General features: G+C 71.3%; 51 protein-coding genes and 3 tRNA genes (1 of these 54 only partly in view). 20 read left to right on the top strand and 34 right to left on the bottom strand.

Translation table 11 applies throughout. The features are described from left to right. Nucleotides 1-164 precede the first annotated feature (164 nt). The 3 genes from QRN49_RS02405 to QRN49_RS02395 all read right to left on the bottom strand — a co-directional run bounded on the left by QRN49_RS02405 (nucleotide 165) and on the right by QRN49_RS02395 (nucleotide 3,561). A complete protein-coding gene (locus QRN49_RS02405; RefSeq protein WP_245166079.1) occupies nucleotides 165-641 on the bottom strand; it encodes an RNA polymerase sigma factor in 477 nt (158 codons plus the stop codon). A 615-nt stretch (nucleotides 642-1,256) separates the two neighbouring features. Beyond that, nucleotides 1,257-1,329 (bottom strand) — tRNA-Val (locus QRN49_RS02400). A 54-nt stretch (nucleotides 1,330-1,383) separates the two neighbouring features. Then, nucleotides 1,384-3,561 carry a hypothetical protein gene (locus QRN49_RS02395; protein ID WP_284753832.1) on the bottom strand — a complete coding sequence of 726 codons (2,178 nt, stop codon included), beginning with the start codon at nucleotides 3,559-3,561 and terminating at the stop codon, nucleotides 1,384-1,386. 248 nt (nucleotides 3,562-3,809) lie between these two features. Between QRN49_RS02395 and QRN49_RS02390 the strand changes: the two genes are divergently transcribed. The 5 genes from QRN49_RS02390 (at nucleotide 3,810) to QRN49_RS02370 (ending at nucleotide 7,498) form a co-directional block, all read left to right on the top strand. Beyond that, nucleotides 3,810-4,454 carry a SatD family protein gene (locus QRN49_RS02390; protein WP_284753831.1) on the top strand — a complete coding sequence of 215 codons (645 nt, stop codon included), beginning with the start codon at nucleotides 3,810-3,812 and terminating at the stop codon, nucleotides 4,452-4,454. After that, nucleotides 4,454-5,314 carry a hypothetical protein gene (locus QRN49_RS02385; RefSeq protein WP_284753830.1) on the top strand — a complete coding sequence of 287 codons (861 nt, stop codon included), beginning with the start codon at nucleotides 4,454-4,456 and terminating at the stop codon, nucleotides 5,312-5,314. Before QRN49_RS02390 ends, QRN49_RS02385 begins: the two co-directional genes overlap by 1 nt. A gap of 41 nt (nucleotides 5,315-5,355) precedes the next feature. Next, nucleotides 5,356-5,889, top strand: coding sequence for a hypothetical protein (locus QRN49_RS02380; RefSeq protein WP_071405333.1), 534 nt, complete (start codon nucleotides 5,356-5,358; stop codon nucleotides 5,887-5,889). Between the two features lie 80 nt (nucleotides 5,890-5,969). After that, complete coding sequence (locus QRN49_RS02375; protein ID WP_284753829.1) at nucleotides 5,970-6,950, top strand: aldo/keto reductase; 981 nt, start codon at nucleotides 5,970-5,972, stop codon at nucleotides 6,948-6,950. Then, nucleotides 6,947-7,498, top strand: a complete 552-nt coding sequence (locus tag QRN49_RS02370) for a hypothetical protein (protein WP_284753828.1) — start codon at nucleotides 6,947-6,949, stop codon at nucleotides 7,496-7,498. Before QRN49_RS02375 ends, QRN49_RS02370 begins: the two co-directional genes overlap by 4 nt. 18 nt (nucleotides 7,499-7,516) lie before the next feature. On the opposite strand, the gene QRN49_RS02365 is transcribed toward QRN49_RS02370, so the two are convergent. Further along, nucleotides 7,517-9,091 (bottom strand): phenylacetate--CoA ligase family protein, encoded by a 1,575-nt coding sequence (locus QRN49_RS02365; RefSeq protein ID WP_284753827.1) that lies wholly within the window; start codon nucleotides 9,089-9,091, stop codon nucleotides 7,517-7,519. Next, the gene (locus QRN49_RS02360) at nucleotides 9,088-10,143 is read right to left on the bottom strand and encodes a nitroreductase family protein (protein WP_284753826.1); all 1,056 of its coding nucleotides are present in this window, start codon (nucleotides 10,141-10,143) and stop codon (nucleotides 9,088-9,090) included. The genes QRN49_RS02365 and QRN49_RS02360 overlap by 4 nt, the downstream gene beginning before the upstream one ends. A 106-nt stretch (nucleotides 10,144-10,249) precedes the next feature. On the opposite strand from QRN49_RS02360, the gene QRN49_RS02355 reads away from it, so the two are divergent. From QRN49_RS02355 to QRN49_RS02335, 5 genes are all read left to right on the top strand, one after another. Continuing rightward, nucleotides 10,250-10,624 (top strand): holo-ACP synthase, encoded by a 375-nt coding sequence (locus QRN49_RS02355; protein WP_284753825.1) that lies wholly within the window; start codon nucleotides 10,250-10,252, stop codon nucleotides 10,622-10,624. 81 nt (nucleotides 10,625-10,705) lie between these two features. Continuing rightward, on the top strand, nucleotides 10,706-11,005 hold the full coding sequence (locus QRN49_RS02350) for an acyl carrier protein (RefSeq protein ID WP_111095205.1): 300 nt from the start codon (nucleotides 10,706-10,708) through the stop codon (nucleotides 11,003-11,005). Continuing rightward, a complete protein-coding gene (locus QRN49_RS02345; RefSeq protein WP_111224563.1) occupies nucleotides 11,002-12,177 on the top strand; it encodes an acyl-CoA dehydrogenase family protein in 1,176 nt (391 codons plus the stop codon). Before QRN49_RS02350 ends, QRN49_RS02345 begins: the two co-directional genes overlap by 4 nt. Continuing rightward, entirely contained in the window at nucleotides 12,174-13,154 is a 981-nt protein-coding gene (locus tag QRN49_RS02340) for an amino acid--[acyl-carrier-protein] ligase (protein WP_284753824.1), read from the top strand. The genes QRN49_RS02345 and QRN49_RS02340 overlap by 4 nt, the downstream gene beginning before the upstream one ends. Then, entirely contained in the window at nucleotides 13,151-14,737 is a 1,587-nt protein-coding gene (locus QRN49_RS02335) for an alpha/beta fold hydrolase (protein ID WP_284753823.1), read from the top strand. Before QRN49_RS02340 ends, QRN49_RS02335 begins: the two co-directional genes overlap by 4 nt. Nucleotides 14,738-14,751: 14 nt before the next feature. Here QRN49_RS02335 and QRN49_RS02330 read toward each other — a convergent pair whose 3' ends face one another. Together QRN49_RS02330 and QRN49_RS02325 are read right to left on the bottom strand one after the other, a co-directional pair. Further along, complete coding sequence (locus QRN49_RS02330) at nucleotides 14,752-15,678, bottom strand: alpha/beta fold hydrolase (protein ID WP_284753822.1); 927 nt, start codon at nucleotides 15,676-15,678, stop codon at nucleotides 14,752-14,754. A 56-nt stretch (nucleotides 15,679-15,734) separates the two neighbouring features. Then, nucleotides 15,735-16,223, bottom strand: coding sequence for a peroxiredoxin (locus tag QRN49_RS02325; RefSeq protein ID WP_071248033.1), 489 nt, complete (start codon nucleotides 16,221-16,223; stop codon nucleotides 15,735-15,737). 241 nt (nucleotides 16,224-16,464) lie between these two features. On the opposite strand from QRN49_RS02325, the gene aceE reads away from it, so the two are divergent. The 6 genes from aceE to QRN49_RS02295 all read left to right on the top strand — a co-directional run bounded on the left by aceE (nucleotide 16,465) and on the right by QRN49_RS02295 (nucleotide 24,232). Beyond that, entirely contained in the window at nucleotides 16,465-19,209 is a 2,745-nt protein-coding gene (aceE, locus tag QRN49_RS02320) for a pyruvate dehydrogenase (acetyl-transferring), homodimeric type (protein ID WP_260689482.1), read from the top strand. Nucleotides 19,210-19,216: 7 nt separating this feature from the next. Continuing rightward, a complete protein-coding gene (locus QRN49_RS02315; RefSeq protein ID WP_027465341.1) occupies nucleotides 19,217-20,443 on the top strand; it encodes a PucR family transcriptional regulator in 1,227 nt (408 codons plus the stop codon). Between the two features lie 95 nt (nucleotides 20,444-20,538). Beyond that, a complete protein-coding gene (locus tag QRN49_RS02310) occupies nucleotides 20,539-21,480 on the top strand; it encodes an ACP S-malonyltransferase (protein ID WP_284753821.1) in 942 nt (313 codons plus the stop codon). Further along, nucleotides 21,477-22,529, top strand: a complete 1,053-nt coding sequence (locus tag QRN49_RS02305) for a beta-ketoacyl-ACP synthase III (RefSeq protein WP_071405345.1) — start codon at nucleotides 21,477-21,479, stop codon at nucleotides 22,527-22,529. Before QRN49_RS02310 ends, QRN49_RS02305 begins: the two co-directional genes overlap by 4 nt. A 122-nt stretch (nucleotides 22,530-22,651) precedes the next feature. Further along, nucleotides 22,652-22,900 carry an acyl carrier protein gene (locus QRN49_RS02300; protein WP_017886710.1) on the top strand — a complete coding sequence of 83 codons (249 nt, stop codon included), beginning with the start codon at nucleotides 22,652-22,654 and terminating at the stop codon, nucleotides 22,898-22,900. 87 nt (nucleotides 22,901-22,987) lie between these two features. Further along, the gene (locus QRN49_RS02295; protein ID WP_027465338.1) at nucleotides 22,988-24,232 is read left to right on the top strand and encodes a beta-ketoacyl-[acyl-carrier-protein] synthase family protein; all 1,245 of its coding nucleotides are present in this window, start codon (nucleotides 22,988-22,990) and stop codon (nucleotides 24,230-24,232) included. Nucleotides 24,233-24,313: 81 nt separating this feature from the next. Here QRN49_RS02295 and QRN49_RS02290 read toward each other — a convergent pair whose 3' ends face one another. From QRN49_RS02290 to QRN49_RS02265, 6 genes are all read right to left on the bottom strand, one after another. Continuing rightward, on the bottom strand, nucleotides 24,314-24,793 hold the full coding sequence (locus QRN49_RS02290) for a DUF3145 domain-containing protein (protein ID WP_081827276.1): 480 nt from the start codon (nucleotides 24,791-24,793) through the stop codon (nucleotides 24,314-24,316). A 179-nt stretch (nucleotides 24,794-24,972) separates the two neighbouring features. Continuing rightward, nucleotides 24,973-25,818, bottom strand: coding sequence for a DUF1684 domain-containing protein (locus QRN49_RS02285; protein ID WP_284753820.1), 846 nt, complete (start codon nucleotides 25,816-25,818; stop codon nucleotides 24,973-24,975). Beyond that, complete coding sequence (locus tag QRN49_RS02280) at nucleotides 25,815-26,939, bottom strand: AI-2E family transporter (protein ID WP_209050089.1); 1,125 nt, start codon at nucleotides 26,937-26,939, stop codon at nucleotides 25,815-25,817. The genes QRN49_RS02285 and QRN49_RS02280 overlap by 4 nt, the downstream gene beginning before the upstream one ends. 7 nt (nucleotides 26,940-26,946) lie before the next feature. After that, a tRNA-Ile gene (locus QRN49_RS02275) sits at nucleotides 26,947-27,021 on the bottom strand. A gap of 13 nt (nucleotides 27,022-27,034) precedes the next feature. Beyond that, on the bottom strand, nucleotides 27,035-28,246 hold the full coding sequence (locus QRN49_RS02270; RefSeq protein WP_111023008.1) for a glycosyltransferase: 1,212 nt from the start codon (nucleotides 28,244-28,246) through the stop codon (nucleotides 27,035-27,037). Nucleotides 28,247-28,402: 156 nt separating this feature from the next. Beyond that, nucleotides 28,403-29,317, bottom strand: coding sequence for a DMT family transporter (locus QRN49_RS02265; protein WP_284753819.1), 915 nt, complete (start codon nucleotides 29,315-29,317; stop codon nucleotides 28,403-28,405). A 39-nt stretch (nucleotides 29,318-29,356) separates the two neighbouring features. On the opposite strand from QRN49_RS02265, the gene def reads away from it, so the two are divergent. Further along, entirely contained in the window at nucleotides 29,357-29,932 is a 576-nt protein-coding gene (gene def / locus QRN49_RS02260) for a peptide deformylase (protein WP_071405349.1), read from the top strand. A 70-nt stretch (nucleotides 29,933-30,002) separates the two neighbouring features. On the opposite strand, the gene QRN49_RS02255 is transcribed toward def, so the two are convergent. Further along, the gene (locus QRN49_RS02255) at nucleotides 30,003-30,491 is read right to left on the bottom strand and encodes a hypothetical protein (protein ID WP_071405350.1); all 489 of its coding nucleotides are present in this window, start codon (nucleotides 30,489-30,491) and stop codon (nucleotides 30,003-30,005) included. A gap of 52 nt (nucleotides 30,492-30,543) precedes the next feature. Here QRN49_RS02255 and QRN49_RS02250 point away from each other — a divergent pair, with 52 nt between their 5' ends. Beyond that, nucleotides 30,544-32,046, top strand: a complete 1,503-nt coding sequence (locus QRN49_RS02250) for an ArnT family glycosyltransferase (protein ID WP_209050085.1) — start codon at nucleotides 30,544-30,546, stop codon at nucleotides 32,044-32,046. Between the two features lie 13 nt (nucleotides 32,047-32,059). On the opposite strand, the gene QRN49_RS02245 is transcribed toward QRN49_RS02250, so the two are convergent. From QRN49_RS02245 to dusB, 12 genes are all read right to left on the bottom strand, one after another. Beyond that, nucleotides 32,060-32,635 (bottom strand): pentapeptide repeat-containing protein, encoded by a 576-nt coding sequence (locus QRN49_RS02245; RefSeq protein ID WP_244993470.1) that lies wholly within the window; start codon nucleotides 32,633-32,635, stop codon nucleotides 32,060-32,062. A 131-nt stretch (nucleotides 32,636-32,766) separates the two neighbouring features. After that, nucleotides 32,767-34,299: a hypothetical protein gene (locus QRN49_RS02240; protein ID WP_284753817.1), complete on the bottom strand. Its 1,533-nt coding sequence runs from the start codon at nucleotides 34,297-34,299 to the stop codon at nucleotides 32,767-32,769. 86 nt (nucleotides 34,300-34,385) lie between these two features. Next, nucleotides 34,386-34,458 (bottom strand) — tRNA-Asn (locus QRN49_RS02235). A gap of 115 nt (nucleotides 34,459-34,573) precedes the next feature. Beyond that, nucleotides 34,574-35,584 carry a D-isomer specific 2-hydroxyacid dehydrogenase family protein gene (locus QRN49_RS02230; protein ID WP_284753816.1) on the bottom strand — a complete coding sequence of 337 codons (1,011 nt, stop codon included), beginning with the start codon at nucleotides 35,582-35,584 and terminating at the stop codon, nucleotides 34,574-34,576. Then, nucleotides 35,581-36,510 (bottom strand): ATP-binding cassette domain-containing protein, encoded by a 930-nt coding sequence (locus QRN49_RS02225; protein WP_110864664.1) that lies wholly within the window; start codon nucleotides 36,508-36,510, stop codon nucleotides 35,581-35,583. Before QRN49_RS02225 ends, QRN49_RS02230 begins: the two co-directional genes overlap by 4 nt. A 148-nt stretch (nucleotides 36,511-36,658) precedes the next feature. Further along, nucleotides 36,659-38,356, bottom strand: a complete 1,698-nt coding sequence (locus tag QRN49_RS02220) for an ABC transporter ATP-binding protein (RefSeq protein ID WP_284753811.1) — start codon at nucleotides 38,354-38,356, stop codon at nucleotides 36,659-36,661. After that, a complete protein-coding gene (locus QRN49_RS02215) occupies nucleotides 38,353-39,351 on the bottom strand; it encodes an ABC transporter permease (RefSeq protein WP_111046962.1) in 999 nt (332 codons plus the stop codon). Before QRN49_RS02215 ends, QRN49_RS02220 begins: the two co-directional genes overlap by 4 nt. Nucleotides 39,352-39,353: 2 nt before the next feature. Continuing rightward, nucleotides 39,354-40,463 (bottom strand): ABC transporter permease, encoded by a 1,110-nt coding sequence (locus tag QRN49_RS02210; protein ID WP_372439454.1) that lies wholly within the window; start codon nucleotides 40,461-40,463, stop codon nucleotides 39,354-39,356. Nucleotides 40,464-40,547: 84 nt separating this feature from the next. Then, nucleotides 40,548-42,164 carry an ABC transporter substrate-binding protein gene (locus tag QRN49_RS02205; RefSeq protein WP_111093200.1) on the bottom strand — a complete coding sequence of 539 codons (1,617 nt, stop codon included), beginning with the start codon at nucleotides 42,162-42,164 and terminating at the stop codon, nucleotides 40,548-40,550. Between the two features lie 587 nt (nucleotides 42,165-42,751). After that, complete coding sequence (dnaG, locus tag QRN49_RS02200) at nucleotides 42,752-44,671, bottom strand: DNA primase (protein ID WP_284753807.1); 1,920 nt, start codon at nucleotides 44,669-44,671, stop codon at nucleotides 42,752-42,754. Nucleotides 44,672-44,711: 40 nt separating this feature from the next. Then, the gene (locus tag QRN49_RS02195) at nucleotides 44,712-46,007 is read right to left on the bottom strand and encodes a deoxyguanosinetriphosphate triphosphohydrolase (RefSeq protein WP_128779721.1); all 1,296 of its coding nucleotides are present in this window, start codon (nucleotides 46,005-46,007) and stop codon (nucleotides 44,712-44,714) included. Next, nucleotides 46,004-47,176 carry a tRNA dihydrouridine synthase DusB gene (gene dusB / locus QRN49_RS02190; protein WP_284753806.1) on the bottom strand — a complete coding sequence of 391 codons (1,173 nt, stop codon included), beginning with the start codon at nucleotides 47,174-47,176 and terminating at the stop codon, nucleotides 46,004-46,006. Before dusB ends, QRN49_RS02195 begins: the two co-directional genes overlap by 4 nt. Before the next feature lie 47 nt (nucleotides 47,177-47,223). Here dusB and QRN49_RS02185 point away from each other — a divergent pair, with 47 nt between their 5' ends. Further along, nucleotides 47,224-47,709, top strand: a complete 486-nt coding sequence (locus QRN49_RS02185; protein ID WP_128779719.1) for an aminoacyl-tRNA deacylase — start codon at nucleotides 47,224-47,226, stop codon at nucleotides 47,707-47,709. 8 nt (nucleotides 47,710-47,717) lie between these two features. Here the strand turns inward: QRN49_RS02185 and QRN49_RS02180 are convergent, their stop codons facing one another. The 4 genes from QRN49_RS02180 to QRN49_RS02165 all read right to left on the bottom strand — a co-directional run bounded on the left by QRN49_RS02180 (nucleotide 47,718) and on the right by QRN49_RS02165 (nucleotide 51,386). Continuing rightward, complete coding sequence (locus tag QRN49_RS02180; RefSeq protein ID WP_209050078.1) at nucleotides 47,718-47,972, bottom strand: hypothetical protein; 255 nt, start codon at nucleotides 47,970-47,972, stop codon at nucleotides 47,718-47,720. Nucleotides 47,973-47,977: 5 nt separating this feature from the next. After that, nucleotides 47,978-48,712, bottom strand: a complete 735-nt coding sequence (locus tag QRN49_RS02175; protein ID WP_284753802.1) for a DsbA family oxidoreductase — start codon at nucleotides 48,710-48,712, stop codon at nucleotides 47,978-47,980. A 125-nt stretch (nucleotides 48,713-48,837) separates the two neighbouring features. Next, a complete protein-coding gene (locus QRN49_RS02170) occupies nucleotides 48,838-50,223 on the bottom strand; it encodes a glycine--tRNA ligase (protein WP_110864656.1) in 1,386 nt (461 codons plus the stop codon). 107 nt (nucleotides 50,224-50,330) lie between these two features. After that, nucleotides 50,331-51,386: an aminotransferase class V-fold PLP-dependent enzyme gene (locus tag QRN49_RS02165; RefSeq protein WP_284753799.1), complete on the bottom strand. Its 1,056-nt coding sequence runs from the start codon at nucleotides 51,384-51,386 to the stop codon at nucleotides 50,331-50,333. Nucleotides 51,387-51,456: 70 nt separating this feature from the next. Here QRN49_RS02165 and QRN49_RS02160 point away from each other — a divergent pair, with 70 nt between their 5' ends. Next, on the top strand, nucleotides 51,457-52,404 hold the full coding sequence (locus QRN49_RS02160) for a LysR family transcriptional regulator (RefSeq protein ID WP_284753797.1): 948 nt from the start codon (nucleotides 51,457-51,459) through the stop codon (nucleotides 52,402-52,404). 78 nt (nucleotides 52,405-52,482) lie between these two features. On the opposite strand, the gene QRN49_RS02155 is transcribed toward QRN49_RS02160, so the two are convergent. The 4 genes from QRN49_RS02155 to QRN49_RS02140 all read right to left on the bottom strand — a co-directional run. Beyond that, nucleotides 52,483-53,280: an isoprenyl transferase gene (locus tag QRN49_RS02155; RefSeq protein ID WP_284753795.1), complete on the bottom strand. Its 798-nt coding sequence runs from the start codon at nucleotides 53,278-53,280 to the stop codon at nucleotides 52,483-52,485. Beyond that, a complete protein-coding gene (recO, locus tag QRN49_RS02150; RefSeq protein WP_128779714.1) occupies nucleotides 53,277-54,125 on the bottom strand; it encodes a DNA repair protein RecO in 849 nt (282 codons plus the stop codon). Before recO ends, QRN49_RS02155 begins: the two co-directional genes overlap by 4 nt. 211 nt (nucleotides 54,126-54,336) lie before the next feature. Further along, nucleotides 54,337-56,112, bottom strand: a complete 1,776-nt coding sequence (gene leuA, locus QRN49_RS02145; protein WP_284753792.1) for a 2-isopropylmalate synthase — start codon at nucleotides 56,110-56,112, stop codon at nucleotides 54,337-54,339. Nucleotides 56,113-56,567: 455 nt separating this feature from the next. Beyond that, nucleotides 56,568-57,368: the 3' portion of an ABC transporter permease gene (locus QRN49_RS02140; protein WP_284753790.1), read on the bottom strand. The gene runs 600 nt beyond the window's last position; the window shows 801 of its 1,401 coding nt (coding positions 601-1,401); its start codon lies beyond the right edge, outside the window; its stop codon occupies nucleotides 56,568-56,570.

Below are 57,368 nucleotides of genomic sequence, written 5' to 3'. Positions count from 1 at the left end.
GGGGTGATGGCAGAACCATGGGGGCCGCGGCTGGATGCGCTGTGGCCAGCGGCGACGGCATCGATCCTGGCCGCCGACGACTCCTGAGAGCGCACGTCTCCGCCGCACGAGAGCCGGTGAAACCCCTGCCAGGCCGGAGCCCCTGATGGATCGCCCTCGCGGCCTCACCGCCAGCTGGCGAGAGAACGATCGACCACCGCTCGAGCACGCGCGATGTGACCACGCACGGTCGAGTGCGGTAGACCCAGCGCCTCGGCGATCTCGGCGTAGGACCGACGCTCGAGATGGCGCAACTCCCAACACCGTCGCTGCATCGGCGCCATGTCGTCGATGACCAGCTGTGCCGCTGCGACCAGCGATGCTCGCTCCGCAACGGCCCCCGGGGCGTTGTCGATGGACACAGGAGCCGTCTCATCGAGTTGCGTCCGGTACCGCGTCGCAGCGCTCTGGAGGCGATCGAAGCTCCGGCGTCGGACCGTGGTCACGAGCCACCCCGTGACCGCGTCAGCGTCGCGCAGCTCTTCGAGATGGGTCCACGCGGCGATGAAGGTCTCCTGCACGACGTCGTCGGCTTCGCTGGACCCGCGGAGGATCCGCACGGCGATCGTTCGGAGCAGAGCAGCGTTCCGCCCGACGATCATCGCGAACGCGCGATCGTCCACGGCGCCAGGAGCCACTCGCGCTGGCGCCGCCGGCGGAGCAAAAGCGTGCTGCTCCCTCACTGGGTTCCGTCGCCGGACCGGAGCCTCGATCACCCCGGTCGGAGCGGACGAGGCCTGCTGCAGTGTCGTCATCGGCATACCGGTCCACTCCTTGAATCAATTGCGTGAGGATGTTTCGGACTCGTGGAGCAGGAGGGTGGGCGGGCGAGGGTCCCCAGTGCGAGGGCCAGGACGTCGGAACGCCAACCGTCCGCTGCGGGAGCGCGGTCGGGGACCGGACGTCCTGCCGAGGCAGAGAACGGGACAGCGGCGATCCGGTCGGCGGCGCGGTGGGTGCGGCGGCGATCGCCTACGAGCTGAGGAGCCCCGTTGCCGAGGCGACGATCACACCGACGCCGGCGAACACTGCAACCAGACCGCCGACGATCGCCGCGAGCTGCTGGTCCTTGTTCATCCCCATGGGCGGAGCATATGAGTTCCGACCCCCCGAAGCCGCCAACGTCTCGGTAGCGGACGTTGCTGCACCACGGTCTCGCGCCGGATCACGGACCTCGTGACACAGCCGCAGCACGGACCGATCTGACCACTCGACGGTGGGCCCTGCCGGGATCGAACCGACGACATCCACGGTGTAAACGTGGCGCTCTACCAGCTGAGCTAAAGGCCCTCACGACGATCCTAGGGCGTCAGCGCTCGATCGTCGTCGAACCAGGCGGGCACGTCACGACACCCCGCACCGGGGTCGATCGCAGCGGATCACGAGTCCCCGCGCGTCCTCGTCCCGGTCCTCCGACACGCCACCGGACAGCACGATCGGGGTGTCGTCGGCGCTGAGGCCGATCGCCAGCGTGCTGGTGCTCGACCGTTCGTCCTGCACCGGCGGGAACCGGGCGATCGTCGTCTGCTCGGAAGTGGTGCACCGCGCATCACGGCACGAGAGCAGTCCCAGAGTGCCGCGTTCCTCGTCACGGACCGCGACGAGTGGCCGCCCCGATCGGTCGACGACGAACGCCGGAAGCAGGTTCGTCGGCCCGTTCGGCGTGATGTCCGTGTGTGACGAAGACGAGCACGACGCATCCGCGCAGAACGTCAGCCGTTGGGTCGCGATCCCGTTCGACCGCGCGAGCACGACCGGGTTCCCGTCGCCGCCGATCGCCACCCGTGCGTCGTACGCCTCGTCCCACGCCCGGACCGGCTCCCCCGGCGGGATCGCGTGCGACAGGTCGCGGACGACGGGCTGGCCGCCGTCCGGGCTGAATGACACGAGCCGAAGGGCGGTGAAGGTCGGCGAACGAGCGTCGGTCTCCGACACCAGCGAGACCACCGCGGTGCCGTCCGGCGCGACGGCGACGTCCACACCCTGGTGGTCCAGCGGCGGGATCCACGGCAGCGCCACCTGCCGAACCGTGTGTTCGACGCAGGACACGTCCTCGCAGAACACGGCGACCAGGTGCGAGCGTCCTTCCGGTTCGCCGCCGCGGGCGATCCCGGCCACCACCGGCCGGTCGACGGAACCCGCGATGGCGACGTCCGTCATCCAGTAGCTGACGCGCCCCTGATCGGTCTCCACGATGTCGACGGCAGCGACCGTGGTGCGGCGCCCCTCCGGGCGATCGACGGCGGGTGCCTCGTCGGCGGAGTCACGCTGCTCCGCCCGTCTCCCCGCGGGCCACGCGGCATCGTCCGACTTCGGTGCCACATCGAGTTGGTCCGCGCGTGAGTGCACGACTTCGAGCTCGTACTGCTGCGCGACCTCGTCCTCGAACCGCACCTTCCAATGGGCAGTGAGCAGCCCGCCGTCGCCGGCGCTCCCGATCGCGGAGCCGCCGGTCAGGCCGGGCATCTCCATGGGGGTGTCGCACGACGCATGCCCACACATCCGCAGACGGCTGGGCGGTGTCGACGGCGTGCTCACGACCGCCGTCCGGCCTCCGACGTCCGCGATGTCGCCGCCGAGCAGGCCGCGCGCGTCGGCAGGGGCGGCGTCGTACTGCACGACGCCGAGCGGATTGCTCGAGACGATCACCGCGAACACCACCGCCGGGACGAGCACCACGCCCGCTCCGACGAGTCCAGGCCACACCCGTCGTCCCCGGGCCATCGGATCGGCCGGGTCGACCGCCAGCGGTGACCGAAGCCGACCGCCTTCGTTCCGCGTTGCGGCGCCGCGCACCGCGATCGCGACGACGAGCAGCACCAACCCGGTCACGACGACGCAGCACCACGCGACGACAACGCTGCTCCGGAGCGCGGACGGCGGCAACAGACGCAGCACCAGCAGGACGCCGACCCCGAGCACCGTCACCAGCGCCGCTCCCCCGACGAGCGCACGACGCGGCGTCGCCGTCGCCTCGTGCCCACCACGGACGATGACCCGACCAGATCCCCAGGCGCGACGGAAGGCCGCACGACGGGGCACACCGGCCACGAGCAACGCCCAGCCGAGCAGCAGCGGCGCCGCGATGACGGCACCCACCACCAGCAGCACGACGATCACGAGGGTGCCCCATCCACCTGCCCGCCACGACACGGCGGTCGTCGTCCCCGCCACCACCACCAACGTGACCAAAGTGGCCTCGACGACGAGCCCCCAGTGGTGCACCGACCACCGCCACGCGTCGCGCGGCCCCGCGGTCGCATCATCCGTGGCCGCGAGCATGACCACGGTGGTTGCGGTCACCCCGAAACCGAGCCCGAGCGCCGCGATGACCGTGCCCACGGCGAGCAGGGCCACGGGTACCCCGACCCCGCCGAGCGCCACGAACGCACCGTTCACCAGGGCAACGCGACCACCAGGGACGCCGAGCGGCAGCACCACCCCGGCCAGCAGCAGCCCGGCAGCGAACGGCACGACGACGGCGAGCACCGCGCGGCCCCCGCTCCAAGCGATCAACGGCACGGGTGGCGGACCGTCCTGCCGCCGCACCGCGGTCTCGGTCGGTCCCGCGCTGGCGACACCCGTCCCCGGTCGTGCACCATCCATCTGCTCGTCCCCCTCCGACAGCGTCCGCCCATGCTGTCAGGTTCGACGCCGGAGGTCCAGAAGGTGACATTTCAGGCGCGGACCCGCGCACTGGCGAGGACGGCCGACCCGAATGGTTTAGCCCAAGGCTTACTTTCGCCGATATGAAGCTCTACGCTTAACCCATGCAGTCCGAGCCCGTGATCGCCGTGATCGTCGACCTGGTCGACTCCCGCACGCTCGAGGACCGCTCCGCAGCCCAGCAGGACGTCGAGCACGCCTTCGACAGTACCCCGGACATCACCGCACTCGACCCCCTCCGCGCCACCGTCGGCGACGAGTTCCAGGTCATCTACGCCACGCTCACCGACGCGCTGCTGGCCACGACGGCGGCGACCCTCGCACTCCCCCCGAGCGTGCAGATCCGCCTCGGGATCGGCCGCGGGCAGGTCCGGACGATCGGCACCGGCGGCACCGGACCGCTGCAGGACGGCCCGGGCTGGTGGTCGGCGCGGGACGCCATCAACGAGACCCACCGGCGCGAGGACGGCCGGACCGCGTTCTTGCGGTCCTGGTACCACGACGCCGACGACCGCCACGGAACGACGGAGCGACTCGTGAACGCCTACTTCCTCAGCCGCGACCACGTCGTCTCGCGGCTCGCACCCCGCGCCCGCCGGATCGCACTCGGTCTGGTGCAGGGCCGGACGCAGGCACAGATCGCCGCGGACGAGGGGATCACCCCGTCGGCGGTGTCCCAGTCCGTGCAGAAGTCGGGCGTCGCCGCCCTGGTCGAGGGCCTGCGTGTCCTCGGGGACGGGGGCCGCTGATGCTCGCCGGAGTCCTCCTGACCCTCGTCGGGCTCGCCGACGTCGTCCGCGCACGGACCGGGACCGACGCGGCACCTCGGCGCGTGCTGACCACCACGGTGATCGTCCTGCTCTGGGCCGCCGTGGCAACTGTGGCGGTACTCGGCCTCGGCCTCGCCGTCTGGTCGGTGCTGGTCGCGGTCGTCCTCGCGGCCCTGTGGGTCGCGACGACGATCCCGGTGCGCTCCGGTGGCGCGCCCGGCGGTCGCGATCGGGCACTCCCCTGGCTCCGTCGCTCGGGGTCCTGGCCGGCCGTCCTGCTCGCGGTCGCCGTCGCCGTGCTGCTGCTCTGGGCGCCGTCTGCCGACGCCTCCGGCTTCGTGGTGGACTGGCACCGGGACGTCGGCCCGTCCTTCGTCGGCGCGGTGCCGCTCGCCGCGATCGTCGCCGGGATCGGATCGGCGCTGTTCCTGGTCGACTCGGCCAACGTGGTCGTCGCCCAGGCACTGCCAGCAGAACTCTCCCCGGACGCCCAGCGCACAGCGGCGGCAGCAGCAGCCGGCCGACCGAAACGCTTCGGCCGACGACGCACCGGCAGGGCGTCGGACGAAGACGACGACCAACCCGGAGACCGCACGGTCACCCTCAAGGGCGGACGCATGATCGGCCCGATCGAGCGCCTGCTGCTGGCCGGGTTCTCGTTGGCCGGCGCCTTCCCCGTCGTGGCGGCGCTGATCGCCGCGAAGGGGATCGTCCGCTTCCCCGAGATCCGCCGCGAGACGACCGGGTACCAGGCCGAGTACTTCCTGATCGGCAGCCTGGTGAGCTGGGCGATGGCCTTCGCCGCCGCCGGCATGTGCTGGTTGCTGGCACTGGGCTGACGAACGCCCCGCCCCTCGATCACCGCAGGTACGCTCTCCTCGTGAACGGTGTCGGAGTCGGTGTCCTCGACGAAGCCGGGCGGCTCCGCCTGCTCGGCGCCGGTGTGACGGGCGCGGCCTTCGCCGTCGTCCTGGTCATGCTGGTCCTGTCCTCGTGGACCGAGGCGACCACCACCGTCCTGGTCTCGGCCGGCATCCCGACCGCCGTGGCTGGTGCCGCGATCGCCGTCGTCCTGCAGCGCCGCGCCTGGCGCGCCGAGGGCGGCTACGAACGGTCGATCGTCGTCCGCGAGTGGATCGCCGACGGCCAGGTGCCCGCGGGTGTGCCGGCGGACCAGTGGATCCCACTCGTGCAGGCCCAGGCCGACCGCGAGGGCGCCGGCTGGGGCAAGGTCGTCCTGGGCGTGCTGTGGATCGCGATGACGTGGTCGATGCGCGACCAGCACGGCACGCTCATCACGACGATGCTCATCCTGCTCTGGAGCGCGATGGCCCTGTGGGCAGCCGTGTGGGTCATCCCCCGCGCCCGGGCGGCGCGAGCGCTCCTGCGCCGCGGCGTCTCCACGATCGGCTGAACCGCGCTCGGCTGCACCCCGCTCGCCTGCACCCTGCTCGGCTGAACCCCGCCCGTCCGCGTCTGACTACGCTCGGACCCATGCAGAGTCGCACCCTCGGCCGCACCGGCCGCTCCGTCTCCCCCATCGGCCTCGGCACCTGGCAGTTCGGCGGTGACTGGGGTCCCGTCTCCGAAGCCGACGCGAACGCCGTCATGGACGCCTCCGTCGAGTCGGGCGTCACCGTGTTCGACACCGCCGACGTCTACGGCGACGGCCGGAGCGAGCAGCTCATCGGCGCGTGGCGTGCCGCGAACCCCGACGTGCCGCTGACGATCACCACCAAGATGGGCCGTCGCGCCGACCAGGTCCCCGAGAACTACGTCGCCGCAAACTTCCGCGAGTGGGTGGACCGCTCCCGGAAGAACCTCGGGCAGGACACCCTCGACCTCGTGCAGCTGCACTGCCCGCCGACCCCGGTCTACGAGGACGACGCCGTCTACGACGCCCTCGACGCGCTGGTCGCCGACGGCTCGATCGCCGCCTACGGCGTCAGCGTCGAGACCGCCGACCAGGCCCTCACCGCGATCGCCCGGCCCGGCGTCGCGAGCGTCCAGATCATCCTCAACGCGTTCCGTCTCAAGCCGCTCGACCGCGTGCTGCCGGCAGCCCTGGAGGCAGGGGTCGGCATCCTGGCACGCGTCCCGTTGGCCTCGGGGCTGCTCTCCGGCAAGTACACGACCGACACGTCGTTCGCCGAGGGCGACCACCGCAACTACAACCGCCACGGCGAGGCCTTCGACCAGGGCGAGACCTTCAGCGGCGTCGACTACGACGACGGCGTGCGCGCGGCGCAGACCTTCGCGGCGTCCTTGCCGGACGCCGTCTCGGTCCCGCAGGCGGCGCTCGCATGGATCATCGCGCAGGACGGCGTCACCGCGGCGATCCCCGGCGCGCGCAACCCGGAGCAGGCGCGCTCGAACGCCGCAGCGGGCGATCTGCCGCAGATCGAGGGCCTCGACGCCACCGTGCACGACCTGTACGACACGTGGTTCCGCGCGAGCGTCCACGACCGCTGGTGAACCTGCGGAGCGTCGCGGTCGCGGTGGCCGCACTCCTGCTGCTGTCCGGGTGCGCCGCACCCGGAGCGGTCACCACCCGCGACGCTCCGCCCTGGCCACGGCCGTCCGACCTGACGGCCCGCGCCGAGTCCGCCGGGCTCCGGAACGTCTGGGGCGAACGGCTGGCCGAGCACGTGCACACGCACCTGACGACCCTGGACGGCGACGAGCCGGTGACCGTCCCGGCGAACATCGGGCACTCCGACGACCGGAAGTTCGCCGCGGAGATCCACACGCACGACACGTCGGGCATCGTGCACGTCGAGTCCCCGACGGAGCAGACGTTCACGCTCGGGCAGTTCTTCGACGAGTGGGGCGTCTCGCTCGGTCCGGAGCACGTCGGTGGCCTGCGGGGCGAACTGACGGTGTGGGTCGACGGCCACCGGAGGATCGGCAACCCGCGCTCGATCGAGCTCACGGACCTGCGCCAGGTCGTCCTCATCGTCACCACCGTCGGCGAGGTCCCGCACCTGCCGGCCCCCTTCGACTGGCCGCCGCAGTACGACTAGCGCCGGAACCGGCTCGGCTCAGGCCTCCTTCGCCGCGACCCACGACAGGTCGAGGCCCCACTGCTCGACCGACCCGGCCGGCAGCTGCCACACGTACTCGTTCTTGAGCTTCTTGCCGTCCTCGCGGAACGGCCCCGTCCGGTACGGGTAGAACGCGACCGTCGGCAGCGTGCCGGGCGGCGCCGTGCGGATCGCGTTCGAGAAGTCCTTGTTCAACCGCCGCAGCTCGGCGATCACGGCGCCCCGGGCGGCATCCGCGTCGAACCCGCCCGCGCCCGAGGCGAGCTGGAACGCGATGTGCAGCTGCCGGTCACCGTGGTCGTCCTCGTAGCTGATCAGCCGGTGGTTCTCGATGGCCTCGAGCAGCTCCGGGTCGCCGTACACGACGTCCCGCACCACGTCGGGTGCGACGACTGCCCCGTTGTAGTCGACGGACAGGTCGGACCGGCCGTAGTGGAACAGCAGCGGCAGGTCGAGCTCGGCCTCGGCGGCGAGCGCCGCGTGCCCCGTCGCCCGCAGCACGGAGCGGAGGTCCTTCATCCGCACCACGTGTCCGCGGTCGTGGATGTTGTACCGGATGCGGGGACTGATGTTCTCGGAGCGGGCGATGGTCACGACGAGTTCGCCGAGGTCGTTCGTCTCGATCAGGTAGCCGAACGGGTTGAACTGGAACACCATCGGCAGTACCCCGTACTCGCCCTGCTTGGTCAGGGCGGCGGAGAGTTCCGGTGAGGCGGCGATCGCCCGGCGGAGCTGCACGCTGAACGGTGTCTCGATGCCGAGGTTGATCTCGAGGTCGCTCGCGCCGTAGGAGCCGAGGACGGCCTGGGCGTACTGCTCGATGTGGGCGCGCATGTTCTCGCTGATGCCCTCGCCCCCGAAGGCGGCGACGATCGTGTACTGGCTCCAGTCGAGTCGGTCGTCCTCGAACAGGGCCTTCAGGAACGGTGGGTAGCTGCAGATGATGTAGGTGAAGTCGGTGCCGAACTCGCGCATCGTCTGGACGATCTTGTCGCGGTCCGGGCCGATGGACTTGATCATGGATGACTCGGTGAGCGAGGCGGTCACGTTCATCCCGGTGGCCCAGGCCCCGAGCGAGAAGGCGTTGAGCACGAAGGGCTGTTTGGACAGGTCCTTGGCGGTGCGGGAGAACCCGAGTTGCAGCAGCTGTCGGGTGGCCTGGCGTTCGTCGGGGCCGCGCACCCAGCTGGTCGGGGTGCCGCTCGATCCGCTGGACTCGTCGACGACGACGCCGCGTCGGGGCAGGCGTCCGTCGATGCAGCGCTCGGGGATGCTCCAGCGCTTGACGTAGGAGTCCTTGTCCATCTCGGGGAGCCCCGAGATCGCTGCGGCGATCCCGCCACGGGTGTCGAGCCTGGAGGCCCGTCCGGACTCCGCCAGGAACGCGCGGTACGCGGGGACCCGCTTCGCAGCCCGTTCCGCGGTCCGCCAGGCGCGCCAGCGTCCGAGGGTCCAGCGGAGCGGCTCGATGCCGGGCGTGAGCAGGAGCTTGTGCGTGCCGACACGGGGCATGAACAGTGCGACGAAGGTCTCGACCACCCACACCACCGAGAACACCGCTGCGCGCTTCACCGGGCACCGCCCACGGTCATCGCTGCTGCAGGTCGGCGGTGTGCCAGGGGTGGTGGGTCGCTGTGCCCGAAGCGGAACAGCATCCAGGCCATCCGCCCGTCGGACTCGTCGACGCCCGCACGTTCCACGAACGCGGCGTGTGACCGCGGGTTGGTGATCACGGTGCCGAAGGGGTGCATGGCGATGCCGCGGGCGGAGAACTCCAGCCAGATGCGCATGAAGACCCGTCCGGCCTCGACGTACTCGGCCGGGGTGCTGAACGGTCCCTCGAGCCAGGCGAGCTGTCGGACGCCCCGCATGGTGGACAGGTACACCCTGCGGAAGACCCCGCCGATGCCCGGGGCCTGCCAGAGTCCGCGGTGCTCCATGGCGAACCGGAGCACCGGGCCGGGCATGAGCATCGTCTCCGCGGACAGCCCGTCGCCGGTGGCCGCTGCCTGTCGCTTCGAGAACCGCAGCCAGTGCAGGATCTCGTCGTGCACGGCGTCGTGCTGCAGGTCGTCGAACAGGGTCTCCTGGTTGACGCGCACGATCTCGTCGACCGTGGCCCGGTCGTCGGTGGTGCGGAAGCGCTGCCCGGCCGCCGACGCGATGGCGGACGCGGCCTCGATCGCGGTGGCTTCGACGAGCGTTGCGTCGTAGGGCCTGCGTGAGGTGCGCCGTGCGAGGAAGCCGGCCAGGGCCTCCCGGTCGTCCGCGGTGACCACGTGCGGACGCAACGTCACCGTGCCCAGCCGGTGCAGGTGGTCGTCCGCACTCCTGTCGTTCGTTGGACCGTCGCCGAGCCGACCGAAGTCCATCTCGGCGTGGTCGAGCCGTTCCTGCACGGTGTACCCGTGCGCCCGTGCCACCACGTCGAGCCCGGCCAGGAACACCCCGGCGCAGACGTGCCCGAACGGGATGCCGAACGACTCCGCCGGCAACCCCCGTCGCAGGTCGTAGAACACGGTCGCGGAGCGGTCGTCCTCGACGCGCACGACGATCGGTTGCGAGTTGTGCGGCGACGGGTAGTGCCGCGCGTCCTCGATGATGCCCGTCCACGGTGATGCCATCGTTCCCCCTCGGTGGTCCCTGGCGACGATCATACGAACCCCCGGTGTCCCCCATGCCGGTCAGGGCATGCACTGTGGACAACCGGTGCGTAGCCTGCTCCTCGTGATGACCATCCGCACCGGCACCGACCTCGCCGCGGTCGAGGACGTCGTCGACGCCGTGACGGCGCACGGCGAGCGGTACCTGGCCCGGGTGTTCACCCTGCGGGAGCGCACCGACACCGGCGACGACCCGGAGCGCCTCGCTGCCCGGTTCGCGGGCAAGGAGGCCGTCGTGAAGCTGCTCCGGCCGGCTCCGGACCAGGCGATCCCGCTGCGTGACGTCGCCGTCGTGCTCGACCCCGGTGGCGCCCCCACCGTCGAGCTGTCCGGAGCGGCCGCGGCCCTGGCGGAGTCGATCGGGTGCGGCCCGATCGCGGTCTCGTTGGCACACGAACGGGGGCTCGCGGTGGCGACGGCGGTGGCCTTCTCGGAGCGCTGACCCGGCGCTCCCGACAGTGGTGCGGTTTTCCGCACCCGCACGGCGGTTTCCCGAGGGCCGTTCCTCTTTACGGTTGCAGTCATGGAACAGGACCCGAACCCCTCCAGCAGCACCGCGACGATCGCCGACCCGGCCACCGACCGGGCCGTCCGTCGCGCCCTCGCCGAGCACGGCCGGCTGACGGTCGACGCGTGGGACGTCGCGTCGATCGCCGACCTCTACGCCCTCGGCCTGACCTCGCACGCCACCGTGAACGTGATGCTCGCGGTGGAGTCGGACCTCGACGTCGAGTTCCCCGACTCGGTGCTGAACCGGTCCACCTTCGCGAGCGTCGAGTCGATCACCGCCGCGGCGGAGCTCGCCGCGGAGCTCGCCTCGTGACCCTGGTCCTGCCGGCTCCGTCGGTCGTCGACCGCTTCGCCGAGCGTGCGAGCGCGGTGGCCGAGGTCGCCGCACAGTTCGCCGACGAGGTCGACCGCGACGCCCGGCCCCCGCGCGAGGCCATCGCCGCGATGCGGGAGTACGGCCTGCTCGCGGCAGCGGTGCCGACCGAGCACGGTGGCGAGGGTGCCTCCGTGGCGGAGCTCTCCGCGATCGCGACCGAACTCGGCCGGGCCTGCGCCGCGACCGGCATGGTGTTCGCGATGCACCAGGGCCAGGTCATGGCGCTCTGGCGGCACGGCGGCGACGGTGCCGGCGTGCTCGAGACGATCGAGGCCGTCCGGGGCGGGGCACTCGTCGCGTCGGCCACCACCGAGCGCGGCGTCGGCGGCGACGCCCGGCGGTCCACGTGTTCCATCGAGCCGACCGACGACGGCCGGATCCGCCTGCGCAAGGACGCGCCGGTGATCTCGTACGCCACCGAGGCCGACGCGGTGTTCGTCACCGCCCGCCGCGACCCGGACGCCCCGGCGTCGGACCAGCGACTGCTCATCTGCCGCACCGACGCGATGGTCCTGTCGCAGACGTCCACGTGGGACACCATGGGCCTCCGCGGTACGTGCAGCAACGGGTGGATCCTCGACACCGAGACGACGACCGACCGGGTGTTCCGCGACGACTACGCCGCGATCTCCGCCCAGACCGTCTTGCCGGTGTCGCACGTGCTCTGGGCCTCGGTCTGGCTCGGCATCGCGGTCTCGTCCGCCGAACGTGCCCGCAGCGCCGTCCGCAAGCAGGCCCGCGCCGCCGTCGGGACGACCCCGCCCGGTGCCCTCCGGCTCGCCGAGCTCCTGGTCGACCTGCAGGCCCTGGCCGACTCGGTGCGCCACGCCGCCGAACGGTTCGACGCCGCAGCCGACGACCCGGACGTGCTGGCCTCGAGCGCGTACGCCCTCGCCGCGAACGCCCTGAAGATCGGTGCGTCCGAACGCGTCACCGACATCGTCACGAAGGCGCTGCGCATCGTCGGGATCGCGGGCTACGCCGCCTCGGGTCCGATGAGCATCGCCCGACACCTCCGAGACGCCCACGGGGCCGCCGTCATGGTGAGCAACGACCGTCTCCTCAAGAACGACGCCGACCTGGCCATCATGACGGGAGTGATCCTGTGACGATCACGGACACCACCACGCACACCACCGACACCACCACCGCGGACACCGCCGCCGACGCCGCCGCGCTCGACGCCGCCCGCGCAGCCCTCCGCGCCCGCCTGCTCACCGACGGCGTGCTCCTCGACCTCGGCACGCCCGGCCTCTACGGCCGCACCGGGGTCTTCGAGCGCGTGTACGCCGCGGTCGACGCCGCAGCGATCCGCAGCCAGCAGCACCTCGGCGCCGAGGTCCTGCGCTTCCCGCCGGTCGAGCCGCTCGCGTCGTTCGAGCGCACCGACTACATCGCCTCGTTCCCGGACCTCGCCGCGTCGATCTCCGGGTTCACCGGCGACGACCGCACCCACCGCGCGCTGCTCGCCGCCCGCGAGCGCGGTGAGCGCTGGGAGGGGTTCCTCGAGCCGGCCGACCTCATGCTCACCCCCGCGGTCTGCCACCCGGTCTACGGCCTGATCGGCGACACCGTGCCGCAGCAGGGCCGGTTCTTCGACGTCCTCGGCGACTCCTTCCGCCGTGAGCCCTCGCTCGACCCGATGCGCCTGCAGGCCTTCCACATGCACGAGTTCGTGCACGTCGGCACCCCCGCGTCCGCAGCGGCCCACCGCGACGGCAGCATCCCGGTGATGCGCGCGCTGCTCGAGTCGTTCGGGCTCGAGATCGACGTCGTCCCGGCCAACGACCCTTTCTTCGGCCGCGTCGGGCAGATGCTCGCCCGCAACCAGGTCGAGCAGGCGCTCAAGTTCGAGTTCGTGACGAAGGTCTACGGTCCCGACCACGACGCCACCGCGATCAGCTCCGCGAACCTGCACGAGGACCACTTCGGCACCTCGTTCGGCCTCCGCACCGAGGACGGACAGGTCGCGCACAGCGCCTGCATCGCGTTCGGCCTGGAACGCATCACCATCGCCCTGTTCGCCGCCCACGGCACGGACCTCGACGCCTGGCCGGCGTCCGCCCGCGCCGCCCTCGCCCTGTGACCACGCTGCACGGCTGGTCCGGATCGCCGGCGATCCGCGCCGCGGTCCAGCTCCCCGCCGCTGCGCGCGCCGGCGTCGTGCTCTGCCCGCCGCTCGGGCAGGAGGGCGTCATCGCGTACCGCACGCTCCGTCTGCTGGCCGACCGCCTGGAGGCCCGTGGCATCGCCTCGGTGCGCTACGACCCGTCCGGACGTGGTGACGGCGCACCCGACACCACGCCCGACGCGCAGGTCCGGTCCGCGCGCCACGCCGCCGCCGTGCTCCGCACGACGGGGGTGCAGCACGTCGCGTTCGTCGGGCTGGCCTCGGCCGCCCTCGTCGCGGCGAACGCGGCCGCGGACACCGACGGCCTCGTCGTCTGGGACGCACCGGCATCGGGCAAGGGGTGGCTCCGCAGGCAGCGCGCCCTCGCGACCATCACGATCGGTGCCGACCGCGTGGTCGACGGCGTCGAGAGCCTGATCGGGTTCGACGTCGAGCCCGACGAGGCCGCCGCGCTCGCGGACCTCGCCTTCACCCCGCGCACCGGGCCCACCGTCGCGCTCGTCCGCCCGGGTGCCCGGCCGCCGAAGCCCCTCGGTGGCGTCGACGTGACCGAGGTCACCGGCAGCGCCGAGCTCCTCGACGGCACGAGCATCCACGCCCGCATCCCCGGAGCGGCCGTCGACACCGTCGTCGCCTGGCTCGACACCTGGGCGCCCGAGACGGCGGTGACCGTCCGCACGCCCGTCCTCGACGAGGTCCTCGACGTCGACGGTCGCGTGTCGGAGCGCATCGTCCACCTCGGTGAACAGGGCCTGTTCGGGATCGAGACCGTCTCGTCCGCCCAGCACCACGACGCCCCCGTCGTCGTGCTCCACAGCGGCGGCGCCGAACACCGCGTGGGGGCCACCGACTACCAGGTCGAACTCGCCCGCGCCCTCGCCCGCGACGGCGCCCGGGTCGTCCGGGTCGACCGTCGTGCCACCGGCGAGAGCACCGGCGTGCACGAGGACGAGCGGAGCTTCCTGTTCGCGCAGGAGTGGGTGGAGGACCAGTCCGCCGTCGTCACCGCACTCGCCACGCCTTCGGACCGGCTCGTGCTCGTCGGCATGTGCGCCGGCGCCTGGGTCGCGGGCCGCGCCGTCGAGGAGGCCCCGCGCCTGGTCGTCGAGATCAGCCCGAACGACTACCGTCGCGTCCCGGCCGAGCCCGGCTCGTACGCCGACGGGGTCCGGGCGATCGACGCCCCGTCGCCCGCCCGGATGTGGGTGCGCGAACGCTACAACCGGCTCGTACCGAAAGCCGTCCGCGACCGCATCGCCCGCCGCGACCGGATGGGCGGGGTCGTCGGCCACGTCCGCCCGCTCGTCGAGCACGGCACCGACGTCGTCGTGATCGTCGCTCCCGAGGACGCCGCCCTGTTCGACCGGCTCGGTGGGCAGAAGGCCGTCCGGCGCTGGCCCGGCGACGACCGTCGCGGCTCGGTGTCCGTCGTCCGCGTCGAGGACGGCGACCACGCGCTGTTCTCCCCGACGATGCGCGAGGCCGTCGTCGCCGAGGTGCGCTCCCGCGTCGCGGCGACGTTCCCCGTCCACACCTGACGCGCCCGCCCGGCTCAGCGCAGGCCGAGCTCCCGCGCGACGGCGTCGGGACGCTCGACGTGGGCGAAGTGCCCGCAGTCCTCGAGCAGCACCGTCCGGACCTGCGGCACGAGCGCCCGCAGCGCCTCGAGGTCCGAGACGCGGGCGAACACGTCGTCGCGCCCGGCGATCGCCGTCACCGGGCAGGTGATCGCTCGCCAACGGTCGAGGTCGTACGCCGCCGCCGACCGCGCCGCCTCGGTGAACTGCTCCGGCCGGAGCTCCTCGACGAAGGCCTCGAGCACGCTCGGGTCCAGACGTCGCACGTGTGTGAACACCGGCGCCGCGACGAGCGGCAACAGGCCGATCCGCGCGATCCCCCGGAGCAGCGGACGAGCGGCGCCACCGGTCACCGTGAGGCCCGCACGCAGCAGGGTAAACGCCGGCAGGGTGCCGAGCGCCCGCACCGGGTGCCGAGCCGCGCCGGCGGTCGCGACCGTGGTGCCGGACACCAGGGCGAGCGACCGCACCCGCTCGGGCGCCACCACCGCCAGGTGCAACCCGACGAACGCGCCCATGGAGTGCCCGACCACGTCGACCGCGCCGAGGCCCAGCGCACCGAGGACCGCCGACACGGCACCCGTGACGGCGTCGAGTCCGAACGGACCGTCGGGCGCCGGAGAGGACCCCCAGCCGGGCAGGTCGACGAGCACCAGCCCGCGGTCGCCGACGCCCTGTGCGGCATGCAGCAGCGGCGTCCACGTCGACCAGGACCCGGCGACGCCGTGCAGCAGCAGGAGCGGGTCCGGGCCGGCGCGGTGGTGCACCACGACGGGTCCGGTCGGGGCCTCCACGACCGTGCGGGTCAGCCCCCAGGCGCCGGGCGTGACGCGCACCGGGTACGGGGCGTACGCGTCAGCGGCGACCCCGTGACCACGCGGGTCGGTGTCGATGGCGTGCACCGGGCCTCCTGTCCGACCGTCGACGCGGACGCGTCCGTCAGGAGGGATTCGGAACGCTAGCCGACGGGGACGGGTGCCGAGCAGGCGGCGAGCCGGTCGAGGGCCGCCTTGTACTCGGCGACGTCGCGCTGCAGGCCGGGCTCGGTGATGATCGAGGCCTTGATGCGGCCCTGCACGTCGATGACGAAGGTCGCGCGGGTGGCGAAGCCCTTGTTCTCGAGGAACACGCCGTACTCCTTCGAGACGGCGCCGTGCGGCCAGAAGTCGGCGAGCAGCTCGAAGTCGTAGCCGTTCGTCTCGGCGAACGAGCGGAGCGTCGCCTTCGAGTCGACCGAGATGCCGAGCAGCTCGATGCGCTGGTCCTGGAACATCGTGATGTTGTCCTGCAGGGTGCAGAGCTCGTTCGTGCACCCGGACGAGAACGCCAGCGGGAAGAAGACGAGTGCGACCGGGCGGTTGCCGCGGAAGTCGCTGAGTCGGACGTGCTCACCGAACTGGTTCGGGAGCTCGAAGTCCGGCGCGAGTGAGCCGATCTCCAGTGCCATCGCTACGTGTGCTTCTTCCTCGGGCGTGGGGTGTGCCCGTCGGGTCCGTGCGCCGCGGATCGCGTGTGCACGATCGGCCATGCTACGCCGACGACACGCGAATGCAAGCACCCGTCCGCCTGCACGTCACCATCAGCATCAGCGTCGGTCCTGGGGCCTAGAGTGGACGGGGCCCCAGCCGGTCGCGACCCGACCACCGGAGCCACCATGTCCACCACCACGAGAACGAACGAGGTCAAGGGTGACGGTGAACGACCAGGACCCGTACAGCGCCGGGGCGAACGACCAGGATCCGCAGGAGACCGCCGAATGGCGTGAGTCCCTCGACGGACTGGTCCAGACCCACGGACACCAGCGCGGTCGCGAGATCATGCTGAGCCTGCTCAAGCGGTCCAAGGAACTGCACCTCGGTGTGCCGATGGTCCCGACGACGGACTACGTGAACACCATCGCGCCGGAGAACGAGCCGGAGTTCCCCGGCGACGAAGAGCTGGAGCGCCGGTACCGTCGCTGGATCCGCTGGAACGCGGCCATCACGGTGCACCGCGCACAGCGTCCCGGCATCGGGGTCGGCGGCCACATCTCGACGTACGCGTCGAGCGCCGCGATGTACGAGGTCGGCTACAACCACTTCTTCCGCGCGCAGGACCACCCCTCCGGTGGCGACCAGGTCTTCTTCCAGGGCCACGCCTCCCCCGGCATGTACGCCCGCGCGTACATGGAAGGTCGCCTCTCCGAGGACCAGCTCGACGGGTTCCGGCAGGAGAAGTCGCACGCCGGTGGCGGCCTGTCGTCGTACCCGCACCCGCGCCTCATGCCGCACTTCTGGCAGTTCCCGACCGTGTCGATGGGCATCGGCCCGATCAACGCGATCTACCAGGCGCAGCAGGCCAAGTACCTGTCGAACCGCGGCATCAAGGACGCCATGGACCAGCAGGTCTGGGCGTTCCTGGGCGACGGCGAGATGGACGAGGTCGAGTCCCGCGGGCAGCTCCAGGTCGCCGCGAACGACGGCCTCGACAACCTGAACTTCGTCATCAACTGCAACCTGCAGCGACTCGACGGTCCGGTCCGCGGCAACGGCAAGATCATCCAGGAGCTCGAGGCGTTCTTCCGCGGTGCGGGCTGGAACGTCATCAAGGTCGTCTGGGGCCGCGAGTGGGACGACCTGCTCGCCCGTGACACCGAGGGCGCGCTCCTCAACCTGATGAACCAGACGCCGGACGGCGACTACCAGACGTACAAGGCCGAGAACGGTGCCTACGTGCGCGAGAACTTCTTCGGGCGCGACCCGAAGGCGCTCGAGCTCGTCAAGGACTACACCGACGACCAGATCTGGAACCTCAAGCGCGGTGGCCACGACTACCGCAAGGTCTACGCCGCGTTCAAGGCCGCGACCGAGCACAAGGGCCAGCCGACCGTCATCCTGGCGAAGACGGTCAAGGGCTACGGCCTCGGCCCGAGCTTCGAGGGCCGCAACGCGACCCACCAGATGAAGAAGCTCACGCTCGACAACCTCAAGCAGTTCCGCGACGAGATGCGCATCCCGATCTCCGACGCGCAGCTGGAAGAGAACCCCTACACGCCGCCGTACTACCACCCGGGCAACGACGACGAGGCGATCCAGTACATGCACGAGCGTCGTCGCGCGCTCGGTGGCTACGTGCCGGAACGTCGCACGAAGTACACGCAGTTCACGCTGCCGGACGACTCGAAGTACCAGGTCGTCAAGAAGGGCTCCGGCAAGCAGGAGGTCGCCACCACCATGGCGTTCGCACGCCTGCTGAAGGACCTGCTGCGCTCGCCCGACTTCGGCGACCGCGTGGTCCCGATCATCCCGGACGAAGCACGCACCTTCGGCATGGACGCCTACTTCCCGTCGGCGAAGATCTACAACCCGAACGGCCAGCACTACACGTCGGTCGACCGCGAGCTCCTCTTGGCCTACAAGGAGAGCCCGCAGGGCCAGATCATCCACGTCGGCATCAACGAGGCGGGCGCCCTCGCGGCGTTCACCGCGGTCGGCACCTCGTACTCGACGCAGGGCGAGCCGCTCATCCCGGTCTACGTCTTCTACTCGATGTTCGGGTTCCAGCGCACCGGCGACGCCATCTGGGCCGCCGGCGACCAGATGACCCGTGGCTTCATGATCGGCGCGACCGCCGGCCGCACCACGCTGACGGGCGAGGGCCTGCAGCACGCGGACGGTCACTCGCCGCTCCTCGCCACGACGAACCCGGCCGTCGTCTCGTACGACCCGGCGTACGGCTACGAGATCGGCCACATCGTCAAGGCCGGCCTCGACCGCATGTACGGCACGAACGAGGACGGCTCGCCGAAGCACGCCGACCCGAACGTCATGTACTACCTGACGGTCTACAACGAGCCGCTGGTGCAGCCGGCCGAGCCCGATGGCGTCGACGTCGAGGGCATCCTCAAGGGGATGTACCTGCTCAAGGCGAGCGAGCACGACGGCCCGAAGGCCCAGCTGCTCGCGTCCGGTGTCGCCGTGCCGTGGATCCTCGAGGCGCAGCAGCTCCTCGCCGAGGACTGGGGCGTGTCGGCCGACGTCTGGAGCGTCACGAGCTGGGGTGAGCTGTACCGCGACGGTGTGGCCGCCGAGCAGCAGGCGTTCCTCAACCCGAACGAGCCGGCCCGCACGCCGTTCGTCACCGAGCGGCTGCTCGGCACCGAGGGTCCGGTCGTCGCCGTGAGCGACTTCATGCACCTGGTGCAGGAGCAGATCCGCCCGTTCGTGCCGACCGACTACGCCACGCTCGGCGCCGACGGCTTCGGCTTCTCGGACACCCGTCCGGCCGCTCGCCGCTTCTTCCACATCGACGGCCCCTCGGTCGTCGTGCGGACGCTGCAGCAGCTCGCCCGCCAGGGCAAGGTCGACGGCGCGCTCGTCCAGCAGGCGATCGACAAGTACCGCCTGCACGACGTGACCGCCGGCACCACCGGCAGCGCGGGCGGCGAGAGCTGATCAACCCGTGACGACGGTCCGCCCGGACCACGAGAGCCAGGAGAGCGCGCGCGAGCGTGCGCTCTCCTGGCTCCGTCAGGTGTCCGGAGAACTCTCCACCGCCACGATCAAGCGGCTCGAGGACACGCTCCCCTGGTACAGCGAGATGCCACCGGGGCGCCGCTCCGCCGTGGGCCTCGTCGCCCAGGCCGGCATCACCTCGTTCATCAGCTGGCTCGAGGGCACCGCTTCGACACCGTGGATCGCCGCGGCCGACGTCTTCGGATCCGCCCCGCGGGAACTCCTGCGCTCCGTGAGCCTGCAGCAGACCCTGCAGCTCATCCGCGTCGTGGTGACCGTGGTCGAGGAACGCGCCGCCGACGACGAGATGCTGCAGGAGGCGATCCTCAAGTACTCCCGCGACATCGCGTTCGCTGCCGCCGACGTCTACGCCCGCGCCGCCGAGGCCCGCGGCCTGTGGGACGCCCGGCTCGAAGCGCTCGTGGTCGACTCGATCCTCTCCGGCGAGTACGACGACGAACTGCCCTCCCGCATCGCCGCCCTCGGGTGGCACGGCCACGGCGAGGTCGCGGTGCTCGTCGGCACCGCACCGAAGCAGCTCGAGGTCGACCAGGTCCGGCGCACCGCACGGCACATGGACGCCGACGTGCTCGTCGGGGTCCAGGGATCGCGGCTCGTCGTGGTGATCGGCCGCGCCACCCCGCGCGACGACGTCCCCGAGGGCGAGGAGCCCGTCTCCTTCACGACCATCGCGCAGGCCCTCGAACCACTGTTCGGCGAGGGCCACCTGGTGCTCGGCAACGAGGTCCCCGGAGTCGTCGACGCCTCGACCAGCGCGAAGGCCGCCCTCGCCGGGTTCGCCGTCGCGCGTGCCTGGCGCGGCGTGCCCCGCCCGGCCCTGGCCGACGACCTGCTGCCCGAACGTGCCCTGGCCGGCGACCCGCTCGCCCGGTCCGCCCTGGTGCAGCGCATCTACGTCCCGCTCAAGGACCAGTCCACCGAGCTCCTGCAGACGCTGTGGTGCTACCTGGACACCGGCCGGTCGCTCGAGGCCACGGCGCGTGAGCTCTTCGTGCACCCGAACACCGTGCGCTACCGCCTGCGCCGGGTCGCCGACATCATCGGGTGGGACGCCACGCACGCCCGGGACGCCCTGATCGTGCAGTCGGCGCTCATCCTCGGCGCGATGTCCGAGTCCGCGACCGGCCGCCGCCGCATCACGCCCCGGCGCTAGAGCGCCCCGGACGGTAGAGAACCGACAATGTCCCGCGGGGATTCGTGTGGGAAGTCCACACGGGCCCCGCGGGACGAGAACGCGAGGATTGTCCGGTGATCGTCGTCGTCGCGCCCGGACAGGGCTCCCAGACCCCCGGCTTCCTCGCCCCCTGGCTCGAGGACGCCACCGTTCGTGAACGAGTCGGGCAGTGGTCGGAGTCGATCGGCGTCGACCTCGCCGAGCACGGCACGAACTCCGACGCGGACACCATCAAGGACACCGCGCTCGCACAGCCCCTCATCCTGGCCGCCGGCCTGGTGACCGCCGACGCCCTGCTCGCCGAGGGCCGTCGTGCCCTGGTGGGCGGGGTCGCCGGACACTCGGTGGGCGAGTTCACCGCCGCCGCGGTCGCCGGGATCCTCGAGCCGACCGACGCCGTCGCCCTGGTCGCCGAACGCGGCCGGGCCATGGCCGACGCCGCAGCGCTCGAGCCGACCTCGATGGCCGCCGTCCTCGGTGGCGACGCCGATGCGGTTGCCGCAGCCCTCGCCGAGCACGGCCTCGTGCCCGCGAACCACAACGGTGGCGGCCAGACCGTCGTCGCCGGTGCCGCAGACGCCATCGCCGCCCTCGCCGCCGACCCGCCCGCCAAGGCCCGGGTGATCCCGCTCGCCGTGGCCGGTGCGTTCCACACCCGGTACATGGCCCCCGCCGTCGAACGGGTCGCCCCGGTCGCGGCTGCCGCCACCGTGCAGGACCCGACCCTGCCGATCTGGACCAACGCCGACGGCTCCCGGGTCGACGACGGGCGCCGCTTCGTCGACCTGATGGTCCAGCAGATCGCGAACCCCGTGCACTGGGACGCGGTCATGGAGTCCTTCTCCACCGCCGGCGTGACCGGCATCATCGAGCTCGCCCCCGCCGGTGCCCTCGTCGGCCTGGCGAAGCGCGGCCTCCGCGGCACGCCGACCGTCGCCATCAAGACCCCCGACGACCTGCCTGCAGCGATCGACCTGCTGCAGCGCGCGGGCCAGGAAGCAGACGCAACCGCATGACCGACCCGACCACCCCGACGGACGCCCCCACGGGCCTCCCGACCGGATCCGCGCGCCCGCTGCTCCAGCAGCGTCGCGGCCACGAGTTCACCCGGATCCTGGCGTTCGGCGCCGCCCGCGGCGAGAACGTCGTGCCGAACGACGACCTCGTCGGCCCGATCGACTCGTCCGACGAGTGGATCCGCCAGCGCACCGGCATCATCACCCGCAAGCGCGCGGGCAAGGACGTCGAGGCCGTCGACCTCGCCGAGGCCGCCGCACGCGAGGCCATCGAGAAGGCCGGCATCGAGCCGTCCCAGATCGGCGTCGTGCTCGTGAGCACCGTCACGCACACCGTCGCCACCCCGTCGATGGCGTCGCTGCTCGCCGAGCGCATCGGCGCCACCCCGGCCGCGGCGTACGACATCAGCGCCGCCTGTGCCGGGTACGCCTACGGCATCGCCCAGGCCGACTCGTTCATCAAGTCCGGGCTCGCCGACCACGTGCTGGTCGTCGGGGCCGAGAAGCTCAGCGACGTCGTCGACCCGACCGACCGCTCGATCTCGTTCCTGCTCGGGGACGGTGCCGGCGCCGCCGTGATCGGCCCGAGCGACTTCCCGGGCATCGCCCCCACCATCTGGGGCTCCGACGGCTCGAAGTGGGACGCCATCGGCATGACCGCGACCTACAACGAGTGGGAGGCCGGGGCACCGCGTCCGACCATGCGCCAGGCCGGGCAGACGGTGTTCCGCTGGGCCGTCTGGGAGATGGTCAAGGTCGCCCGCCAGGCGCTCGAGACCGCCGGCGTCCGCCCCGAGGACCTCGCCGCGTTCGTGCCCCACCAGGCGAACATCCGCATCATCGACGAGTTCGCCAAGCAGCTCGGCCTGCCGGAGACGGTGACGATCGCCCGCGACATCACCACCACCGGCAACACCTCCGCCGCGAGCATCCCGCTCGCCACGCACCGCCTGCTCGAGGAGCACCCGGACCTGTCGGGCGGCCTCGCCCTGCAGATCGGCTTCGGCGCCGGACTCGTGTTCGGTGCCCAGGTGGTCGTCCTCCCCTGATCCCCGTCCGGTCGCGCACCCGCGCGCCCGGTCCCCATCCCGACGAGCCTCCGCGCACCCGGACCCCGCGTGCCCTAGGCTGGTCAACGGTCAAACGACACCCCCCTTCAAGGAGAACACTCATGGCCCTGTCCAACGAAGAAGTCCTCGCCGGCCTGGCCGAGCTGATCAACGACGAGACCGGTATCGCCACCGACACCGTCGCCGCCGACAAGTCCTTCACGGACGACCTCGACATCGACTCCATCTCGATGATGACCATCGTGGTCAACGCCGAGGAGAAGTTCGACGTGAAGATCCCGGACGAAGAGGTCAAGAACCTCAAGACCGTGGGCAACGCGGTCGACTACATCGTCAAGGCCCAGGCCTGACACGAGCTTCCTGAGCGCCGCGGCCCGCGGACCCCTGCGGGCCGTGGCGCTCATCTTGTTCACCCCAACGAAAGAGCACGTCGTCCCATGACCAAGAAGACCGTCGTCGTCACCGGGATCGGTGCGATCTCACCCCTCGCCGCGACCGCCCCGGACACCTGGGACGCGCTGCTCGCCGGCAAGTCCGGCATCACCCGCATCGAGGACCCCCGCTACGCCGAGCTCGAACTCCCCGTGGAGTTCGCCGGCCAGGCGCGCCGGTTCCTCACCGACCAGCTCACCCGCCCCGAGTCGAAGCGCCTCGACCCCTCGTCGCAGCTGTCGCTCGTCGCGGCACGGGAGGCCTGGGCCGACGCCGGCATCGACGACGAGTCGGTCGTGCCCGAGCGCCTCATCGTCGACTGGGCGACCGGCATCGGCGGCGTGAACACGCTGCTCGACGCCTGGGACACCCTGCGCGAGAAGGGCCCGCGTCGCGTCCTGCCGATGACGGTCCCGATGCTCATGGCGAACGGCCCCGCCGCCGCCATCGAGATGGAGTTCGGCGCCCGTGGTGGTGCCCGCACCTACCTGTCCGCCTGCGCGTCGTCGACCGAGTCGCTGGCCGAGGCGTACCGGCACATCGCCGACGGCGACGCCGACATCGTCATCACCGGTGGCGCCGAGGCCGCGCTGCACCCGCTCCCGCTGGCCGCGTTCGCCGCGATGCAGGCCCTGTCGCGCCGCAACGACTCCCCCGAGACCGCGTCGCGTCCCTACGACGTCACGCGTGACGGCTTCGTGCTCGGTGACGGCGCAGCGGCGCTCATCCTCGAGTCGAAGGAGCACGCCGAGGCCCGCGGCGCGACGATCTACGCCGAGGTCGCCGGCTCCGGCATCACCTCCGACGCCTTCCACATCACCGCGCCGGACCCCGAGGGCAGCGCCGCCGCCCGTGCGGTCCTGCAGGCCCTCGAGCACGCCGACGCGAGCATCGAGGACGTCGTGCACGTCAACGCGCACGCCACCTCGACCCCCGTCGGTGACGTCGCCGAGTACCACGCGATGCGTCGGGTCTTCGGCGACCACCTGGACGACGTCGTGGTGTCCGCGACCAAGGCCTCGACGGGCCACCTGCTCGGTGGTGCCGGTGCGATCGAGGCGGTCTTCACCGTCCTCGCGCTGCACAACCGCGTCGCCCCGCCGACGATCAACCTGCACGACCAGGACCCGGAGATCGTCATGGACGTGGCCCGCGAGCCGCGTGCGCTGCCCGAGGGCGACCTGCTCGCGGTCAGCAACTCGTTCGGCTTCGGCGGCCACAACGCCGTGGTCGCGTTCCGCAGCGTCTGATCCGTCCCACCCTGCCAGGAGGCCCGTCCCGCGTCGTCGGGGCGGGCTTCCGTCGTTCCGGTGGCCGGTCCGGTGGTCGGCTCAGCCGACGCGGTGCAGCCAGACGACCGGGTTGCCCTCGGCCGCGTGGCGGAAGGGCTCGAGCTCGTCGTCCCAGGCCTGCCCGAGGGCGAGCCGGAGCTCACGGTGCAGCTCGAGGGCGTTGCTGCCCGCGACCTCCATCGCGTAGCGCACCCGGTCCTCGGGGATGACCATGTTGCCCGTGACGTCGGTCTGCGCGTAGAACACGCCGAGGTCGGGCGTGTGCATCCAGCGACCGCCGTCCGAGGCGCTCGTCGGCTCCTCGGTGACCTCGTACCGCAGGTGTTCCCACCCGCGCAGGGCCGACGCGATCGCGGCACCGGCGCCCACCGCACCGGTCCACGTGTACTCGGTCCGGCGCGCACCGTCCTGTGCGGGCTGGTCGAGCCACGAGAAGTTCACGGCGCGGTTCATCGCGCGACCTGCTGCCCATTCGACGTGCGGGCAGAGCGCGCGGGGTGAGGAGTGCACGTAGAGCACTCCTGTCGTCGTTCCGTTCACGGTTCCTCCGATACGTCAGGTGCGACTTCCCCATCGACCTGGTGCGGAGGATCCTGACCCGAGGGGCCACGGAACCATCGGTATGCGATTGTGATGTCCCGACGGGACACGCCCATTATGCAGCGCTGCGGCTGGGAACGGCAAGGAACCGGCACCGATCAGTGCAGGACGGCACCGTCCGCGTCGACCGGGTGTCGCTCCCCCGCCGTGATCGGCACCGGGACGCGGTTGTCCTCCGGTGGGATCGGGCACGCGTACTGGTACGAGAACGCGCACGGCGGCAGGACCAGCAGGTTCCAGTCGAGCTCGACCGTGGTCGCCGTACCGGGGTCGTCGAGGTACAGGAACCGACCCATCGAGTAGGTGCTGCCCGGGTCGTCCTCCGGCAGGGCGCTCGTGGCGTCCTGCACGATGAGCTGCAGCCGCGGGGCTCCGTGGTGGGCAGCCGACCGGACGGCGACGAACCGCACCGTGGCACCACCCACGACGGTCTCGACGTGTCCGGCGACCGGCAGGGCGTCGCCGGCGGCGTCGCGGACGCTGCCACGGGCCTCCAGGGCGTCTCCCGTCAGCGGGACGTACGTGCCGGACGTCACCCAGTCGCCGGACCACGCGAAGCGTGCGATCTGCGCGAAGCGGGCGATCGCCTCGGACGACGGGTCCCAGACGCGCAGGGTGTCGCCGCTGACGGTACCGGCGAAGCCGTCCGGCAGCGCGACGGTCGACGGCACGACGTCGGTGTCCCCGGCCACCAGGACCGTACCGTCGACCGGGACGCCGTCGACGACGACACCGTCGGAGGCCTCGGCCGTCACGGTGAGTCCGCCGACCGCCGGGGCCCACGTCCCGGGGACCGGCCAGACCGGCTGCGGGTGGTCGACGTGCTGGGCGTTCACCAGGGCGAGCGGCCCACGGGCACTGCGCGCCCAGCGGTCACGGTCGTGGACGTGCTCGGCGAAGGCGGCGACGACCGCGTCGTCCGGTGCGCCGGTGCCGCTCGTCACGCCTGCTCCTGGCGGGGGTAGATGACCTTCTGCACGATGATGATGACCGACGCCGCGACGGGCAGCGCCACGAGCGCGCCGAGCACGCCGCCGATCGTGCCGCCCGCGACCGCCGCGATGACCACGAGGGCGCCGGGCACCTGGACGGCTCGCGACATGATGCGCGGGGAGATCAGGTAGGCCTCGACCTGCATGTAGACGAGGTAGTAGATGGCAGCGGCGAGGGCGGTGGCCGGCGACGCGAAGAAGCAGAGCAGCGAGATGACGATCGCGGCGGCGAGCGTGCCGACGAGCGGGATGAGCGAACCGAGGAACGCGAACGACGCGAGCAGCACCGGCAGCGGCGCGCCGATGATGAGCAGGAAGAAGAAGCTCAGGATGCCGTTGATCAGCGCCTGCGACACCTGCCCGACGACGTAGCGGCCGACCGCTTGGGTGATCTGCTCGCTCACGTCGATGAAGTTCTGGCGGCGCGACGCCGGCACGAACCGGTAGGTCGCCCGCTTCATGCCCCGCATCGACGCGAGGAAGTAGAGCATCAGGATGATGACGATGAGCGCCCCGGTGACCCCGGACAGGATGCCGCTGCCGACCGCCAGGATCCCGCCGCCGACGCTGAGCAGGTTGCCCGGCTTCTCGACGAACGACTGCAGCGACTGCAGGGCGTGGTCGATGTCGAACGACCCGGCGAACTGCTTCGACAGGTCCTGCACCCACTGCTGCTGCGAGATGTCCTGCACGATGTCGGGGAAGTTCTGGATCAGGTTCGACGCCTGCTCCACCAGGATCGGCACCACGGCGAACACGATGCCGGCGAAGGCCCCGAGCACCACGACCACCACGATCGTGATGGCCGACCAGCGCGGGATGATCCGCTCGAGGAACGACACGAGCGGGTCGATGCCGAGCGCCAGGAACAGTGCGACCCCGATGTAGACCAGCACCGTGCTGAGCTCGTTGATGATCGCACCGGCGAGCAGCGCGACGAGCACACCGATGGCCCCCATGAACCCGAGGCGGAAGGCGTTCACGCGCACGCCGGTCCCGCCACGGGTCACCTCGAAGGTGACGTTCGGTGTCGGTGCGTGGTCGTCCTGCGACGTGTCGCGCTTCCTTGGCATGTGCACGTAGGGCGGGCGGGACTCGAACCCGCGGATCGTTCGGTTATGAGCCGACTGCCTTGACCAGCTTGGCTACCGCCCCTCGCCGGAGACCCTCAGGCCACCGGCTCACCACGATACAGCGACTCGAACGTCGACAGCGTGCGGTTGATGTCGTGTGCCTCGATCATGGCCAGACTGCGATCCCGCATCGCCACGTACTCCGACTCGGGTGCGGTGAGCACCGTCGTGAGCTTCGCCGCCAGGTCGTCCACGTCCCCCGGGGTGAACAGGTACCCGTTGCCGTCGATCAGGTGCGGCAGCGCCATCGAGTCGGCGGCGACGACGGGCAGCCCCGAGGCCATGCCCTCGAGCGAGGAGATGCTCTGCAGTTCCGCCGTGGACGGCATCGCGAACACCGTCGCGTTGGTCAGGGCCTCCTGCTTGCGCTCGTCGGAGACGAAGCCCAGGAACCGCACGCGGTCCTCGAGCCCGAGCTCCTTCGCCAACGCGGTCAGCTTCGGGATCATCTCGCCGTCGCCGACGATGGTCAGCGTCGCGGACAGCTCGGCGGGCAGCAGCGCCACCGCACGGACCAGCACGTCGAGGTTCTTCTCGGGGGCCACGCGACCCACGAAGACGATGTCGTTGTTGACCGGGCGTCCCTCGCGCGCCACGTACCGGGACGCGTCGATGCCGCACGAGATCGCGAGGACCTGCTGGCCGGCGATGGCCTTCCGCAGGTAGTCGGCGGCCAGGTTCGTCGGCGTCGTGATGGTGTCCGCCAGCCGGTAGGTCTTGGCGGCGTCGCTCCACGCGATCTTCAGGGCGAGGGGCAGCGTCCACTTGCCGAACGGCGTGTACTCGAGCAGGTTCTCCGGCATGAAGTGGTTCGTCGCGATGACCCGGATGCCGCGGTCGTTCGCCTCGTGCACGATGCCGCGGCCGATGACCACGTGCGACTGGATGTGCAGCACGTCGGGCTTGACGGCGTCGAGGATCGGGCCGGTCCACTTCCGGACGCTCCACGGCCACACGAAGCGCAGCCACGGGTGCAGCGGCCACTTGTACGACTTCAGACGGTGCACGACGAGCGTGACGCCATGGTGCTCCTCGTCGAAGGTGCCGTAGTGGCGGCTCGAGGCCGGGGCCACGACGTGCACCTCGTGCCCGCGCTCGGCCAGGCCGACGGCGAGCTGCTCGGCGAAGGTGGCGGCGCCGTTGACGTCGGGGGCGAAGGTGTCCGCTGCGATCAGCACGCGCAACGGTCGGTGACCGCCCGTCGCTTCCGTCGGTCCGGCGGTGGCGGTGGTGGCGTCTCCTGACACGGCTGAGTTCGTCCTCTCGTGGGCGATGGCTGGTCGGCAGTGACGCTATCGCACCAGGATCGACGGTCGCGTCAGCCGCGCGGATGAGGGCGGCGAGCACCTGGTGCGCTGCGAGTGCACCGCCGCGTGCGCGCCGGTCGCCCGCGCCGGCCGGCGTCAGGCCCGGGTCTGCGGGTGGTGCTTGGCGAGCAGGAACACCCCGGTGATGGCGATGCCCGCGGCGACCACGAAGCCCGCGACCGCGAACCACGGCGCCCCCGAGGCCTCGCCGAGCACGATCACGCCGATGCCGACCGCGACGATCGGGTCGATCACCGTCAACCCCGCGATCACGAGGTCGGCCGAGCCGCTCGAGTACGCGTTCTGCACGAAGTACCCACCGAGCGACGCCGCGACGACCACCCCGACGATGGCGAGCACGGTCAACCAGTCGAAGGTGCCGTTCACGAACCGGTTCAGCACCACCTTGGCCAGCGTCGCCACGAACCCGTAGAGCACCCCCGCCCCGACGATGTAGTACAGCGCACTGCGGTGCTTGGCCACCAGACGGAACGACACCAGCACGAGCACCAGCACGACGGCCAGGATCACCAGCACGGTGACGAGCTGCTGACGGGTGATCGCGCTCTCGTGCCCGACGAACGCCGCGATCCCGACGAAGATGCCGACGCCGATGATGCACGTCCACACCGCTCGCCGCGCACGGCGACCCAGCGGCACACCCGACGACCGCGACGAGAACCACGTCGTGATGACGAGGGCGACGGCACCCAGGGGCTGCACGACGATCAGGGGCGCGAACGTGATGCTGATCAGCTGGAGCACCACCGCGATGCCGAGCATGAGCGTGCCGAGCACCCAGTAGCCACTCGAGACGAGCCCGACGACGTGCCGGACACTCAGCCCCTTCGACTGCCGACCGAGACGCGCTTCGACGCGCTGCACCCCGCGGCTCTGGAACTGCGCCCCGAGCGACAGGAACACCGCACCGATCAGCGCCACCGGGATCATCAGCGCCTGGAACGGCGTGAGGTTGCTCACGGCGTCGGGCAGCTGGATGTCCGTCGTCACGCGTCGAGGCTACCGTCCCCCGCCGGATAACCTGGGTGAATGGCCGTTCTCCCGATCCGCATCACCGGCGAACCCGTCCTGCACGAGCGTGCAGCCGAGGTCACCGCGTTCGATGACGACCTCCGCACCCTCGTCGCCGACATGCTCGAGACCATGGACCTGGCACCGGGCGTCGGCCTGGCCGGACCACAGGTGGGCGTCGGCAAGCGCCTGTTCGTGTATTCCTACACCGACGACGACGACGTCCTGCACCGGGGCGCCGCCGTGAACCCCGTCCTGTGGATCACTCCCCCGGTCCCCGAGTCCGTCGAGGAGCTCGACGAGGACGAGGAGTCCGAGGGCTGCCTGTCGATCCCTGGTGAGCGGTTCCCGCTCCGCCGTTCCGAGGGCGCCCTGCTGCGGGCCTTCGACGAGCACGGCACCCCGTTCGAGGTCGAGGCGCACGGCTGGCTGGCCCGGATCTTCCAGCACGAGTACGACCACCTGGACGGCTGGCTCTACGCCGACCGCCTGGTGCACCCCTACGGCAAGCAGGTCGCCAAGGCGATCCGCAAGAGCAGCTGGGGTGGCCCCGGCCAGTCCTGGTTGCCGGGTCGCGACCACCCCGAGGGCTGACGCCCGTCGACGTCGGCACCCGGTGCCGTCCAGCCCGTCGCTGGTCCGGCGGGCGGCCTGGAGGCCCGGCTCAGCCCCGGTAGGCAGCCAGTGCGTCCCGCAGGCGGTCGGTTTCCGGGTGCCCGGGGCAGTACCGAAGGAGCCCGGCGGCCACGTGCGCACCGCGCGCGTCGGCGACCGCCGATGTCCACGGCGCCGAGCCGCGGACCGCGCACGTGCTCGCGAGCTCGACGAGGGTCGCGTCGCCGCGCGCCGCCGCCACCGCGGCCTGCTGCTGGCTCGACGGCACCGACCCGGTCAGGCGCTTTGCCGAGCAGTCGGCGCGCTCGGCCTCCCACACCGCCGAGTAGGTGGTGTAGGTCTCGCTGTCCGATCCGTCGGCGGCGCAGACGAACGCGAAGACCACGGGCGACGCGCCCGAGCCCAGGCCGGTGTCCGAGCTCGTCGGGTCCTCGGACGCGTCGGTGTCCGGGCCGACACTGCTGCAGCCGGTGAGCACCGCCGTCACGGCGACGACGACGCCCAGGAGCGTGAGTCGAGGCGAACGGGAACGGTGCACCTGTGAACGCTAACAGCAAGCGCTGCGGACGACCCGTACGGCGGCTCCTGCGATGATGGTCCGGCATCGCCCTGTCCTGGAGGTCCTCATCCCCCGCCTGCACTCCCGCCCCGTCCGTGCGACGGCCCTCGTGGTCGTCGCCCTGGCTGCTGTGTTCGTCGCCTACTGGCACCTCGGCCGTCCGACCATCGTGAACGACGAGTTCGTGTACCTCCGCGCGAGCTGGGCCTACGTGCACGGGAACTTCTCGCTCAACCTCGAGCACCCGCCGCTCGCGAAGTACGTGTACGGCGTGGCGCAGCTCCTGGTGGGACAGGGCCCGCTCGGGCCGAGGCTGGTGGCTGCGACCGCGATGCTCGGCACGGGTGTCGTCCTGTTCCTCTGGCTGCGACGCGAGGTCGGCTTCTGGACCGGCCTGACCGCGGCGGCGATGTGGTGGCTGACGCCGCGTGGCTCGGGCTCGTCCTGGGCGGAAGCCGGGTCGGTCATCGGTGTCCGCATCGACCGGTTCGCGATGCTCGAACCCCTCATGGTCTTCTTCGCCGTCGCCTCGCTCGCCGCGGCCTGGCGTTGGATGCGGACCGGCAACCGGTGGTGGGTGGCCGCAGCGGGTGCGCTGCTCGCACTGTCCGTGACGTCGAAGGTGTCGACGGCGGTGCTCGTCCTCGCCGTGGGAGCACTCCCCCTGCTGTTCCGTCGGTGGCGCGACCTGGGGGTCGGTGCGCTGTACGGCGGCGTCGCGTTCGTGGTCGTGTTCGTGGTCGTCTACCTGCCGGTCGGGCTCTTCCGGGCCATCGGGCAGATGCTCCGGTTCCAGGCGCAGCAGAACGCCCACGGGCACCCGACGACCATCCTCGGGACGATCTACCCGGCGGCACCGTGGTGGGCGAACTTCGCCTTCCTCGCCGACGGCACGGGCTGGTTGCTGCTCACCGTCCTGACCATCGGTGTGGTCGCCGCCCTCGTCGTCCGACCGGACCGCCTGGTCGCGTACCTCGGCATCGCCCTCGGTGTCTTCCTCGTCTTCTACGTCATCGTCGCCAACGTCTCGCTGCCGTACTACTACGACGCGTGGATGCCGTTCATCATCGCCTTGGCGGCGATCGGGTACGGGCGCCTGGCGACCGTCCGGCCGCCCGTCGGACGCATCACGGCCGCAGTGCTCGTCGCCGCGCTGCTCATCCCCGTCGCACGGCTGGGCGTCGCCGTCGTGCAGACCCGTCCGAGCGGGATCGCTCTGCTCTCGGATGCTCTGAAGGTCCGCGGACACGACTCCGAAGGCGTCCTCTTCAGCCAGTTCAGCGCCAACACCTGGCGCATCTACTTCGGGGACCGTGGCTCCATGCGCCCGGAGAACGGACCGTTCGACGCCGTCGTCGTCGGCTCGGACACCCGGCGGACCATGCCCGAGCAGGTCCGGACGTTCCTCGACGAACACGCTGCAGAACTCCAGCACTTCCGGCTCGACTACCTCGACGTCTACGTGCCCCGACAGGGCATCATCGAGGACAACAACCGGGACGGCACGCTCAGGGTCGAGCCCGACGCTCGCTGACCGCGATCGAGGTTCAGCTGTCCTGTCCGGCGACGACGACGTCCACCGGCGCCTCGAGACGACCGCCGTGTCGTGCGTCCGTGCGGATCTGGCACCGGACGGTCGTCGTGCCGACCGGCGCGGTGACCACACGGTCACTGCAGTTCGGAGAAGTCAGTCCGAGTGGCAGTTCCAGTCGGAGCACGACGCGGACTGCTGTGCCGTCGGTGCTCCGGACCGAGAGCGCTCCGGGTTCCAGTGCTGTGCCCCGGACGCTCATCTGCTCGATCCGAGCGCCCGACAGGTCGGCACCGGAGACGTCTGCACCGTCGATCCGGGCGGAGGAGAGATCAGCGTCCGCGAGCCGGGCTCCGCGCAGATCAGCACCGCGCAGATCGGCGGCGTGCAGATCAGCCTCCCGGAGGTCCGCGCCGCGCAGGTCGGTCGAGCGCAGGTCGGCTCCGAAGAACACGGTCTCGGAGAGGTCTGCGTCACGGAGGTCAGCACCACGCAGGTCTGCGAGCCGGAGGTCGGCCGTCGAGAGATCGACCGATGACAGGTCGGCTCCGGGGCACGCCGTCGCCGTGGCCGGCCCAGGCTCGGACACCACCGCACAACCGTCGACATCGTGACTCGTACCCCCGTCGTCGCCCGGCCTGAGGAAGGCTGCGACACCGATCACCACGACGAAGGCAGCTGAGGCGACTCCGACGCTCACCCCACGGGCGCGACGGGACGCGCTCACGACTCGACCCCGGTCAGCCATCTCGGCAGGACGTCGAGCCCCCAATCGGAGTACCACGCGGCGGAGTGTGCGTAGGGGAAGAACGCGCTCAGCGGGTTGTACAACACGAAGAGCGCGGCGAGCACCACGCCGACCACGGCCGTCGCGACGGAACGCATTCGCGGTCGGAGACGTCGGAGCCACGTCCGGACACCGACCAGGACGACGACCACGGCCAACGGCATCGCTGGCAGCAGGTAGCGACCGGAGAACGCGTACGACTCCCCCAAGTTGACCATCGTGGCGGCGTTGAAGCAGAGGACGGCGAACGTGTAGGTCGCCGCGACCGCGGCGCACCAGGTGAGCGCCGCATCGTGCAGGATCCGTCGGGCCTGCGTCAGCGCGATCCCGATGCCGACGACGGCGTTCGAGGCTCCGAACACGACGACCGACGGGTTCGGACGCCACGGGAACGAGGCGCCCCAGAAGAAGAACAGTGACTGGAAGTAGATCGTCACCCATGACCACAGGAAGGACAGCGGCGCGAATGCCGGCAGCGTTCCGTTCACCTCGGCCAGGTCGTGGGCGCGGGAAGCGGCGTAGTTCCGGCGGAAGATCGCGTAGTCCATGCAATCGGCACGACTGTGCAGGGCAGTACAGGCGGGGTTCACCGCGCGGAACTGCAACAGGTTCAGACCGAGGCGCTCGATCGCGAGAGCGGTCAGCACACCGCCGATCACGAGCAGCACGATCGACTCTCCGGGTCGCGCGCGGAGTCCCCCGACGGCTCGCTGCACCGGGTGCCGCAACCACGACCAGCCGGCGGCGCGGTACCGCAGCAGGATGGCGAAGAACCCTCCCGCGAGCACGAACGGTGCCTGCGAGTACTTCATCAGGAGGGCGAACAGCGCTGCGACGGCCATCCAGGCCAGCGTGCGCAGTCCCCCACCGCGGACGAAACGGACCGCGACGGCGGCGAACACGAAGAGCGCTGCCATGGCCGGGGCGTCGTAGCTCACCGACGCGGCCTGCCAGGTGAACCGCCCCGTGAACGCCGTCGCCACGATCGCGAGCAGCCCGATCGACGCGGGGACGCGAGCGTGCTGGAACAGCGACCGGAGCGCGATGAGCCCCGAAGCTGCCCACAGCACGTCCACGGCACGGAGAACGAAGACGACTTGCTCGTAGTCGAGCCCGATCGCGAGTGCTCCGCGCGCGGGGAACGACATCAGGTAGTGGTACAGGTACAGCGGCGACCGGACGAGCTCGCCCATCCAGAGCTGCGACGGGTCGACCTGCTGCAGGTAGGGGCCCGCGAGCACGGGGCGCTCGGCGTAGAGCAGGATGTTCCAGACGTGCCCTCGCTCGTCCGGGGCCGCGGCCACGTGGACGTGGAACCACCCGGCGAAGGCGAACCCCATGACGACGAAGACCGTCAGCACCACCACGAACGACGCTCGTGACGACAGTGCGACGTCCACCGCCTGCACGACGGACCGCCGCTCCGTTCGCTCCGAACGTCCGAGGCGGGACTCCCGAGTGTTCGTCATGACGGAACGATCGTACAGGGAGCACCGAACGCGCACGACGACAGCAACGCAAAAGGTCCCCACCCCGAAGGGATGAGGACCTGTCGCTCCCCGAGTTGGACTCGAACCAACAACCTGCCGGTTAACAGCCGGCTGCTCTGCCAATTGAGCTATCGAGGATCACTGTCCGCTGGCGAATGACGTGCGAACAACGGGTAACAGCATAGCAGGACGCCGAGGCCCTCCACCGCATCGGACACGCCGCCCGGGCGCGCCGCGCTCCGACGCCCCGGTGTCAGTACCCGGCGACCGGGTCGACGACGCCGACGAAGCCCTCGCCGTCGCCCCCGAGGAACGCCGCGGCGTTGAGCCGGACGCGCTCGGCGAGCAGCGGTGCGACCATCTCCGGGGTGTCGGCCTGGTGCGGGGTGATGATCACGCCGGGCTCCGACCAGAGCGGGTGCCCGTCGGGCAGCGGCTCGGGGTCAGTGACGTCGAGGCCAGCCGCGGCGATCTCCCCCGCGCGCAGGGCGGCGACCAGTGCGTCGGTGTCGACGAGTCCGCCGCGGGCGATGTTCACGAGCCGGGCGGACGGCTTCATGATCCGGAACTGCTCCTCACCGAAGAGCTTCACGGTGCCCGAGGTCATCGCCGCCGCGATCATCACGACGTCGGCGTCGGGCAGGACCCGGTCGAGCTCGTCGGTGGTGACGGTGCGCGCGGCTCCCGGCACGGGCTCGGGCGAGCGGCGCACGACCGTGACGTCGACGTCGAACGGCGCGAGCAGCCGGAGGTACTCGAGGGCGATCCCGCCGGCACCGATCACGACGACGTTCCGCCCGTACAGCGAGACACCCTCGGGCTCGGTCGCCCACGACGACGCACGAGCGCGCTTCTGCAGGACCCGGAGCGTGCCGAGGGTCAACGCGAGCGCGTGCTCGGCGACCGGCTCCGCGTAGGCACCCTTGGCCGAGGTGAACAGCACGCGGTCGCCGTGCTCCTGGATCAGGTGCGCGAAGGCGTCGACGCCGGCGAACGGCAGCTGCACCCAGCCCACCCCCGGCGCCGAGGACAGCGCGTCGGCGAGGCCGGCCGGGTCGCGGGGGTCGAGCCAGACGATCCCGCGGGTGTCGGCGTCGAGCGGCGAGACGGTGCCGCCGGCCTCGGTCACGGCGTCCACGTGCAGGTCCGTCGGCTCCGGCAGCACGGCGACCGGGCCGGGCTGCGGGGCGTCGATCGGCAGCGGTGCACCCGACGTGGGGACGACGGCGCGGTGGCCGCGGGGGCCCTGGGCAGTGGTGCTCACGCGTTCTCCTGACGGTCGGTGCGCGGGCCGGTGCCGGCGGCGAGCGGACGGCGCGGCGCGGACGAACGGCGGGCCGTCGTCGGTGCCGGACGACGCTTCACGCCGCGGGCCGCGGTCGAGGCGAGGGTCTTCACGTAGGGGTCGACGGGGTTGTCGAGGACCTCGTCGAAGGTGCCGAGCCCGACGAGCCGGGCATCGGCCATCACCGCGACGCGGTCGGCGAGGGCGCGGGCCTCGCGCAGGTCGCTGGACACGACGACGGCCGAGAACTGCCGGCCGCGCTGCAGGGTCGCCAGGGCCTCGAGCACGGACTGCCGCACGAGCACGTCGACGCCGCGCGCTGGTTCGTCCGCGACCAGCAGCTGGGGCTCGAGCACGAGCGCCTTCGCCAGGGCGACGCGCTGGCGCTGACCGCTCGAGAGCTCCCACGTGTTCAGGCGCATCGCCCCGAGCGGCAGGTGCACCGCGTCGAGCAGGCGGGCGACGATGAGCCCGGCCTCGCGCCGGTCGAACCGGCGGTCGCGGGCGTAGATCGGTTCGGCGACGGCCTCGCCGACGGTCAGGTCCGGGCTGAGCCGGTCGGCGCCGTCCTGCGGCAGGTACCCGATCCGGCCGCTCAGCCGTTCGAGCTTGCGCGACGAGGGACGGAGGCCCCGGGTCTTCTGGCCGAGCACGGTCAGCTCGCCGCCGACGATGTGCCGACGGAGGGCGCCCTCACCCTCGCCGTGGGATCCGAGCTGGCCCGCGATGGCGGCGGCGAAGGTCGACTTGCCCGATCCCGACTCACCGAGCAGGGCGAGGATCTCCCCCTGCCGGACAGTGAGGCTCACGCCGTCGACGGCCCGGATGGACTCGCCCCCGCGTCCGCCCCGGTACTCGATCGACACGTCGTCCGCGACGACCGCCGGTCCGTTGACCGCGATCATGGGTCCCCTTCCACGCCGCCCCCTGGCGGCGGTTCGCGACGGGCCGCCCTGGCAGGTCCGTCGTGCGTGCAGCAGTGGAGACGACCGCCCTGGAGGCGCGGCGTGCGTCGACGACGCTGGCCGGGCCTCCAGGGCGGGTCACGTCGGGTCAGGACCCGACGTTCTCCAGTCGCTCCAGCGTACGCCGTCGCTCCGCCTGCTCGGCTGGGTCCGGCACCGGCAGCGACGCGAGGAGCCGCTGCGTGTAGGGGTGCTGCGGCGCGCCGAGGACCTGCGCCGTCGTGCCCGTCTCGACCAGGTCACCGCGGTAGAGCACCGCGATCCGGTCGGACAGCGCGCCGACGACCGCGAGGTCGTGGCTGATGAACAGCGAGGCGAAGCCGAGGTCCTGCTGGAGCTCGAGGAAGAGCTCGAGCACCCGGGCCTGCACGGAGACGTCGAGCGCACTCGTCGGCTCGTCGGCGATGAGCAGCTTCGGCCGGAGCGCGAGCGACCGTGCGAGCGACGCGCGCTGGCGCTGCCCACCGGAGAGCTCGTGCGGGTAGCGGTCGCCGTAGGCGGCCGGCAGCTGCACGGCCTCGAGCAGCTCGTCCACCCGCTTGCGCGCGGCACGGGGGCTCGAGACCTCCTTGTGCACGACCAGCGGCTCGGCGACGCACTCGGCGATCGTCAGCAGCGGGTTGAACGAGGTCGCCGGGTCCTGGAACACGAAGCCGATGTCCTTGCGCAGGTGCTTGAAGTCGCGTTCGCGGTACCCGAGCATCTCGGCGCCGAGGACCTTGAGCGAGCCGCCGGTGACCTTCGTCAGGCCCGCCATCGCCCGGCCGATGGTGGTCTTGCCGGAGCCGGACTCCCCCACCAGGCCGAGGACCTCACCGGGACGGATCGCCAGGTCGACGCCCTTGACCGCCTTGAACGCCGGCGAGCCGAGCCGCCCGGGGTACTCGATCTCGAGCCCCTTCGCCTCGACCAGCGGGGTGACGTCCTCGGAGATCGCGGCGCGCCGGGCCACCCCGGTGGACGCCTCGAGCCGGGGCACCGCCGCGAGCAGCCGCTTGGTGTAGTCGGCCTGCGGCGTCGCGAAGAGCGCCGTCGCCATCGCTTCCTCGACGATCTCGCCCTGGTACATCACGGCGACGCGGTCGGCCAGGTCGGCGACCACGCCCATGTTGTGCGTGATGACGACGATCGCGGTGCCGAACTCGTCGCGGCAGCGGCGCAGCAGGTCGAGGATCTCGGCCTGCACCGTGACGTCGAGCGCCGTGGTGGGCTCGTCCGCGATGATGACGCTCGGCTCGAGGGCCAGCGCGCTCGCGATGACCACGCGCTGCTTCTGCCCACCGGAGAACTGGTGCGGGTAGTGGTCGACGCGGGTCTCGGGGTCGGGGATGCCGACGCGGCCGAGGTAGTCGATGGCCTTCGCCCGTGCTTCCTTCTTGGACACGCCGCCGTGGGCACGGAGCCCCTCGGCGATCTGCCACCCGACGGTGAAGACCGGGTTGAGGGCGGTCGACGGCTCCTGGAACACCATCGCGCCGGCGGTCCCGCGGAGCTCGCGGAGCTTCTGCGAGCCGACCGAAACGACGTCGGTGCCGTCGAGCAGCACCGCACCGCCGAGTGTCGCCGTCTCCGGCATGAGCCGCAGCATGCTGCGGGCCGTCACGGACTTGCCGGAGCCGGACTCGCCGACCAGGGCGAGGACCTCGCCGGGGCGGACGTCGAGGCTGACGCCCTTGACCGCGTCGACGGCGCCGCCGTCGGTCGCGAAGGTGACGGTCAGGTCGTCGACGACGACGACCGGCTCGGTGGTGGTGTCGCCCGGTTGCAGGCGGGTGGTCGGGGTCATGCGCCCGTCCCTTCCGTGTCGTTCCCGGCGGTGCGCGTGGACACGAGCTGCTTCAGGCGTCGGCGTGCACGCAGGCGGGGGTCGGAGATGTCGTTCAGGCTCTCGCCGATGAAGGTCACACCGAGCACGAGCACCACGATCGCGACACCCGGGTAGACACCGGTCCACCAGACGCCGCTCGCGACGTCCGAGAGTGCACGGCTCAGGTCGTAGCCCCACTCGGCGCCGGACGTCGGGCCGATGCCGAACCCGAGGAAGCCGAGGCCGGCCAGGGTCAGGATCGCGTCGCTCGCGTTGAGCGTCAGGATGAGCGGCAGCGAACGGGTCGAGTTCCGCAGGACGTGCCGCGTCATGATGCGCCACGGGTTCGTGCCCATCACGCGCGCCGACTCGACGAACGCGTCGTTCTTCAGCCGGACGGCCTCGGCGCGGACCACGCGGAAGTACTGCGGCACGTAGACGACGGTGATCGAGATCGCCGCCGCGATGATGCCGCCCGAGTAGCTCGAGTTGCCGCCGGAGATGACGATGGACACGATGATCGCGAGCAGCAGCGACGGGAACGCGTAGATGGCGTCAGCCACGACCACCAGGACGCGGTCGAGCCAGCCGCCCAGGTACCCGGAGACCATGCCGAGCAGGACACCGACGATGATCGACACGATCACGGCGACGATGACGACGAGCACGGCCGTGCGGGCGCCGTAGAGGACGCGACTGAACACGTCGAAGCCGCCGACCGTCGTGCCCCAGATGTGCTCGGCACTCGGGGCGCCGGTGCGCGGGAAGCTCTGGCCGTCCGCGCCCTGCAGCTGGCCGAAGCCGTACGGGGCGAGCAGCGGCGCGAACACCGCGACGAGCAGGTAGAGGGCGCAGATGACCACGCCGACGATGAGCATGGCGCGCTGCCAGCCGGTGCTCCGGCGCAGCTGGACCACCACGGGGAGCCGCTTCCAGAGCGGCTCGTGGCGGTCGACGAGGGTGGTGTCGGCCATCGTCAGAACCTCACTCTCGGGTCGATCAGGGCGGCGACGACGTCGACGATGAAGTTGGTCACCGCGACGATCACCGCCAGCATCGCGACGATGCCCTGCACCGCGACGAAGTCACGGGCCGACAGGTACTGGTTGAGCTCGAAGCCCAGACCACGCCACCCGAAGGTCGTCTCGGTGAGCACCGAGCCGCCCAGGAGCATCGCGATCTGCAGCCCCATCACGGTGATGATCGGCACGAGGGCCGGACGGAACGCGTGGGTGCGCACCAACCGCGACTCGCGCACACCGCGGGACCGGGCGGCGTCGACGTACTCGGAGCCGAGTGAGCCGATCATGTTCGCGCGCACCAGGCGCAGGAAGATGCCGGCGGTGAGCAGGCCGAGCGTCAGCGCGGGCAGGACTGCGTGCTGCAGCACGTCGCCGATGACCTGGGCGTTGCCGGTGCGGAGCGCGTCGATGATGTAGATGCCGCTCGCGCCGGGGATGCCGTCGAGGATGAGCGACACCCGGGTCGAGGCTCGGTCGCCGAGGGGCAACCAGCCGAGCCACACCGAGAAGACGAGCTTGAGCAGCAGACCGCCGAAGAACACCGGCGTGGCGTACGTCAGGATCGCCAGCGCGCGGAGCAGCACGTCCGGCCACTTGTCACGCGTGTACGCGGCGAGCATGCCGAGGGGGATGCCGAGCACCAGCGCGACGATGAGCGCGTAGAACACGAGCTCCGCGGTCGCACCGCCGTACGTGACGATGATGTCGGTGATCGGACGGTTGTCCGTCGACGAGGTGCCGAAGTCACCGCGCAGGATGTTGCCGAGGTACTCGAAGTACTGCACGAGCACCGGCCGGTCGTACCCGGCGGCGTGCAGGCGTTCCTGCAGCTGGCTCGGCGTGAGTCGGCCGCCGACCGACGCGGTGATCGGGTTCCCGATGACGCGCATCAGGAAGAACACGAGCGTCACCAGGATGAAGACGGTCGGGATGATGAGGAGGAACCTGACGAGGATGTACCGGCCGAGTCCGCCACCACTGTTCTTGGCACTGCGTTGTGCCTGTGGCTTGGTGGGATCGGTGCCGTTCACGTCCTGCGTCGCCTCGGGAGTGCTGAGGGTCACGGGGTGTGTGCCTTTCGTCGCCGTTGCACAGGCACGCGGGCGTCCCTCGTGGGAACGCCCGCGGCCTGCACGTGGGGCTTGGTGCTACTTGCTCAGGGTGGCGTACCGGAACTTGAACGAGGCGTCGAGGGTCAGGCCCTTGACGTCCTTGCCGGCGACCGCGACGGACTTGCCCTGCAGCAGCGGCAGCGTCGAGATCTGGGTGGCCTCGCGCTCCTGGGCCTGCTCGATCAGGTCAGCACGCTTGTCCGGGTCGGACTCGGCCTGCTCCTTCGCGATGAGGTCCTGGATCTCCGGGTCGTCGTAGTGGTTCTGGACGAAGTTCTCCTTGGTGAAGAACGGCGACAGGTAGTTGTCGGCGTCGGAGAAGTCCGGGAACCAGCCGAGCTGGTACACGGGGTAGGCGTCCTTGGTGCGCTCCTGCGCGTAGGTCGTGTAGACCGTCGACTGGATGTTGACGGTGAACAGACCGGAGTCCTCGAGCTGCTGCTTGAGCAGGGCGTACTCGTCGTCCGAGGCCGAACCGTAGTGGTCGGGCGCGTACTGGATGTCGAGCTGCACCTTGCCCGTGACGCCGGCGTCCGACAGCGTCTTCTTCGCCTTGGACACGTCCGCGCCGCCGTCGCCGTCGCCGTACATCTCCTTGAACGGCTGGACCGCGCCGGTCAGGCCGTCCGGGACCATCGAGTACAGCGGGGTGAAGGTGTCGTTGTAGACCTCCTTCGCGAGCTGGGCACGGTCGACCACGTCGGCAGCGGCCTGACGCACGGCCAGGGCCTTCGCCTCGTCGGCGTCGTCCTGCCCGGTGCCGAACGGCTGCGTCTTGAAGTTGAAGACCACGTAGCGGATCTCGCCGCCGGGGCCGTCGGTGACCTTGAGGGAGTCGTCCTTGCGCAGGTCCGAGATGTCGGTCGGCGTCAGGGAGCGGTACGCCACGTCGACGTCGCCCTTCTGCACGGCGAGCTTGAGGTCGGTCTCCTTGGTGTAGTAGCTGGCGGTGACCTCGTCGGTCTTCGCCTTGCCGAGGAGGCCGTCGTACTTCGGGTTCGTCTTGTACTGGATCGTGTCGTTCTCCTTGTAGGAGCTGATCTGGTACTGCCCGGCGAAGGCCTTGCCCTTGACGATGTCGTCGGCACTGGTGAGCTTCGTCGCGCTGAAGACGTCCTCGTCGACGATCGGGCCAGCGGGGCTCGAGAGCACCTGCGGCCAGGTCTGGTCGGCGTGGTCGAGGTTGAACACCACGGTGGTGTCGTCCGGGGTGTCGATGCTCTTGAGGTTGGCCAGCAGCGACTGCGGACCGTTCTCGTTGTTGATCTTCAGTTCGCGGTCGAACGAGAACTTCACGTCGCTCGACGTGAGCTTGTTGCCGTTCGCGAACTCGAGCCCGTCCTTGAGGGTGACCTCGTAGGTGGTCGGGTTCGTGAACTCCGCCTTCGTGGCGATGTCCGGCTCGACGTCCGGGCTCCCCACGGGCGTGTTCATCAGGAACGGGAACACCTGGTTCTGCACGGCGAAGGAGCCGTTGTCGTAGGAACCGGCCGGGTCGAGGGACGTGATCTTGTCCGTCGTCCCGATGCTCAGGCCGTTCAGTTCGGTGTCACTCACGCTGCTGCTCGCGCAGCCGGTCAGCACCAGCGCCGTCGCTGCTGCACCGGCGCCGAGCGCGATGCCGCGCTTGCCCCACTTGGTCACGGATGCCATGTCCGCTGCCTCTCTGGTCATGATTGCAAGAGTCCTGAGCCGGAGGGTGGAACGTCTGTGTGCCCGGCCAGGAACGCTCATTGGTATCACCCTGTCACGGAACAGAACGAACCGGGGGCGATTTGTTTACACCGCTGTAATGCACGGGGCCGCCGCGTGATGCATGATTCCGCCGGAGTCGAGCGGCGCGTCACGCACGAAAGTTGCGTGGTGCAACCGAGGTGGTCCGGCGGTCGAGAGTGCCTGTCGAGCGACGGTTCGTGCGATCACGCCCGCCCGGCCAGGAGGCCCGCCCCGCGTCCGCCGCGCCCCTCACCACCGCCGACCGGTCACGACGCACCGCCCGCCCCACCCCGCGCGGCCACGTCCCGTCGGCCGGACCCCGACGATACGACGCCCTGCGACCACTCGACGCCCCACACACGGCACGTCCCGACCGCTCACGGACCCCCGAGGTCGCACGAACTGCCGCTCGCAGCCCCACCGCGCGACAGTTCGTGCGACCTCGGCGAAGCGCACGCGGCGCGTCGTGCGACCGGGGCGATCCCGCGCACCCGCCAACTGCCGCGAGAAGAGCGCGAAGAGCGCTAGGACGCCTCGGCGTCGGCGCGCAACCGCATCCGCTGCCCGTCGATGTCGACGAGCTGCCGCTGGATCTCGGCGCGACGCTCGGCCTGCTCGTGCGGGTCGGCGCGCTGCAGCTGCCCGAGCAACGAGGCCTTGCGGGCGAGCAGGTCACGCTCGACCAGGGCCACGACGATGCTCCGGCAGTAGGCCGCCAGGTCCTCCGCGTTCCGGGCAGGGATCGGCGCGAGGGCGAGTTCGTGCGTCAGGGTGCGGAGCGGCGCCGGCACGTCGGCGAGCAGCCGGTCGAGCCAGTCCCCCGCGCCGATGACGTCGACGTTGGCGACCACGGCGTCCCGCACCGCGGCGAGCATCGGCGTCGAGAACGTGGCCGACGCGGCGAGCCCGAGCATCGGCGCCCCGACGGACGTGGGCTGCTGCACCATCGCCATCACGGCGTCGCGCTCCATGCGGCTGATCGGGTCGTTCGGCAGCGAGCGGATCCCGGCGACGGGCTCGTCGGGGGAATCGGCCCCGTCGGTGCCGTTCCCGTTGCGGCCGTCGCGCCCGGCGCCTGCGGACCGGTCGTCCTGCCCGGCGGAGCCCGCACGGCGTCGGGCGGTCTCGACCGACCGACGGACCTCGGGGATCTCCATGCCGAGCCAGCCGGCGAGTTCGCGCACGTAGCCCTGCGTCAGCGAGCGGTCGCGGATGCCGGCGAGCACGGGCGCGGCCGCACGCAGGGCACCGACGCGCCCCTCGACGGTCTCGAGGTCGTGGCCGTCGAGCGTGCGACGGATCATGAACTCGAACATCGGGCGCTTGTTCGTGACCAGGCGGCGGATGGCGTCGTCGCCGCGGGCGAGCCGGAGGTCGCACGGGTCGAGCCCGCCGGGTGCCACGGCGACGTAGGTCTGCGCCGCGAAGCGCTGTTCCTCCGCGAAGGCCCGCGAGGCGGCACGCTGCCCGGCCTCGTCGGGGTCGAACGTGAACACGACCTCGCCGTTGGCGTTCGGGTCGGCTCCGGCCAGGTCACCGAGCATCGGGCGCAGCACCTTGATGTGGTCGACACCGAACGACGTGCCGCAGGTGGCGACCGCGGTCGTGACGCCCGCGACGTGACACGCCATCACGTCGGTGTAGCCCTCGACGATGACGACCTGCTTCTGCTTCGAGATGTCGCGGCGGGCCAGGTCGAGCCCGTAGAGCACCTGGCTCTTGTGGTAGATCGGGGTCTCGGGCGTGTTGAGGTACTTGGGGCCCTTGTCGTCCTCGAGCAGGCGGCGCGCCCCGAAGCCGATGGTGGCCCCGGTGACGTCGCGGATCGGCCACATCAGCCGCCCGCGGAACCGGTCGTACGGCGAGCGGTCACCCTGGCTGACGAGGCCGGCGGACACGAGCTCTTCCATCGTGAAGCCGCGACCGCGCAGGTGGTCCTTGAGCATGTCGTAGGACTTCGGCGCGAAGCCGACGCCGAAGTGCTGCGCGGCCGAGGGGTCGAACCCGCGCTCCCCCAGGAACCGGCGGGCGGGGTCGGCGGCGGCCGTGGTGAGCTGCCCCGTGAAGTACTCGAGCGCGGCTTCGTTCGCGGCGATCAGCCGGGCCCGGGTGTTGTAGTCGGTGCGCGGCCCGTCGCCCTCTTCGTAGTGCAGGGTGAAGCCGATCTTCGCGGCCATGCGCTCGACGGCCTCGGCGAAGGTGGTGTGGTCCTGCGCCATGATGAAGCTGAAGACGTCGCCGTCCTCGCCGCATCCGAAGCAGTGGTAGCGGCCGACCTGGGGCCGGACGTGGAACGACGGGGAGCGTTCGTCGTGGAAGGGGCAGAGGCCCTTCATCGACCCGACGCCCGCGTGCTTCAGCGTGACGTAGTCGCCCACGACGTCGGCGATGTTGACACGCGAGCGGACCTCGTCGATGTCGTTCCGCGCGATCCTGCCAGCCACCCCTCGATCCTAGTTCGTGGGACCGACGTCGGCGGACCGGTCAGACGGCGATGTGGACCGGGTCACGGTCACCCACCACCAGACGTCGGTGCCACGCGAGCGCGCCCTGGTCGGTCAGGCTCGCGACCTGGTCGACGACGGCGCGCAGTCGGCCGGCGTCGTCGCCCGCGGCGTGCCAGTCGGCGGCGAAGCCCGGCTCGAGGTCGGACGCACCGGTCGCCGCCAGCGCGTCGAGCAGTTCGGTGAGCACGCGGCGCTGGTCCTCGTACACGGGCTGACGGTCGCCCTGGGTCATCACGAAGGCCGCGACGATGCCCTTGAGCACCGCGATCTCGCCGATGATCTCGGGCGGGGTGACGACCGACGCGGCGAACCGCACGAGCGATCCCGAGGCGTAGGACTCGCGGGTGGCCGTCGTGGCGGTGCGCGCGAAGCGTCCGATCAGCTGCGACGTCAGGTTCTTCAGGCGTGCGGCGTCCCGGCGGGAGCCGTCGTACGCGGTCATCCAGAGCGGCAGCGCGCGCAGGCGGTCGAACGCCTCGAGCAGCTCGTCGCGGCTCAGGTCGTCGCCGACCCAGGCGTGCATGGCGGTCACGATGTCGTTCTCACCGACGCGGTCGCCCAGGGCCGCGACGTCGATGAACCCGGCGACGACGGCGTCCTCGAAGTCGTGCACCGAGTACGCGATGTCGTCGGCGAGGTCCATCACCTGCGCCTCGATGCACCGCTGGCGACGCGGCGCTCCGGCACGGAGCCACTCGAAGGCGTCGTGGTCGTCGTCGTAGAAGCCGAACTTGGTGCGCCCGGACGACGACTCCGACACCCCCTGCGCAGCGGGCCACGGGTACTTGCAGCTGGCGTCCAACGACGCACGGGTCAGGTTGAGCCCGAACGGACGGTCGACGTCGGCGCCGGGCCGGACGCCGTAGACCTTCGGCTCGAGCCGCGTCAACAGCCGGAGCGTCTGCGCGTTGCCCTCGAAGCCACCGATGCCGGTCGCCCAGGCGTTCACCGCGGTCTCGCCGTTGTGCCCGAACGGCGGGTGGCCGATGTCGTGCGCCAGGCACGCCGTGTCGACCACGTCGGGGTCGAGCCCGAGCGAGTCGGCGAGCTCGCGGCCGACCTGCGCGACCTCGAGCGAGTGGGTCAGCCGGTTGCGGGCGAAGTCGAGCCCCGCCGTCGGGCTGAGCACCTGGGTCTTCGCGGCCAGACGCCGGAGCGCACTGGAGTGCAGCAGTCGGGCGCGGTCACGGGCGAAGTCCGACCGGCGGTTGCCGTGCTCTTCGGGGAGCCAGCGCTCCGCGTCCGCCGGGCCGTACGAGGCGGTGGCGCTCATCCGCCGCTGTGGTGCAGCTCGGCGGCGGCCAGGACCTTGCGGAACTCGGAGTCGACGTCGCGGCTCTCGAGCCAGCGGTCGGGCAGGGCGGTGCGCTTCGGGTGCCCGGCACGACCGCGCGGCCCCTCGGCGTCGGCGCCCGGGTACGGCGCGTCGTGGTCGAGCTGGCCGAGGAAGTCGTCGATCTCCTGCAGGCTCGACGCCATCGCCAGGCCGGCCCGGACGTCGCTGCCGATCGGGTACCCCTTGAAGTACCAGGCCACGTGCTTGCGGATGTCGCGGCAGGCGTGCTCTTCGTCGCCGAAGAACTCGACGAGCAGCTCGGCGTGCCGGCGGAACCCGTCGGCGACCTCGCCCAGGGACGGCATGTACCGCAGCCCCTCGCCGCGGAACGCCGCGGCGAGGTCGCCGAACAGCCACGGGCGGCCGAGGCAGCCACGCCCGACGACCACGCCGTCGGCGCCGGTCTCGTCGATCATCCGGAGCGCGTCGGCGGCCGACCAGATGTCGCCGTTGCCGAGGATCGGGATGTCGGTGACGGTCTCCTTCAGGGTGGCGATCGCGGACCAGTCGGCGTGCCCGGAGTAGTGCTCGTTCGCGGTGCGGGCGTGCAGCGAGACCGCGGCGACACCGGCGTCGCGCGCGATGCGGGCGGCGTCGAGGTAGGTCAGGTGGTCCTCGTCGATGCCCTTGCGCATCTTCACCGTGACGGGGACGTCGCCCGCGGCGCGCACGGTCTTGGTGACGAGTTCGCGGTACAGGTCGAGCTTCCAGGGCAGGGCTGCGCCGCCGCCCTTGCGGGTGACCTTGGGCACCGGGCACCCGAAGTTCAGGTCGATGTGGTCGGCACGGTCCTCGCCCACCAGGATCGACGCCGCCTCGGCCACGGTGTTCGGCTCGACGCCGTACAGCTGGATCGATCGCGGGGTCTCGGACTCGTGGTGCTGGATGAGCTGCATCGAGACGGGGGTCCGTTCGACCAGCGCACGCGAGGTGATCATCTCGCACACGTAGAGCCCGGCGCCGTACTCGCGGCAGAGCCGGCGGTAGGCCATGTTCGTGATGCCCGCCATCGGCGCGAGCACGACCGGCACGTCGACCTCGATGGGGCCGATGCGCAGGGGCTTCGCCGGACGGGTCGCCGTCCCGGGTGCGTCAGTGATCGTCATACGTCTCCCATTCTCCCACGTCGGTGCGCGCCGGTAGCGTTCTCCACATGACGACCGACGCCAGCACCCGGTTCGACGCCGACGCCCAGGCCCGTGGCCTGCCGGTCGAGGTGGTCGAGCGCCCGGCCGCGGACTCCCTGCACGAGGCCGCCGGACTGCTCGGCATCGAGCCCGGCGACATCGTCAAGACCCTGGTGGTGAAGCGCCACGACGGCGGGTTCCTGCTCGCCCTGGTGCCCGGCGGCCGCAGCATCGCCTGGAAGAAACTGCGCACGGTCGTCGGCGTGAACAAGCTCTCGATGCCCGACGCCGCCACCGCGCTCGGGGCGTCCGGCTACGAGCGCGGCACCATCACGCCGATCGGCGCCACGGGCGACCTGCCGGTGTACGCCGACGAGCGCATCGTCGGCCGCCGCGTCGCCCTGGGTGCGGGCCGGCACGGGGCGAGCGCCTTCGTCGACGCCGACGCGCTCGTCGCCGCCTACGGCGCGACCGTCGCCGACATCACCGACGAGGAACCGCAGCGCGACTGACGCAGCCGTCAGTCCGGCACCTCGGACCAGTCGCCCTCGGCCCCGGCGAACGAGCCGGCGTCGATCAGGCAGGCGTCGCCCTCGCAGACCGGCGCGCCGCCGGGCGTGACGAGCGTCAGCAACGCGGGACGGGCCTCCAGCCCGGGAACGCCGGAAGCGGCGGAGAGGCCGCGGACGCCCGGCAGCCCCGTGAGCGCGTCCGGCACGGACGGGACCGACGTCACGGCCTGGAGGCGCACCGCGCCCTGGTCGCTGATGGTCATGTCCGTCATCGGGTCACCGCCACGTCCGCGCTCGCGTCGTCCGCGGCGCGCTCAGCCGCCGAGGCGACCTCCTCCGGCGTGGTCTCGCGGAGCGCGACCACCTGGCGGAGCACCTGCTCGAACGCCGTGGGGTCCTGGGCGCCGGAGACGCCGTACTTGCCGTCGATGACGAAGAACGGCACGCCGTTGATCCCGTACGCCTGCGCCTGTGCCTGGTCGGCGCGGACTGCAGCGAGCTGGGCGTCGTCGCGCAGGGTGCTGAGGACCTCGTCGCGGTCGAGACCGATCTCCGCCGCCAGGTCGGCGAGCGAGGACTCCTGTCCGACGTGCTCGCCGCGCTCGAAGTAGGCGGTGAACAGGCGCTCGACCATCTCGAGCTGCTTGCCGTGCTGCTTGGCGAGGTGGATGACCTGGTGGGCCTTCACGGTGTTGGTGTGGTGCATCGCCTCGAAGTCGTACTCGAGGCCGACGCCAGCGGCGATGGACGTGACCTGGTCGAGCATCTGCTGCGCCTGGTCGACGGGCATGCCCTTGTGGCCCGAGAGGAACTCGGCCTCGGTCCCCTCGAAGTCGACGGGGGTGTCCGGGCTCAGCTCGAAGGAGTGGTACTCGACCTCGACGGGACGGCCCTCGCTCGAGGCGCCGAACGCGGCGACGCCGGCCTCGAACTTGCGCTTGCCGATGTAGCACCAGGGGCAGGCGATGTCCGACCAGACATCGACCTTCACGGAGTCGTTCATGCTGACCCCAACGCGCTCGTGCGGCGCGCATTCCCGCAGAACCTGGTTCCGGACACCGCACCGTGGATCTTCGTGGTGCTGTGTCCGGAACCTGGTTCCGACGCGCCGCGACAGCCGCGGAACCCCTACGCGCCGAGCAACCGCTGCGCCAGGTACCCCTGCAGCTGGTCGAGCGAGACGCGCTCCTGGCCCATGGTGTCGCGCTCGCGCACCGTGACGGCCTTGTCCTCGAGCGTGTCGAAGTCGACCGTGATGCAGAACGGCGTGCCGATCTCGTCGTGGCGACGGTACCGACGGCCGATGGCACCGGCGTCATCGAAGTCCACGTTCCAGTTCTTGCGCAGGTCGTCGGCCAGGCCGCGGGCGACGGGCGAGAGCTGCTCGTTGCGCGACAGCGGCAGGACGGCGGCCTTCACCGGGGCCAGGCGCGGGTCGAGGCGAAGGACCGTGCGCTTGTCGACGCCGCCCTTCGCGTTGGGGGCCTCGTCCTCGTGGTACGAGTCGAGCAGGAACGCCATGAGTGCACGGGTCAGCCCGAACGACGGCTCGATGACGTACGGCACGTACTTCTCGTTGGCGGCCTGGTCGAAGAACCGGAGGTCCTGGCCGGACGCCTCGATGTGGTTGTTCAGGTCGAAGTCGGTGCGGTTCGCGACGCCCATCAGCTCGCCCCACTCCGAGCCGGTGAAGCCGAAGCGGTACTCGATGTCGGCGGTGGCGTCGGAGTAGTGCGCCCGCTCGCCGTCCGGCACGTCGAAGCGACGCAGGTTCTCGGGGTCGATGCCGAGATCGGTGTAGAACGCGACCGAGTCGGCGATCCACTGCTCGTAGTGCTCCTGGGCCGAGGCCGGCGGCACGAAGTACTCGATCTCCATCTGCTCGAACTCGCGCGTGCGGAAGATGAAGTTGCCGGGCGTGATCTCGTTGCGGAACGCCTTCCCGACCTGGCCGATGCCGAACGGGGGCTTCATGCGGCTGGTCGTGACGACCTGCGCGAAGTCGACGAAGATGCCCTGGGCCGTCTCGGGGCGCAGGAAGTTCAGGCCCTCTTCGGACTCGACCGGGCCGAGGTAGGTCTTGAGCATCCCGGAGAACTCGCGTGGCTCGGTCCACTCGCCGCGGGTGCCGCAGTTCGGGCAGGCGATCTCGGCCATGCGGCCCTCGGGGTCGCGGCCCTTCTTGGCGACGAACGCCTCGATCAGGTGGTCCTCGCGGAACCGGTGGTGGCAGTGCAGGCACTCCACCAGTGGGTCGGTGAAGGTCGCGACGTGCCCGGAGGCCTCCCACACCTTGCGGGGCAGGATCACCGCGGAGTCGAGGCCGACCATGTCCCCGCGGCCGCGGACGAACCGCTGCCACCACTGGCGCTTGATGTTCTCCTTGAGCTCCACACCGAGGGGCCCGTAGTCCCATGCGGAGCGGGAGCCTCCGTAGATCTCACCCGACTGGAAGACGAAGCCGCGGCGCTTGGCCAGGGCGATGACGCTGTCGAGACGGGAGGGCTGTGCCAAAGGGTGCTCCAGAGGTCGCCGAGCTGGGTGCTCGGTGCGGAAACGGTCCGGGCAAGACTACCGGCGATCCTGGCCCGGGAGGCCCGCCCCGGGTCCGCCCTCCGCGCTCACCTCGCCGACGTGGTCGGCCCCACCCCGCCCAGCGCGGCCACGACGTCGGTCACGTCGGACTCGTCGTTCCACAGGTGGAACGCGATGCGCAGTCGCCCGGCGCGCCCCGAGGCGGTGAGCCCCGCGGCGGTGAGGGCCCGGAGGGCCGACCCGTCGGCGTCCGCGAACGTCACGATCGCCTGCCCGTCGCCCTGCCGAGGCGACCCGAGGGCGTCGCACAGCCGATCCGCGAGACCGGTGGCGTGCCTCCAGACCGCCTGCTGGTCGAGCGCGACCGCGTGCTCGAGCGCGGCCACGGCACCGGGCCACGCCTGCCAGGCCGGCGACACGTCGAAGCGACGCGCGTCGTCGGCCAGGTGCATGGCGGGGCCGTAGCAGGAGGACCAGACGTCCGCTCCGGCATACCAACCGGCCTGCACCGGGCGGAGTCGGCCGAGGGCGGTGTCGGAGAGCGTCATGAAGGCGACGCCGCGCGGCGCGCAGAGCCACTTGTAGGTGTGCGTGAGCGTCACGTCGAACGGGGCGGCGTCGACGGGCAGGACGCCGGCGGCCTGCGTGAGGTCGCAGAGGGTCAGGGCGCCGACACGTCGAGCGGCGGCCACGACCGGGTCGGGATCGGTGACCACGCCGGTGGCGGACTGCACCGCGGACCACGCGACGAGGGCGGTCTCGGGCCCGACCGAGGCGGCGAGCCGGTCCAGCGGGACGCTCCGGACCCGGACGCCGCGGTGTGCCTGGGCGAGGAACGGGAAGACGACCGAGCTGAAGTCGCCGTCGGGGACGACCACCTCGGCGCCGGCCGGCAGCGCGTCGGCGACGACCGCGGCCATCACCGACGTCTGCGAGCCCGTCGCGACGCGCTCCGCCGTGACGCCGACCAGCGCGGCGAAGAGCGCACGTCCCTGCTCGACCAGCGCGCCGTACCGGGCGGGCGACGTCTCGGCCCGGGACCACGCGTCGAGGTCGGCGCGCTGGGCGGCGAGGGTGCCGCGGGTCGGCAGGCCCGCGGTGCACGCCGCCAGGTAGCCGCGGCCGGCGGGGAAGGAGTCCATGCGGACAGCGTCCCGGTTCCCGACCCATCACACCAGGGCCGATCCGTTGTGCCACCGATAACATCGGATGATGGACGAGATCGATCCCCAGTTGCTCCTGGTCCTGCGTGCCGTGGCCGACGGCGGGTCGATCACCCGCGCTGCCGCCGCACTCGGGTCGAGCCAGCCGGCCGTCAGCCAGCTGTTGGCCCGGGCCGAGCAGCGTCTCGGGCACGCGCTCGTCCTGCGCGGCGGGCGGGGCGCGACCCTCACGCACGCGGGGCAGGTGCTCGCCGACCACGCCCTGCACGTCCAGGCCGCGCTGACCGCGGCGCGCGAGGACCTCGACGCCGTCGGCGGACTCAGCCGTGGCCGGGTGCGACTGGCCGGGTTCCCGAGCGCGTCCTCCGCCCTCGTGCCCGCGGTGCTGGCCCGGATGGCGGCGACGGCGCCCGGCGTGACGACCTCGTACGTCGAGGTCGAGCCACCCGAGGCACTCGACCTGCTGCGCGGCGGAGAGGTCGACGTCGCCCTCACCTTCACCTACGTCGGCGACGAGGTCGGGACCGCCCCGGACCCCGGCCTCGTCACCCGGGCGCTCGGTCGCGACCCGCTCGCGCTGGTGACGCCGGTCGAGCCAGGAGGCTCTGCGCGACTCCGCCCCGCCGGCTCCACCGTCGTGGACCTCGCGTCCCACCGCGACGCCCGGTGGATCGGGGGCTGCCCGCGGTGCCGTGGGCACCTGCTCGCATCGTGCGCGAGCGCGGGGTTCACGCCGGACATCGTGCTGGAGACGGACAACGCGGCCGCGGTGGTGGGGCTCGTCGCCGCCGGGCTCGGGGTGGCGCTGCTCCCCCGGCTGGCACTCGCGACGACGGTCATCCCCGCCGGTGTCGCGATCGACCCTGTGGACGACGAGCTGGCCCGGCGCGTCGAGGTCGTCGTCGCGCGTGGTGCCGATCGTGTACCGAGCGTCCGTGTGGCGCTCGACGCGGTGCGCTCGGCCGGCCACCTGCTCGAGGGGCCGCTGCCGGGCTGAGGGGGCGGGCTCGGGGCTCGGGGGCTCGGGCTTGGGCTTGGGCTTGGGCTTGGGCTTGGGCTTGGGCTTGGGCTGGGGCTACGCCGTCGGGGCGTCGACCGCGCCGCCGTACCGTCGGTCGCGGCTGGCGTACTCCTCGATCGCACCCCACAGGTCGGTGCGACGGAAGTCCGGCCAGAGCCGGTCGAGGAACACCATCTCGGCGTAGGCGGACTGCCACAGCAGGAAGTTGCTCGTGCGCTGCTCCCCCGAGCTCCGGAGGAACAGGTCGACGTCGGGCAGCTCGGGCACGTACAGCCGCTTCGCCAGGGCCTTCTCGGTGACCTGGCTCGGCTTCAGGCGTCCGGCTGCGACGTCCTCGACCATGCCCCGCACGGCGTCGACGATCTCGTTCCGGCCGCCGTAGTTCACGCACATCGTCAGCGTGAGGACGTCGTTGCCCGCGGTCATCCGCTCGGCGGTCTCGAGCTCGTCGATGACGCTCCGCCACAGCCGCGGACGCCGACCGGCCCACCGCACCCTGACGCCCCACTGGTGCAGCTGGTCACGGCGACGGCGGATGACGTCGCGGTTGAAGCCCATCAGGAACCGGACCTCTTCCGGGGAGCGCTTCCAGTTCTCCGTCGAGAACGCGTACGCCGACACGTGCCCGACGCCGATCTGGATCGCCCCGGCGACGACGTCGAGCAGGGAGGCCTCGCCCGCCTTGTGCCCCTCGATCCGGGTGAGGCCGCGGCCGTTCGCCCACCGGCCGTTGCCGTCCATGACGATGGCCACGTGCTCCGGCACGAACCGGGCCGGGATCGCCGGGGGCGTCTCGCCGGTCCAGTCGATCGGGCGGAACGGTTCGACGTCGTCGGGGCGGCGGGGGCTCATGCGGTGGGGGCTCCTTCGACAGCGGGGTCGGGCTCGGGCACGGCGGGTGCCGGGGTCGAGGCCACCGCACGTGCTGTCGCCTCGGGTCCGCCGTGGGTCTGCGGCACCGGCATCGGGTGTTCGGAGCGGTCGACGTGCGGCAGGGACCGGAGCGATCGTTCCAGGTGCCACTGGGCGTAGGCCGCGACCACGCCGGAGGCCCGCGAACGCGTCCGCTCGTCGGTGGCGTCGACCGTCGCCCAGTCACCGGCGAGCAGGGAGCCGAGCACCCCGAGCGTCGCCGGGTCGAGCCGCGGGGTCCCCGGGGGTGCCGCGCGGTCGGCGACGACACCACCGAGCTGCACCACGAACGCCGAGTGCGGGCCGGGCTCCCCCGTCACCGCACAGTCGCTGAACGAGGGCGCCCACCCCGCGATGCTCATCGCGCGGAGCAGGTACGAGTCGAGGGTCGCGCTGGACTGGTGCTCACCACGCGACAACGAGCGGAGCGCCCCGACGAGCAACAGGTACTGCTGCAGCCCGGCGTCGGCCTCGCTCAGTCGGTCGGCGGTCTCCACCATGGCGCTGGCCGCGGTGTACGCGCCGTAGTCGGCGACGATCTGGGCCCCGTACGCGCCGAGGGACTCCGCCTGGGTGACGATGTCGAGCGACCGGCCCTCGTAGAACTGGGCGTCGACGACCATGAACGGCTCGAGGCGGCTGCCGAACTTCGACGCGGTCCGCCGCACGCCCTTGGCCACGGCGCGGATCTTGCCGTGCTGCCGCGAGAGCATCGTGACGATGCGGTCGGCTTCACCGAGCTTGTGGGTGCGCAACACGACGCACTCGTCCCGGTACAGCGGCATGCCCCCAGTATCCCCCGCCCCGCCGACAGCCGCGTGCGGTGCGGGCGGAGGCCCGGATATACCGAGTGGAATCGGGCGTACCTGGTCGGAAGGAACGACCAGGTACGCCCGATTCGACCTGCCATCGCGCGTGACGGGGGAACGACCGGGCACAGACAGGAGGCGCAGTGCGGGACGGACCCGGCACCGCGCCTCCAGGCCTGGTCGCGTCTCAGGCGGAGACGAGCTCCGGCGCGTCGGCACCCGCTGCGGCACCCGCGCGCACCGCGCGGTTCACCGCGGACACGATCGCCTTGAGCGACGCCGTCGAGATGTCGGCGTCGATGCCGACGCCCCACAGGCGCACGCCGTCGACGTCGAGCTCGACGTAGGACGCCGCCTTCGCGTCACCGGAGGCGCTCATCGTGTGCTCCGAGTAGTCGTACAGCGTGACCTGGACGCCCTGCTCGGCGAGCACCTTGAGGAACGCGTCGATGGGACCGGTGCCGACGGCCTCGGCCGTGACCGCACCCTCGTCGACCCGGAGTGCCACGGACAGCGAGGTCGTTCCCTCGAAGTCGCTCGACGTCGCCGTCTTGGTGAGCTCGTACCGGCCCCACTTCTCGTCGTCGATCGACGCGGGCAGGTACTCGTCCTGGAACACGTCCCAGATGCGCTGCGACGAGAACTCGCCGCCCTCGGTGTCGGTGTGCCGCTGGACGACGCCGGAGAACTCGATCTGCAGCTTGCGGGGCAGGTCGAGGGCGTGGTCGGTCTTGAGTAGGTAGGCGACGCCGCCCTTGCCGGACTGCGAGTTGACGCGGATGACGGCCTCGTACGACCGGCCGATGTCCTTCGGGTCGACGGGCAGGTACGGCACCGCCCACTCGATCTCGTCGATGTCCTTGCCCGCGGCTGCGGCCTTCGCCTTCATCGCCTCGAAGCCCTTGTTGATGGCGTCCTGGTGCGAGCCGCTGAACGCCGTGTACACGAGGTCACCCGCCCACGGCTGGCGCTCCGGCACCGGCAGCTGGTTGCAGTACTCGACGGTGCGCTTCACCTGGTCGATGTCGGCGAACGAGATCTCCGGGTCGATGCCCTGCGTGAACAGGTTCATCCCGAGGGCGACCAGGTCCACGTTGCCGGTGCGCTCACCGTTGCCGAACAGGCAGCCCTCGATGCGGTCGGCGCCGGCCATGTAGCCGAGCTCGGCGGCCGCCACCGCGGTGCCCCGGTCGTTGTGCGGGTGCAGCGACAGGATGACGTCCTCGCGGTGGGCGAGGCGGCGGGACATCCACTCGATCGAGTCGGCGTAGACGTTCGGCGTGGCCATCTCGACGGTCGCGGGGAGGTTGATGATGACCTTGCGCTCGGGCGTCGGCTCGAAGACCTCGAGGACGGCGTTGCAGATCTCCAGTGCGACCTCGAGCTCGGTGCCCGTGTAGGACTCCGGCGAGTACTCGTAGTAGATCGTCGTGTCGTGCTGCAGCGTCGCCTCGGCCGCCTTGCAGAGCTTCGCACCGGCGACCGCGATGTCCACGACACCCTGCACGTCGGTGCGGAAGACGACCTCGCGCTGCACGATGCTCGTGGAGTTGTACAGGTGGACGATGGCCTGCTTCGCGCCGTCGATCGCCTCGTAGGTGCGCTGGATGAGGTGCTCGCGCGCCTGGGTCAGCACCTGGATCGTGACGTCGTCGGGGATCGCGCCCTCGTCGATCAGCGACCGGACGAAGTCGAAGTCGGTCTGCGAGGCGCTCGGGAACCCGACCTCGATCTCCTTGTAGCCCATCCGGACGAGGAGGTCGAACATCGCCCGCTTGCGCTCGGCGTCCATCGGGTCGATGAGGGCCTGGTTGCCGTCACGCAGGTCGACCGCACACCAGCGCGGTGCCTTGTCGATGCGCTTCGTGGGCCAGGTCCGGTCCGGCAGGTCGACGGTGATCTGCTCGTGGAACGGGACGTACTTGTGGATCGGCATCCCGGAGGGCTGCTGGGTGTTCTGCATCGTTCTTCGCTTTCGTCGCGTGTGCGTGAGCTGTTGTGGTGCGGCCACGACGGACTCCGCGACGAGGTGGGCCGGAGTGTCAGGCCTCGTCGCGGCAGCGAAGGAGGAGGAGTGCCGAGTACATCGAGACCCACGGTAGCACCGGAGCAGCGGGCTGGCGCAAGCGTGTGACGCGGGACTGCCCGCTGCTTCCGAACGGGGCGCCGGGAGGGGTGCCGGGTGGGGTGCCGTGTGAGGTGCCGAGTGGTCGGGACATGCCGCGGGCCGGTCGCCGAGTGGTCACGTTGTGTCGTCCGGGCCGCGTCTGGACGACGGTTCGTGACACCTCGGCGGACGTGAGCGGCGTGGCGGGGCCGGGCAGGGCACGTCGGCGCGACCACACGACGGACGGGAGGCCCGGTGCCAGCTGGCACCGGGCCTCCCGTGTCGTCGCATGGTGCGACCAGGGCGACGCGTCAGTCGACCGCGAGCGCCTCGGTCGGCGGGACGCGCATCGCGCGCCGCACCGGCGCGATGGTGGCGACGACCGCCAGGACCAGCGCGCCGATCACCACGATGCCGATGGTCAGCGGCGGCAGCACCGGTGCCACGGGCGTCCCGAGCGAGCCGAGCAGCGTCTGCCCGCCGACCCAGCCGTAGAGCGTGCCGAGTGCGAGCCCCGAGACGACGGCCGCGACGACCATCTGCGCGGCCTCGGTCACGATCATCCGTCGGACCTGCGCACCGGTGAGGCCGAGCACCCGCAGCAGCCCGAGTTCGCGTCGACGCTGGAGCACCCCGAGCGCCAGGGCGTTGACGACCCCGACGGCGGCGATCACGGCGGAGAACCCGACGACCACGCTGACGACGGCGTTGATCTGCACGAAGAGGTCGCGCTGCGCCTCGATCATCTCGGGGGTGGCGCTCCCCGCGCTCATGGCCCGCATCTCGGTCTCGAGCACGTGCTGCATGATGCCGAGCGCGACCGCGAAGGTGACGAGCAGGGTGACGCCGATGACGAGCCCGATCGTCGCCCGCGAGGACCGCCCCGGTGCCCGCATCGCGTTCCGTCCGGCGAGCAGGACGACGGGATCGTTCGAGCCGATGCGGCCGATCAGCTGCAGCACGGGCGGCATCACGATCGTCGCCCCCACGGCGACCCCCGCGAAGGACACGAACCCGCCGAGCGCCGCCGGCAGGACCGCGATCGGGGACAGCGAGCTCACCGCGAGCCCGAGCAGCATCAGCACCGCGCCGCCGGCCATGAGCACGATCGA

The sequence above is a fragment of the Curtobacterium sp. ME-Dv--P-122a genome (genome assembly GCF_030209645.1).
GTDB lineage: Bacteria > Actinomycetota > Actinomycetes > Actinomycetales > Microbacteriaceae > Curtobacterium > Curtobacterium flaccumfaciens.
The sequence above is the reverse complement of the archived record's forward strand: the minus strand, read 5'-3'. Positions and strand labels throughout refer to the sequence as shown.

Excerpts from the sequence above, each read along its gene's own strand:
- QRN49_RS02325 (WP_071248033.1), bottom strand. The coding sequence starts at position 16,223 with ATGGCACTGGAGATCGGCTCACTCGCGCCGGACTTCGAGCTCCCGAAC.
- QRN49_RS02300 (WP_017886710.1), top strand. The coding sequence starts at position 22,652 with ATGGCCCTGTCCAACGAAGAAGTCCTCGCCGGCCTGGCCGAGCTGATC.
- dusB (WP_284753806.1), bottom strand. The coding sequence starts at position 47,176 with ATGACGATCACTGACGCACCCGGGACGGCGACCCGTCCGGCGAAGCCC.
- leuA (WP_284753792.1), bottom strand. The coding sequence starts at position 56,112 with ATGCAGAACACCCAGCAGCCCTCCGGGATGCCGATCCACAAGTACGTC.
- QRN49_RS02295 (WP_027465338.1), top strand. The coding sequence starts at position 22,988 with ATGACCAAGAAGACCGTCGTCGTCACCGGGATCGGTGCGATCTCACCC.
- QRN49_RS02155 (WP_284753795.1), bottom strand. The coding sequence starts at position 53,280 with ATGAGCCCCCGCCGCCCCGACGACGTCGAACCGTTCCGCCCGATCGAC.
- QRN49_RS02160 (WP_284753797.1), top strand. The coding sequence starts at position 51,457 with ATGGACGAGATCGATCCCCAGTTGCTCCTGGTCCTGCGTGCCGTGGCC.
- QRN49_RS02240 (WP_284753817.1), bottom strand. The coding sequence starts at position 34,299 with ATGACGAACACTCGGGAGTCCCGCCTCGGACGTTCGGAGCGAACGGAG.
- recO (WP_128779714.1), bottom strand. The coding sequence starts at position 54,125 with ATGCCGCTGTACCGGGACGAGTGCGTCGTGTTGCGCACCCACAAGCTC.
- QRN49_RS02350 (WP_111095205.1), top strand. The coding sequence starts at position 10,706 with ATGGAACAGGACCCGAACCCCTCCAGCAGCACCGCGACGATCGCCGAC.
- QRN49_RS02195 (WP_128779721.1), bottom strand. The coding sequence starts at position 46,007 with ATGAGCGCCACCGCCTCGTACGGCCCGGCGGACGCGGAGCGCTGGCTC.
- QRN49_RS02305 (WP_071405345.1), top strand. The coding sequence starts at position 21,477 with ATGACCGACCCGACCACCCCGACGGACGCCCCCACGGGCCTCCCGACC.
- QRN49_RS02165 (WP_284753799.1), bottom strand. The coding sequence starts at position 51,386 with ATGGACTCCTTCCCCGCCGGCCGCGGCTACCTGGCGGCGTGCACCGCG.
- QRN49_RS02385 (WP_284753830.1), top strand. The coding sequence starts at position 4,454 with ATGCTCGCCGGAGTCCTCCTGACCCTCGTCGGGCTCGCCGACGTCGTC.
- QRN49_RS02375 (WP_284753829.1), top strand. The coding sequence starts at position 5,970 with ATGCAGAGTCGCACCCTCGGCCGCACCGGCCGCTCCGTCTCCCCCATC.
- QRN49_RS02355 (WP_284753825.1), top strand. The coding sequence starts at position 10,250 with ATGACCATCCGCACCGGCACCGACCTCGCCGCGGTCGAGGACGTCGTC.
- QRN49_RS02390 (WP_284753831.1), top strand. The coding sequence starts at position 3,810 with ATGCAGTCCGAGCCCGTGATCGCCGTGATCGTCGACCTGGTCGACTCC.
- QRN49_RS02205 (WP_111093200.1), bottom strand. The coding sequence starts at position 42,164 with ATGGCATCCGTGACCAAGTGGGGCAAGCGCGGCATCGCGCTCGGCGCC.
- QRN49_RS02405 (WP_245166079.1), bottom strand. The coding sequence starts at position 641 with ATGATCGTCGGGCGGAACGCTGCTCTGCTCCGAACGATCGCCGTGCGG.
- QRN49_RS02220 (WP_284753811.1), bottom strand. The coding sequence starts at position 38,356 with ATGACCCCGACCACCCGCCTGCAACCGGGCGACACCACCACCGAGCCG.
- QRN49_RS02280 (WP_209050089.1), bottom strand. The coding sequence starts at position 26,939 with ATGCCAAGGAAGCGCGACACGTCGCAGGACGACCACGCACCGACACCG.
- def (WP_071405349.1), top strand. The coding sequence starts at position 29,357 with ATGGCCGTTCTCCCGATCCGCATCACCGGCGAACCCGTCCTGCACGAG.
- QRN49_RS02250 (WP_209050085.1), top strand. The coding sequence starts at position 30,544 with ATGATGGTCCGGCATCGCCCTGTCCTGGAGGTCCTCATCCCCCGCCTG.
- QRN49_RS02180 (WP_209050078.1), bottom strand. The coding sequence starts at position 47,972 with ATGACCATCAGCGACCAGGGCGCGGTGCGCCTCCAGGCCGTGACGTCG.
- QRN49_RS02175 (WP_284753802.1), bottom strand. The coding sequence starts at position 48,712 with ATGAACGACTCCGTGAAGGTCGATGTCTGGTCGGACATCGCCTGCCCC.
- QRN49_RS02185 (WP_128779719.1), top strand. The coding sequence starts at position 47,224 with ATGACGACCGACGCCAGCACCCGGTTCGACGCCGACGCCCAGGCCCGT.
- QRN49_RS02215 (WP_111046962.1), bottom strand. The coding sequence starts at position 39,351 with ATGGCCGACACCACCCTCGTCGACCGCCACGAGCCGCTCTGGAAGCGG.
- QRN49_RS02225 (WP_110864664.1), bottom strand. The coding sequence starts at position 36,510 with ATGATCGCGGTCAACGGACCGGCGGTCGTCGCGGACGACGTGTCGATC.
- QRN49_RS02360 (WP_284753826.1), bottom strand. The coding sequence starts at position 10,143 with ATGGCATCACCGTGGACGGGCATCATCGAGGACGCGCGGCACTACCCG.